Source organism: Lysobacter sp. Soil_C_59, from assembly GCF_057656415.1.
The window spans coordinates 1-45,453 of record NZ_JBDGKK010000015.1 but is presented as its reverse complement, the minus strand read 5'-3'; the positions used below and the strand labels follow the sequence as shown (position 1 = coordinate 45,453).

43 protein-coding genes, 4 tRNA genes and 2 pseudogenes are annotated in these 45,453 nt (G+C 67.6%); 23 read left to right on the top strand and 26 right to left on the bottom strand.

Translation table 11 applies throughout. The features are described from left to right. Positions 1 to 127: 127 nt before the first annotated feature. The 11 genes from AC3A3Q_RS18435 to AC3A3Q_RS18385 form a co-directional block, all read right to left on the bottom strand. Positions 128 to 203, bottom strand: a tRNA-Thr gene (locus tag AC3A3Q_RS18435). 37 nt (positions 204 to 240) lie between these two features. Then, a tRNA-Gly gene (locus AC3A3Q_RS18430) sits at positions 241 to 314 on the bottom strand. A gap of 100 nt (positions 315 to 414) precedes the next feature. Beyond that, positions 415 to 500 (bottom strand) — tRNA-Tyr (locus AC3A3Q_RS18425). A gap of 126 nt (positions 501 to 626) precedes the next feature. Beyond that, the gene (gene ychF, locus AC3A3Q_RS18420; protein ID WP_200606521.1) at positions 627 to 1,718 is read right to left on the bottom strand and encodes a redox-regulated ATPase YchF; all 1,092 of its coding nucleotides are present in this window, start codon (positions 1,716 to 1,718) and stop codon (positions 627 to 629) included. 59 nt (positions 1,719 to 1,777) lie between these two features. Then, entirely contained in the window at positions 1,778 to 2,362 is a 585-nt protein-coding gene (pth, locus tag AC3A3Q_RS18415; protein ID WP_200606522.1) for an aminoacyl-tRNA hydrolase, read from the bottom strand. A 56-nt stretch (positions 2,363 to 2,418) separates the two neighbouring features. Beyond that, positions 2,419 to 3,072 (bottom strand): 50S ribosomal protein L25/general stress protein Ctc, encoded by a 654-nt coding sequence (locus AC3A3Q_RS18410; protein WP_487587607.1) that lies wholly within the window; start codon positions 3,070 to 3,072, stop codon positions 2,419 to 2,421. A gap of 236 nt (positions 3,073 to 3,308) precedes the next feature. Beyond that, complete coding sequence (locus AC3A3Q_RS18405) at positions 3,309 to 4,268, bottom strand: ribose-phosphate diphosphokinase (protein ID WP_487587606.1); 960 nt, start codon at positions 4,266 to 4,268, stop codon at positions 3,309 to 3,311. 80 nt (positions 4,269 to 4,348) lie between these two features. Further along, positions 4,349 to 4,425 (bottom strand) — tRNA-Gln (locus tag AC3A3Q_RS18400). Between the two features lie 54 nt (positions 4,426 to 4,479). After that, complete coding sequence (ispE, locus tag AC3A3Q_RS18395; RefSeq protein ID WP_487587605.1) at positions 4,480 to 5,379, bottom strand: 4-(cytidine 5'-diphospho)-2-C-methyl-D-erythritol kinase; 900 nt, start codon at positions 5,377 to 5,379, stop codon at positions 4,480 to 4,482. Then, positions 5,376 to 6,005 (bottom strand): lipoprotein insertase outer membrane protein LolB, encoded by a 630-nt coding sequence (gene lolB / locus AC3A3Q_RS18390; protein WP_487587604.1) that lies wholly within the window; start codon positions 6,003 to 6,005, stop codon positions 5,376 to 5,378. Before lolB ends, ispE begins: the two co-directional genes overlap by 4 nt. Next, on the bottom strand, positions 6,002 to 7,687 hold the full coding sequence (locus AC3A3Q_RS18385) for a tetratricopeptide repeat protein (protein ID WP_487587603.1): 1,686 nt from the start codon (positions 7,685 to 7,687) through the stop codon (positions 6,002 to 6,004). The genes lolB and AC3A3Q_RS18385 overlap by 4 nt, the downstream gene beginning before the upstream one ends. A gap of 127 nt (positions 7,688 to 7,814) precedes the next feature. Between AC3A3Q_RS18385 and hemA the strand changes: the two genes are divergently transcribed. From hemA to ppk2, 7 genes are all read left to right on the top strand, one after another. After that, positions 7,815 to 9,098, top strand: a complete 1,284-nt coding sequence (hemA, locus tag AC3A3Q_RS18380; protein WP_487587602.1) for a glutamyl-tRNA reductase — start codon at positions 7,815 to 7,817, stop codon at positions 9,096 to 9,098. Between the two features lie 54 nt (positions 9,099 to 9,152). Beyond that, the gene (gene prfA / locus AC3A3Q_RS18375; protein WP_487587601.1) at positions 9,153 to 10,238 is read left to right on the top strand and encodes a peptide chain release factor 1; all 1,086 of its coding nucleotides are present in this window, start codon (positions 9,153 to 9,155) and stop codon (positions 10,236 to 10,238) included. A gap of 63 nt (positions 10,239 to 10,301) precedes the next feature. After that, complete coding sequence (locus AC3A3Q_RS18370; protein ID WP_487587600.1) at positions 10,302 to 10,751, top strand: N-acetyltransferase family protein; 450 nt, start codon at positions 10,302 to 10,304, stop codon at positions 10,749 to 10,751. A gap of 3 nt (positions 10,752 to 10,754) precedes the next feature. After that, the gene (locus AC3A3Q_RS18365; RefSeq protein ID WP_487587599.1) at positions 10,755 to 12,488 is read left to right on the top strand and encodes an O-linked N-acetylglucosamine transferase, SPINDLY family protein; all 1,734 of its coding nucleotides are present in this window, start codon (positions 10,755 to 10,757) and stop codon (positions 12,486 to 12,488) included. Positions 12,489 to 12,784: 296 nt separating this feature from the next. Next, a complete protein-coding gene (gene moaB, locus AC3A3Q_RS18360; protein WP_487587598.1) occupies positions 12,785 to 13,306 on the top strand; it encodes a molybdenum cofactor biosynthesis protein B in 522 nt (173 codons plus the stop codon). 50 nt (positions 13,307 to 13,356) lie between these two features. After that, entirely contained in the window at positions 13,357 to 13,707 is a 351-nt protein-coding gene (locus tag AC3A3Q_RS18355; RefSeq protein WP_487587597.1) for a helix-turn-helix domain-containing protein, read from the top strand. Beyond that, positions 13,707 to 14,483 (top strand): polyphosphate kinase 2, encoded by a 777-nt coding sequence (gene ppk2, locus AC3A3Q_RS18350; protein ID WP_487587596.1) that lies wholly within the window; start codon positions 13,707 to 13,709, stop codon positions 14,481 to 14,483. The genes AC3A3Q_RS18355 and ppk2 overlap by 1 nt, the downstream gene beginning before the upstream one ends. 6 nt (positions 14,484 to 14,489) lie before the next feature. Here ppk2 and AC3A3Q_RS18345 read toward each other — a convergent pair whose 3' ends face one another. Genes AC3A3Q_RS18345 through AC3A3Q_RS18335 form a run of 3 tightly spaced genes read right to left on the bottom strand, consistent with a single transcriptional unit; the run spans position 14,490 to position 16,646 of the window. Further along, positions 14,490 to 14,759 carry an acylphosphatase gene (locus tag AC3A3Q_RS18345; RefSeq protein WP_487587595.1) on the bottom strand — a complete coding sequence of 90 codons (270 nt, stop codon included), beginning with the start codon at positions 14,757 to 14,759 and terminating at the stop codon, positions 14,490 to 14,492. After that, entirely contained in the window at positions 14,756 to 15,376 is a 621-nt protein-coding gene (locus AC3A3Q_RS18340; protein WP_487587594.1) for a TlpA family protein disulfide reductase, read from the bottom strand. The genes AC3A3Q_RS18345 and AC3A3Q_RS18340 overlap by 4 nt, the downstream gene beginning before the upstream one ends. A gap of 4 nt (positions 15,377 to 15,380) precedes the next feature. Further along, on the bottom strand, positions 15,381 to 16,646 hold the full coding sequence (locus AC3A3Q_RS18335) for a YihY family inner membrane protein (protein ID WP_487587593.1): 1,266 nt from the start codon (positions 16,644 to 16,646) through the stop codon (positions 15,381 to 15,383). Between the two features lie 133 nt (positions 16,647 to 16,779). Here AC3A3Q_RS18335 and wrbA point away from each other — a divergent pair, with 133 nt between their 5' ends. The 3 genes from wrbA to AC3A3Q_RS18320 are packed head-to-tail and all read left to right on the top strand — an operon-like array spanning position 16,780 to position 18,227. Further along, positions 16,780 to 17,373 (top strand): NAD(P)H:quinone oxidoreductase, encoded by a 594-nt coding sequence (wrbA, locus tag AC3A3Q_RS18330; RefSeq protein ID WP_487587592.1) that lies wholly within the window; start codon positions 16,780 to 16,782, stop codon positions 17,371 to 17,373. Next, on the top strand, positions 17,370 to 17,699 hold the full coding sequence (locus AC3A3Q_RS18325) for a DUF2069 domain-containing protein (RefSeq protein WP_487587591.1): 330 nt from the start codon (positions 17,370 to 17,372) through the stop codon (positions 17,697 to 17,699). Before wrbA ends, AC3A3Q_RS18325 begins: the two co-directional genes overlap by 4 nt. Positions 17,700 to 17,741: 42 nt before the next feature. Then, positions 17,742 to 18,227 carry an asparaginase domain-containing protein gene (locus tag AC3A3Q_RS18320; protein WP_158733624.1) on the top strand — a complete coding sequence of 162 codons (486 nt, stop codon included), beginning with the start codon at positions 17,742 to 17,744 and terminating at the stop codon, positions 18,225 to 18,227. Between the two features lie 71 nt (positions 18,228 to 18,298). On the opposite strand, the gene AC3A3Q_RS18315 is transcribed toward AC3A3Q_RS18320, so the two are convergent. The 4 genes and pseudogenes from AC3A3Q_RS18315 to sufT all read right to left on the bottom strand — a co-directional run bounded on the left by AC3A3Q_RS18315 (position 18,299) and on the right by sufT (position 23,117). Further along, positions 18,299 to 19,495 (bottom strand): S8 family peptidase, encoded by a 1,197-nt coding sequence (locus AC3A3Q_RS18315; RefSeq protein WP_487587590.1) that lies wholly within the window; start codon positions 19,493 to 19,495, stop codon positions 18,299 to 18,301. A 548-nt stretch (positions 19,496 to 20,043) separates the two neighbouring features. Continuing rightward, positions 20,044 to 20,274: pseudogene (locus tag AC3A3Q_RS18310) on the bottom strand (proprotein convertase P-domain-containing protein); the annotation flags it as partial. A gap of 129 nt (positions 20,275 to 20,403) precedes the next feature. Continuing rightward, positions 20,404 to 22,116 (bottom strand): annotated as a pseudogene (locus AC3A3Q_RS18305) (S8 family peptidase); the annotation flags it as partial. A 443-nt stretch (positions 22,117 to 22,559) separates the two neighbouring features. Next, positions 22,560 to 23,117 (bottom strand): putative Fe-S cluster assembly protein SufT, encoded by a 558-nt coding sequence (gene sufT / locus AC3A3Q_RS18300; RefSeq protein WP_487587589.1) that lies wholly within the window; start codon positions 23,115 to 23,117, stop codon positions 22,560 to 22,562. Between the two features lie 127 nt (positions 23,118 to 23,244). Between sufT and AC3A3Q_RS18295 the strand changes: the two genes are divergently transcribed. Further along, the gene (locus AC3A3Q_RS18295) at positions 23,245 to 23,664 is read left to right on the top strand and encodes a hypothetical protein (RefSeq protein ID WP_487587588.1); all 420 of its coding nucleotides are present in this window, start codon (positions 23,245 to 23,247) and stop codon (positions 23,662 to 23,664) included. 6 nt (positions 23,665 to 23,670) lie between these two features. On the opposite strand, the gene pdxR is transcribed toward AC3A3Q_RS18295, so the two are convergent. Continuing rightward, positions 23,671 to 25,107: a MocR-like pyridoxine biosynthesis transcription factor PdxR gene (gene pdxR, locus AC3A3Q_RS18290; RefSeq protein ID WP_487587587.1), complete on the bottom strand. Its 1,437-nt coding sequence runs from the start codon at positions 25,105 to 25,107 to the stop codon at positions 23,671 to 23,673. A 119-nt stretch (positions 25,108 to 25,226) separates the two neighbouring features. Here pdxR and AC3A3Q_RS18285 point away from each other — a divergent pair, with 119 nt between their 5' ends. Continuing rightward, on the top strand, positions 25,227 to 25,739 hold the full coding sequence (locus tag AC3A3Q_RS18285; protein WP_487587586.1) for a hypothetical protein: 513 nt from the start codon (positions 25,227 to 25,229) through the stop codon (positions 25,737 to 25,739). Between the two features lie 10 nt (positions 25,740 to 25,749). On the opposite strand, the gene AC3A3Q_RS18280 is transcribed toward AC3A3Q_RS18285, so the two are convergent. The 5 genes from AC3A3Q_RS18280 to AC3A3Q_RS18260 form a co-directional block, all read right to left on the bottom strand. Beyond that, a complete protein-coding gene (locus tag AC3A3Q_RS18280) occupies positions 25,750 to 28,254 on the bottom strand; it encodes a mechanosensitive ion channel family protein (RefSeq protein ID WP_487587585.1) in 2,505 nt (834 codons plus the stop codon). A 185-nt stretch (positions 28,255 to 28,439) separates the two neighbouring features. Then, a complete protein-coding gene (locus AC3A3Q_RS18275; RefSeq protein ID WP_487587584.1) occupies positions 28,440 to 30,251 on the bottom strand; it encodes a S8 family peptidase in 1,812 nt (603 codons plus the stop codon). A gap of 33 nt (positions 30,252 to 30,284) precedes the next feature. Next, positions 30,285 to 33,221, bottom strand: a complete 2,937-nt coding sequence (locus AC3A3Q_RS18270) for a YadA-like family protein (protein ID WP_487587583.1) — start codon at positions 33,219 to 33,221, stop codon at positions 30,285 to 30,287. A 173-nt stretch (positions 33,222 to 33,394) separates the two neighbouring features. Beyond that, entirely contained in the window at positions 33,395 to 34,411 is a 1,017-nt protein-coding gene (locus AC3A3Q_RS18265; RefSeq protein WP_487587582.1) for an AraC family transcriptional regulator, read from the bottom strand. A 158-nt stretch (positions 34,412 to 34,569) separates the two neighbouring features. Beyond that, complete coding sequence (locus AC3A3Q_RS18260) at positions 34,570 to 35,592, bottom strand: helix-turn-helix domain-containing protein (protein ID WP_487587581.1); 1,023 nt, start codon at positions 35,590 to 35,592, stop codon at positions 34,570 to 34,572. Positions 35,593 to 35,800: 208 nt separating this feature from the next. On the opposite strand from AC3A3Q_RS18260, the gene AC3A3Q_RS18255 reads away from it, so the two are divergent. The 6 genes from AC3A3Q_RS18255 to AC3A3Q_RS18230 all read left to right on the top strand — a co-directional run bounded on the left by AC3A3Q_RS18255 (position 35,801) and on the right by AC3A3Q_RS18230 (position 40,139). Then, positions 35,801 to 36,826, top strand: a complete 1,026-nt coding sequence (locus AC3A3Q_RS18255; RefSeq protein ID WP_487587580.1) for an AraC family transcriptional regulator — start codon at positions 35,801 to 35,803, stop codon at positions 36,824 to 36,826. A gap of 103 nt (positions 36,827 to 36,929) precedes the next feature. Beyond that, a complete protein-coding gene (locus AC3A3Q_RS18250) occupies positions 36,930 to 37,652 on the top strand; it encodes an RNA polymerase sigma factor (protein ID WP_487587579.1) in 723 nt (240 codons plus the stop codon). A gap of 13 nt (positions 37,653 to 37,665) precedes the next feature. Next, the gene (locus AC3A3Q_RS18245) at positions 37,666 to 38,010 is read left to right on the top strand and encodes a hypothetical protein (RefSeq protein ID WP_200606553.1); all 345 of its coding nucleotides are present in this window, start codon (positions 37,666 to 37,668) and stop codon (positions 38,008 to 38,010) included. Positions 38,011 to 38,113: 103 nt separating this feature from the next. Further along, positions 38,114 to 39,049 (top strand): helix-turn-helix transcriptional regulator, encoded by a 936-nt coding sequence (locus AC3A3Q_RS18240; RefSeq protein WP_487587578.1) that lies wholly within the window; start codon positions 38,114 to 38,116, stop codon positions 39,047 to 39,049. Continuing rightward, complete coding sequence (locus AC3A3Q_RS18235) at positions 39,037 to 39,570, top strand: hypothetical protein (protein ID WP_487587577.1); 534 nt, start codon at positions 39,037 to 39,039, stop codon at positions 39,568 to 39,570. Before AC3A3Q_RS18240 ends, AC3A3Q_RS18235 begins: the two co-directional genes overlap by 13 nt. Before the next feature lie 92 nt (positions 39,571 to 39,662). Further along, positions 39,663 to 40,139 (top strand): hypothetical protein, encoded by a 477-nt coding sequence (locus AC3A3Q_RS18230; RefSeq protein WP_487587576.1) that lies wholly within the window; start codon positions 39,663 to 39,665, stop codon positions 40,137 to 40,139. Positions 40,140 to 40,217: 78 nt separating this feature from the next. On the opposite strand, the gene AC3A3Q_RS18225 is transcribed toward AC3A3Q_RS18230, so the two are convergent. Together AC3A3Q_RS18225 and AC3A3Q_RS18220 are read right to left on the bottom strand one after the other, a co-directional pair. Then, positions 40,218 to 41,624 (bottom strand): NAD(P)(+) transhydrogenase (Re/Si-specific) subunit beta, encoded by a 1,407-nt coding sequence (locus AC3A3Q_RS18225; RefSeq protein ID WP_487587575.1) that lies wholly within the window; start codon positions 41,622 to 41,624, stop codon positions 40,218 to 40,220. After that, the gene (locus AC3A3Q_RS18220; protein WP_200606563.1) at positions 41,621 to 41,935 is read right to left on the bottom strand and encodes an NAD(P) transhydrogenase subunit alpha part 2; all 315 of its coding nucleotides are present in this window, start codon (positions 41,933 to 41,935) and stop codon (positions 41,621 to 41,623) included. The genes AC3A3Q_RS18225 and AC3A3Q_RS18220 overlap by 4 nt, the downstream gene beginning before the upstream one ends. A 155-nt stretch (positions 41,936 to 42,090) precedes the next feature. Between AC3A3Q_RS18220 and AC3A3Q_RS18215 the strand changes: the two genes are divergently transcribed. The 5 genes from AC3A3Q_RS18215 to AC3A3Q_RS18195 all read left to right on the top strand — a co-directional run bounded on the left by AC3A3Q_RS18215 (position 42,091) and on the right by AC3A3Q_RS18195 (position 45,221). Further along, on the top strand, positions 42,091 to 42,441 hold the full coding sequence (locus AC3A3Q_RS18215) for a hypothetical protein (protein ID WP_386700301.1): 351 nt from the start codon (positions 42,091 to 42,093) through the stop codon (positions 42,439 to 42,441). A 48-nt stretch (positions 42,442 to 42,489) separates the two neighbouring features. Beyond that, on the top strand, positions 42,490 to 43,080 hold the full coding sequence (locus AC3A3Q_RS18210) for an RNA polymerase sigma factor (protein WP_487587608.1): 591 nt from the start codon (positions 42,490 to 42,492) through the stop codon (positions 43,078 to 43,080). After that, positions 43,077 to 43,466 carry a hypothetical protein gene (locus AC3A3Q_RS18205; RefSeq protein ID WP_487587574.1) on the top strand — a complete coding sequence of 130 codons (390 nt, stop codon included), beginning with the start codon at positions 43,077 to 43,079 and terminating at the stop codon, positions 43,464 to 43,466. The genes AC3A3Q_RS18210 and AC3A3Q_RS18205 overlap by 4 nt, the downstream gene beginning before the upstream one ends. Before the next feature lie 16 nt (positions 43,467 to 43,482). Next, positions 43,483 to 43,995: a DUF3106 domain-containing protein gene (locus tag AC3A3Q_RS18200; RefSeq protein ID WP_487587573.1), complete on the top strand. Its 513-nt coding sequence runs from the start codon at positions 43,483 to 43,485 to the stop codon at positions 43,993 to 43,995. Positions 43,996 to 44,099: 104 nt separating this feature from the next. After that, positions 44,100 to 45,221 (top strand): NAD(P) transhydrogenase subunit alpha, encoded by a 1,122-nt coding sequence (locus tag AC3A3Q_RS18195; protein ID WP_487587572.1) that lies wholly within the window; start codon positions 44,100 to 44,102, stop codon positions 45,219 to 45,221. Positions 45,222 to 45,453: the final 232 nt, after the last annotated feature.

Sequence of the window (45,453 nt, the reverse complement as noted above, 5' to 3'; positions counted from 1 at the left end):
CTTGCCGTGGTCGACGTGACCGATCGTGCCCACGTTCACGTGCGGCTTGGTGCGCTCAAACTTACCCTTGGCCATGACAGTCGACTCTCGCTTGTAGGACGGAATTACGTTGGTGGATCGCTTGTAGTGGTGCTCACGAAAGGAATCGAACCTTCGACCTCCTCCTTACCAAGGAGGTGCTCTACCGACTGAGCTACGTGAGCAGATTGTGCCTAGCAGGTGGGACGTCGCGGCGTTCAATGGAGCGGGAGACGGGAATCGAACCCGCACCATCAGCTTGGAAGGCTGAGGTTCTACCGTTGAACTACTCCCGCGCCGGAACCTACCTGCTTGGGTACTGCGCCGATGGTTGGTAACGCCACCGGTTTGTTGCTGGTACTGCCTGAAACTACTGGCCTTGCGACCGGATGAATCTGGTGGAGGGAGGTGGATTCGAACCACCGAAGGCGTAAGCCAGCAGATTTACAGTCTGCCCCCGTTGGCCGCTTGGGTATCCCTCCAAAAGAGCCCGCAATTTTGGGACCGACCGACGAGGTTGTCAACGATGTTTACACATCTATTTTCACCTTAGCGGCAAAATCTCATCAAAACGCTGTCTGCGAGCCGGAAGGCACGCAGACGGGCGATCAGACGTTGAAGCGGAAATGCAGCACGTCGCCTTCCTGGACGCGGTATTCCTTGCCTTCCAGGCGCAGGCGACCGGCGTCGCGGGCACCGGACTCGCCTTTGTACTTGATGTAGTCGTCATACGCGATGGTTTCGGCGCGGATGAAGCCCTTTTCGAAGTCGGTGTGGATCACCGCGGCCGCCTGCGGCGCGGTCGAGCCGGACTTCACCGTCCAGGCGCGGACCTCCTTCACGCCGGCGGTGAAGTAGGTCTGCAGGCCCAGCAGCTTGTAAGCGGCGCGGATGACCCGGTTCAGGCCGGGCTCGTCGAGACCCAGGTCGGTCAGGAAGGCGTCGCGGTCGGCGTCCTCGAGCTGGCTGAGCTCCTCCTCGATGGCCGCGCACACCGGCACCACCTCGGCGCCCTCGCCCACTGCGCGCTCGCGCACGGCGTCCAGGTGCGGGTTGTCGTGGAAGCCGTCCTCGAGGACGTTGGCGACGTACATGACCGGCTTGAGGGTCAGCAGGAACAGATCGCGCACCTGCAGGCGGTCGTCCTCCGACAGGCCCAGCGCGCGCGCCGGCTTGCCCGAATCCAGCCCGGCGCGGACACGGCCCAGCACCTCGACGCGGATCTTGGCGTCCTTGTCGCCGGTCTTGGCGGTGCGCTCGGCGCGCTGCAGGGCCTTTTCGACCGATTCCAGGTCGGCCAGGGCCAGCTCGGTATCGATCGTCTCGATGTCGGCGATCGGGTCGACCTTGTTGTTGACGTGGATGACGTCCGGGTTCTCGAAGCAGCGCACCACGTGGGTGATCGCGTCGACCTCGCGGATGTGGGCCAGGAACTTGTTGCCCAGGCCCTCGCCGCTGGCGGCGCCGGCGACGAGGCCGGCGATGTCGACGAACTCGACCGCCGTGGGGATGCACTTCTGCGGCTTGACGATCTCCGACAGCGCGATCAGGCGCGGATCGGGCACCGGCACCACGCCGACGTTGGGTTCGATCGTGCAGAACGGGAAGTTGGCCGCCGCGATGCCGGCCTTGGTCAGGGCGTTGAAGAGGGTCGACTTGCCGACGTTAGGCAGGCCGACGATGCCGCATTTGATGCCCATGACGCTTTCTCGCTCTGTTGCAGTGCCGGCAGCGCCGGCACCAGGAATGGGGGTGGAACTCAGGCCCGCGGCGTGTGCAGCCGCTTCATGGCCTCGTTGAAGTCGCCAGTGACTGCCAGGGGCAGTACGTCCTGGGCGTCGTCGATGGCGCGCAGGATCATCGCCTCGTCTGCGCTGCCGGGACGGCCCAGCACCCACGAGGTGACGCGATCCTTGTGGCCGGGATGGCCGATGCCGATGCGCAGGCGGTGGTACTTGCCGTGGCCGAGCAGCTGGCTGATGTCGCGCAGACCGTTCTGGCCGCCGTGGCCGCCATCGAACTTGATGCGGGCGACGCCGGCATCCAGGTCGAGCTCATCGTGACAGACCAGCATCTGCTCCGGCTCGATCTTCCAGTAGCGCAGGGCCGCGGTGACCGACTTGCCGGACAGGTTCATGAAAGTGGCCGGCTTGAGCAGCCAGACCGGCTGGCCGGCGATGTCGACCTTGCAGGTCTCGCCGAACAGCTTGGATTCCAGACCAAAGCGGCCGCCCAGGCGTGAAGCCAGGGCGTCCACAAACCAGAACCCGGCGTTGTGCCGGGTCCGGAGGTGTTCGGCCCCGGGATTTCCCAGGCCGACAATGAGGCGCAGACCAGCAGCCATCAGAGAATCTCACGCAGTGGCCTGCCCGCGATCGCGGGCAGGCACACGGGACGTGATTACTTCTCGTCCTTCTTGGCGGCCTTGGTCGCCGGCACTTCGGCCGGGGTCTCGGCCGAGGCTTCCTCGGTTTCGACGCGACCGTGCTTGGCCATCACGACGGCGACGTCGTGTTCCTTGCCCAGCTTCAGTTCCGGCAGCTCGACGCCCTTGGGCAGCTTGATGTCCGACAGGTGCACCACGTCGCCGACGGCCAGCTTGGCCAGGTCGACTTCGATGAACTCCGGCAGGTCCTTCGGCAGGCAGCTGACGGTGACTTCGTTGAGCTCGTGGGTGATGACCACGTCGGCGGCCTTGCCGGCCGGCGAGCTGTCCTGGTTGAGGAAGTGCAGCGGCACGGCAGCCTTCAGCGCCTGGTTCAGGTCAACGCGCTGGAAGTCCAGGTGCATGATGATCTGCTTGAACGGATGGCGCTGCATGTCACGCAGCAGGACCGGCTCGGCCTTGCCATCGATCTCGAGGGTCAGGATCGAGGAGTAGAACCACTCGTTCTGCTGGGCCAGCCAGGTCTTCTCGTGATCGAGCTGGATGGGCTGCGGCGCGGACTTGCCGCCGTAGACGATGGCCGGGATGCTGGCGGCATGACGAAGACGGCGGCTCGCACCCTTCCCTTCGACGCTGCGGCCAGTGGCCTTGAGGATGTGTTCAGACATTTGGATTACTCACTATTTACTGCGTTGGGTCGCCTCGCGGCGATTGGAGACTCTTCCGCGACCAGAAGAGCCGATGAAGGCGGGAATGGGGAATAGGGAATGGGGAACGCGAAGTTGTCGCGGCCCGCCCCACATCACCCATGCCACACCTTTTGAAACGTCAGGAAGGCGGGGCCGGAACAGTTCACGACAGATCATCGTTCCCTGCTCCCCACTCGCTCTTCCCGCTTTACGCCTTAATCGACGTACAACGAGCTGACCGATTCGCCGAAAGCAACGCGGCGGATCGTTTCAGCCAGCAGCTCGGCAACGCTGAGCTGGCGGATCTTGTTGCAGGCCTTGGCCGCGTCGGACAGGCGGATGGTGTCGGTCACCACCAGCTCGTCGAGCTGCGACTTGGTCACGTTGTCGATCGCCGCGCCCGACAGCACCGGGTGGGTGCAGTAGGCGGCGACCTTGAGCGCGCCGCGCTGCTTGAGGGCAGCGGCGGCGGCGCACAACGTACCGGCGGTGTCGACGATGTCGTCGACGAGAACGCAGGTCTTGCCTTCGACGTCACCGATGATGTTCATCACCGTCGACACGTTGGCGCGCGGGCGGCGCTTGTCGATGATCGCCAGGTCGGCGTCGTCGAGGCGCTTGGCGATCGCGCGGGCGCGGACCACGCCGCCCACGTCAGGCGAGACCACCACCATGTTGTCGGTGCCGTGCGCGCGCCAGATGTCGGCGAGCAGCAGCGGCGAGGCATACACGTTGTCGACCGGGATATCGAAGAAACCCTGGATCTGGTCGGCGTGCAGGTCCACCGTCAACACGCGATCGGTACCGACCGCGCTGAACATCTTTGCAGCCACCTTGGCGGTGATCGGCACGCGCGAGGAACGCGGGCGGCGATCCTGGCGGGCGTAACCGAAGTACGGCACCACCGCGGTCACGCTGGCCACCGAGGCGCGCTTGAGCGCGTCCACCAGCACCAGCAGTTCCATGAAATTCTCGGCCGTGGGAGCGTTCGTCGGCTGGATCACGAACACTTCCTGCCGGCGCACGTTCTCCTCGATCTCGACCTGCACCTCGCCGTCCGAGAAACGGCTGACGAGTGCCTTGCCCAGGCGGATGCCGAGCTCCTTGCACACCGCGTCGGCCAGCGGGCGGTTGGCATTGCCGCTGAAAATCAGCAGGTTCCGATCGTTTTGCACAGTGCTCTCCGCTTCGCTCTGACCGTGGCGGTTATCCGGGGGCGTCCGCACCGGAAAGGCCGCTGCGGTCCGCTATGAATTGGCAGGGGCGGTAGGATTCGAACCTACGGATGCCAGGATCAAAACCTGGTGCCTTGGGCCTCTTGGCGACGCCCCTGCATGAGGTACCAGCGGATTGCAGCCGGGAATGAGCCGGAGCCTGGTGCGGCTACTACTCTCTCCCCGCTCCTTCCCACCTGCTTCGCGCCTCCAGCAGCGGCGAGCGCGAGGCTCCCGTTGCCAGCCAGGCCCGAAGACCCTGGGGTAATGCCACCAGTGCCGCTTCGGCGTCCTCGCGTGATGCGAATTCGACGAAACAGCCGCTGCCCGACCCGGTCAGGCGCGGCGAACCGATCTGCGAAAGTGCTGCAAACACCGCCTCTACGGCGGGTTCGCGCACGCGCAATACCGGCTCGAACGCATTCCCGAGCGGCACACCCGAAACGAAGTCCGCTATTGTCGCGGGCGCGGCATCACGCGTCAATTCAGGCGCACGGAACAACGCTGCGGTCGGCGCATGAACGCCGGGGTCGGCGAGGACGTACGAGGCCGGCGGCAGATCGATCGGGGTGAGCTTCTCCCCCACCCCTTCGGCCCAGGCATCGTGGCCGCGGACGAACACGGGCACGTCGGCACCAAGCTGCAGCCCCAGGGCGGCCAGCCGGTCCTCGCCGAGCGCGGTGCCCCACAGTGCGTCCAGGGCGACCAGCACGGTCGCCGCATCTGACGAACCGCCACCGAACCCGCCACCCGACGGGATGCGCTTTTCGACGACGATGTCGGCACCATACGGACTGTTCGACTCGGATTGCAGCATTTTGGCGGCGCGGACCGTGAGGTCGTCGGCCTCGGCCACGCCCGGCGCGCTAGCACCATGGCGGCGGATCTGGCCGTCATCGCGGACCCGCAACCGGATCGAGTCACCCCAGTCGAGCAGCCGGAACACGGTCTGCAACAGGTGGTAGCCGTCGTCTCGACGACCGGTGATACGCAGGAACAGGTTCAGCTTGGCCGGGGCCGGCCACAGCGACCAGGCCGTCTCGCCATCCACTCCAGAAATCGCCGGACTCATTGCCCCGCGCCGAGCGACCACTGATCGACGATCAGGCGGACCTTCGCCTGGCCACGCGTGGCCACCAGACGGGCCGGCATGACCGGGCCATCGGCGGCCGGCTGCCAGTCCTGGTATTCGATCAGCCAACCCGCCTGCTGCAGGCGCGACGGCAGGTTGCCGGCGCCGTATTCGACTTTCGCCGGGCCGAATTCGGGCGAGGTCGCGCCGATGCCGCGCACCCAGTCCGAGAGCGCGCGCACAGGGATGTCCCAACCGGTCGTCGACTGCAGCAGGGATTCGACATCGGCGCCCTCGCGCGGCCCGCCTTCGACACCCTCCAGGCGCGCACCGTCGGCGTCGCCGCTGAGGCGCCAGCTCTGGCGGGTAACCGGGGCGCTCAGCGAGATCGTGTAGCTGTCGAGCTTCTGTTTCCAGTCGATGCGGCCACTGCCGCCCTGCTTGCCGTTGGCGACGGCAATGCGGCCCGACAGTGACCACTCGCCGACGTCCGTGCGGCGCTGGTCGTTGGCCTGTGCCTGGACCGGATCGACGGGCACGGCCGGCGCACGGGTCGGGCTCGAAACGCAGCCCGACAGCAGCGCCACGAACAACGTCGCCAGCAATAGCGAATGGCTGCCCTTCATGCGCCGGTCTTCTCCAGCGCGCGCTTGAGCGAGCGGTTGTCCGGATCGATCTTGCGCGACTGATCGAAGTATTTGCGCGCCTCGTCCTTGCGCCCTGTCACCCACAACACTTCCGCAAGATGCGCGGCGATCTCGGCGTCCTTCTGCAAAGTCAGGGCACGGCGCAGTTCGACCAGCGCCTCCTCGTTGCGACCGAGGCGATAGAGCACCCAGCCGTAACTGTCGATGATCGCGGGATTGTCAGGTTCGGCGGTGCGCGCGCGCTCGATCAGCTGCAGCGCTTCCTGGTATCGCGTGGTGCGGTCGGCAAGGGTGTAGCCCAGCGCGTTGAGCGCGGCGACGTTGTCCGGCTCGGTCACCAGGATCTTGCGCAGGTCGGCTTCGGCACGCGGAACATCGTCGTTACGCTCCCAGCTCAGGGCGCGCGCATAGAGCACTTCCGGATCGTCCGGGAACGCCGCCAGGCCGCGCGCGTAGGCGTCGAGTACGCCGGGCTGGTCCTTGTCCTTCTCGCGCAGCGCCGCTTCCAGCAGGTAGGCATCGCGACGGGATTCATCGTCGGCGGCCGCGTCTGCCTGCAGTTCGCGCAGCAGTTTGTAGGCCTCGGCGTCGCGGTTGAGTTCGTGCAGCACGTTGGCGCTGCGCAGGCGCGCCGTCCAGCGCTGTTCGCCACCGGGCACACCGCCGTACCAGTCCAGCGCTTCGTCGAAGCGATCGAGGAACTCGGCCATCTGGCCCAGCAGCAGCCGTCGCTGCGGATCGGGCTTGGAGGCGCTGGTGCGCAGCTCTTCGTACAACCGCGTCAGCGACTGCTTGTCCTCGCTCTGGGCCAGCAATGCGGCCCGAAGTGCGTAGGTCTGGTCGTCCTGCGGCCCCTTGGCGAGCACCGCTTCGGCCGCCGGGTAATCGCCCAGGCGGTGGTATTCGTCGGCCAGGGCCCGGCGCAGGTCGCGGTCGTCACCGGCCTGTTCCGACAGCGATGCCAGCAGCTTGCGGGCTTCGTCGTCCTTGCCTGCCTCGCGCAGCTGGCTGGCGCGCAGCAAGCCGACACGGGCTTCGCCCGGGAAGCGCTCGACCACTTCGGCGACGATGCGCTCGACCAGCTCGGGTTGTTCCAGCCCCTGTGCCAGGCCGCCAAAGGCCAGCCAGGCCGGCAGCTTGTTGGGGATGCTGCCGTCCTTGACCAGTCGCTCGAGCAGGCGCGCCGACTGCTTGGGGTCGCGCGCACCGCCGCTGAGCACGCCCAGTGCCTGGCGCCAGCCGCTGTCGCCGGGTGCCTGCAGCAACTGCTTGAGGTACTTGCGGGCGGCGCGTTCGTCGCCGCGGCGGATCGCCAGGACGGCTTCGGCCGCCGCCAGGTTCAGGCCTTCGCCGCCCTGCTGGCGCCACAGCGCCAGAGCCTCGGCGGCACGCTTGTCGTCCTTGGCGAGCAGGGCGATGCGGGTCGCGCGCTCGGCCAGGGCGACATCGTCGGCGGCGCGGGCGGCATCCAGGTAGGACTTGGCGGCCTCGTCCAGACGCCCCGACTGCAGGGCGAACTCACCGGCCAGCAGCGGCTCGAGCGAGGCCTCGGTGGGGTCGGTGACGGGGCCGGACTTCGCCACTTTCTCCGCGGCCGCCAGCGGTCCGGCGGCCAGCAGGGCGACAAGAATGAAACAGTACGTGCGCAAGGCAACGGGCATCGATCAAGCCTGCAGGTCAACCTGGAGGGGACGGGGCCGGTAGAATGTCGGCCTCCGCGGTAGCCAGCAGCTTATCGCAAGCACCTGAACGGAAGAGGCCCCAGTCGGCGAAGTCCGGCGCGTTGAAATGAGTTTGTTCGTACTAGGCATCAATCACCAGACCGCGCCGGTCAGCCTGCGCGAGCGTGTCGCGTTCTCGGCCGATACCGTGCCGGCCGCGCTCGATGCGCTGCGCGCATTGCCGCAGGTCAGCGAAGTCGCCCTGCTCTCGACCTGCAACCGCACCGAGCTGTACGCCGTGGCCGACGACGACGGCCAGGCACTGGCCGACTGGCTGGCCACGCACCCGGACGAAGTCGGCGACCTGCACGCCTACCTCTATCGCCATCGCGACGCTGATGCGGTCCGGCACCTGTTCCGCGTCGCCACCGGGCTGGATTCGCTGGTGCTGGGCGAGCCGCAGATCCTCGGCCAGGTGAAGGACGCCTGGGCGAGCGCGCGCCATGCCGGCAGCCTGGGCAACCAGCTCGACCGCCTGTTCCAGCACGCCTTCACCACCGCCAAGCGCGCGCGCACCGACACCCGCATCGGCGCCAATCCGGTGTCGGTGGCGTCGGCCGCCGTTCGCCTGGCGCAGGAATCCTTCGCCCGCCTCGAGGACTCGACCGTGCTGCTGATCGGCGCCGGCGAAACCATCGAGCTGGCCGCACGCCACCTGGTGCAGGCGAAAGCGAAACGCCTGCTTGTGGCCAACCGCACGCTGGCCCACGCGCAGGAGCTGGCCACCCGCCACGGCGGCGTCGCCCTGCCCCTGAGCGAGCTCGACAAGCACCTGGGCGAGGCCGACGTGGTTATTTCGGCCACGGCCAGCCGCGATCCGATCCTGCGCAAGGCCAATGTCGCCGCGGCGCTGGCGACGCGCCGGCACCGGCCGATGCTGCTGCTGGACCTGGCCGTGCCGCGCGACATCGGCGCCGACGTCGCCGAACTCAAGGACGTGTTCCTGTACACCGTCGACGACCTGGAACGGGCGATCGAGGACAACCGCCGCAGCCGCCGCGAAGCGGCAACCGAGGCCGAGGCCATCGTCGAGATGCAAGTGGCGCGCTTCACCGAGACCATCGCCGCCAGCACCCGCACCGCGCCGCTCAAGCGCCTGCGCGCGCACGGCGAATCGGCCAAGGCCGATGTGCTGGCCCGTGCGCAGCAGCAACTGGCCGCCGGCCAGGACCCGCAGGAAGTGCTGAACTTCCTCGCCCACACGCTCACCAACCGCCTGCTGCATGCGCCGACAGTGGCCTTGCGCGAGGCGGCGCTGACCGGAAACATCGAACTGGCCCGCGCTGCCGAAAAGCTGTTCCCCGAGAACGAAGAACCAGGTGCCGAGAAGAACGAGCAGCGCGAAGGCTAGCGACGGTCACGGCCGCCGCATTGCCTGCTCATTTCCTCCACACCCGGTTCGCCCATGACTCCCACCCTGCGCCGCAAGCTCGAAGCCCTCGTCGAACGTCGCGAAGAACTCGAGCGGCTGTTGTCCGACCCGGGCGTCATCGGCGATGCCGACCGCTTCCGCAAGTTCTCGCGCGAGTTCTCCCAGCTCGAGCCGGTGGCGCATGCACTGTCCGCCGAAGCCCAGGCCAAGCGCGACCTGGCCGCGGCCGAGGGCATGCGCGGCGACCCGGAACTGGCCGAGCTGGCGGAAGAGGAAATCGCCGCCGCCCACGCGCGCCTGCAACAGCTCGAGATCGAACTGCTCGCCCACCTCGTGCCGAAGGACCCGCGCGACGACGGCGACATCTACCTGGAAGTGCGCGCCGGCACCGGTGGCGACGAAGCGGCGATCTTCGCCGGCGACCTGTTCCGCATGTACGCGCGCTACGCCGAGCGCCAGGGCTGGAAGGTGGAGATCGAATCCAGCAGTCCCGGCGAGCACGGTGGCTTCAAGGAAGTCATCGCGCGCGTGGAAGGACGCGGCGCGTATTCGCGCCTGAAATTCGAATCAGGCACGCACCGCGTGCAACGCGTGCCGGCGACCGAGTCGCAGGGCCGCATCCACACCTCGGCGGCGACGGTGGCGATCATCCCGGTCGAGGCCGAAGGCGAGCCGATCGAGATCAATCCGGCCGACCTGAAGGTCGATACCTTCCGCTCCAGCGGTGCCGGCGGCCAGCACGTCAACAAGACCGAATCGGCGATCCGCATCACCCACGTGCCCAGCGGCGTGGTCGTGGAAAGCCAGACCGAACGCAGCCAGCACGCCAACCGCGACAAGGCGATGAAGCGACTGGCGGCGATCCTGGCCGAAGCGCAGGCGGCCAAGGCCGCCGCCGCGCAGGCCTCGATCCGCAAGCTGCAGGTCGGCAGCGGCGACCGCAGCCAGCGCATCCGCACCTACAACTTTCCGCAGGGCCGCATCACCGACCACCGCGTCGAAGGGCTCACGCTGTACGACCTGCCCAACGTGATCGAGGGCGACCTGCAGGAACTGGTCGATCGCCTGCAGCACGAGCACCAGGCCGATGAGCTGGCGCGGCTGACGCACGACGCCTGAGCCGGCGCCGCACCGGGGAAGGGTTGTCTACAATCGGCCACACCCCATGAGCACGGAACCGCCATGCCCATTGAGATCAGGCGCGCCACGCTGAGCGACCTCGACCAGCTTGCACCGCTGTTCGATGCCTACCGCATGTTCTACGAGCAACCGCAGGATGCGGCACTGGCGCGCGAGTTCCTGCACGAGCGCATCGAGCGCGACCAGTCCGTCGTGCTGCTGGCCGAGATCGACGGTGCAGCCGTCGGCTTCACCCAGCTCTATCCGACGTTCTCGTCGGTGCGTGCCGCACGCGTGTGGGTACTCAACGATTTGTATGTCGATAGGAGCGCGCGCCGGCAGGGCGTGGCGCAGGCGTTGCTGACGGCCGCCGCGATGTTCGCGCGCGACGACGGCGCGATCCGCCTCGAACTTGAAACCACGCCGGACAACCGCAACGCCCAGGCCTTGTACGAATCCGGTGGCTGGCAGCTGTACGACGGCACGCTTCGCTACCACCTGGCGCTGGTCTGATCCGTGCACAACGATCCGCGCATCGAGTTGCGTCGCGCGCTCGAGCAAAACCCCGGCGATGCCTATGCCTGGATCCTGCTGGCCGAGCATGAACTCGACCGTGGCGATGCCGCCGCCGGCGAGAAGGCCGCGCAGCGCGCACTCGCGCTGAGGCCCGGGCATCCCGAAGCGCTGGCGCGACTGGGTCGCGCGCAGTGGATGCAGGGCCGGCGCAGCGATGCCGTCGCCAGCCTGCGCGCGGCCGCGGCCAATGCCCCCGACCATCCCGGCATCGCCGTCTGGCTGGGACATGCACTGGAAGACACCGGCGAGGCCGAAGCCGCATCGCAGGCCTACGCGCGTGCACACGCGCTGGCCCCGGACGAACCGCAACTGGCCGCCTACCTGCTGGCCTGGCGGCGCAAGCTGTGTGACTGGCGCGACCTCGACGCGCTCGCGTGCCAGGTCCGCGATGCGGTCAACCGCGCAACAGCTTCGGTCGAACCATTCGCCTTCCTGAGCGAGGACGCCACCGCAGCCGAACAGCTGCGCTGCGCGCGCCTCCGCGCCGGTGTCGTGGCCGCATCCGTGCGCCCATTGCCGCCGCCGCAGACCGCAGCGACCGGACCGATCCGGGTCGGCTTCCTGTCCAATGGTTTCGGCGCGCATCCGACCGGCCTGCTGACGGCGGCGATGTTCGAACAGCTCAAGGCCCAGGCCGATATCGAGATCCACCTGTTCGCGCTCAACGGCGACGACGGCAGCCCGATCAGGCAACGCCTGCAGGCCGCCACGCACACCTTGCACGACGTATCGATGCGGGCACACGCACAGGTGGCGATGGCCATCCGTGCCGCCGGCATCGAAGTCCTGTTCGACCTGCGCGGCTGGGGCGGCGGTGGCACGCCGGAGGTGCTGGCAATGCGACCGGCGCCGGTGCAGGTGAACTGGCTGGCCTATCCAGGCACATCAGGTGCCCCGTGGATCGACCACGTCCTGGCCGACCGCTTCGTGCTGCCCGAATCGATGGCGCAGGACTTCAGCGAGAACGTGGTCTGGCTGCCGCGCTGCTTCCAGCCGTCCGACACCACACGCACGCTCCCGCCGCCACCGTCGCGCGCGCAATGCGGCCTGCCCGAACGCGGCGACAACGGCGAAGGCGCGGTGTTCTGCTGCTTCAACAACAGCTACAAACTCAACCCACGCAGCGTCATGCGCGCGTTGGCTGTGCTGCGCGAAGTCCCGGGCAGCGTGCTGTGGCTGCTGTCCGGACCGGGCCACGCCGATGCGCGCCTGGCCGATGTCGCGCGCATGCAGGGAGTCGATCCCGCGCGACTGGTGTTCATGCCCAAGCAGCCGCACGCCGAGTACCTGGCGCGCCTGCAGCACGCCGACCTGTTCCTCGACACCGAGCCGTACAACGCCCACACGACCGCATCGGACGCACTGTGGGCTGGGTGCCCGGTGCTCACGCGACCTGGTGCGACGTTTGCGGCGCGCGTGGCCGGAAGCCTCAATCACCACCTGGGCATGGCGGAGATGAATGTTGCCGATGACGCGGCGTTTGTTGCGCGTGCGGTGTCGCTTGGAAAGGATGCGCGAGCGCTGGTGGAGTTGAAGGGTGAGCTGGCTCGTCGGCGCAAAGACAGCGGACTGTTCGACATGGCCGGGTTCGCGCGTGATTTTGCTGATGCGGTGCAGTCGATGGCTGGGCGTGAGCGAAGCGACGTCCATGGATCCCCGCCTTCGCGGGGATGACGGGCCAAGGGCAACGTCGCTGGGTCCCCGCCTTCGCGGGGATGACGGGGTGATGTGCCTCATCGAAGACCGTGCATTGGAATGCCGGGGCGTCGTCCGCCGGGACGGGGATTGATCCGCAGTGGGCCATGGATGGCCCACGCCCCGCATCAGACAGGATGTCTGACTAAGGGGCGGAGCAATCCCCGGCCCGGCGGACGACGCCACTCCGCAGACGACACGCCAAACCCGCAAGCACCGGCACGTAAGACAGCGCTGCACTGCCATCACACAGGCAATCGGTTAGGCTCGCCGCCATGACTGCACAACGCGACCTCATCCCCCTGAATCTTTGCGTGCTGACCGTCTCGGACACGCGCACCCTGGCCGAAGACAGCTCCGGCGACTACCTCGTGCAATCGCTGACCGCCGACGGCCATCGCCTGGCCGACCGCCAGCTGCTGCCCGACGACCGCTACCGGATGCGCGCCGTCGTATCGCAATGGATCGCCGACGACGGCGTAGACGGCATCCTCGTCACCGGCGGCACCGGCTTCACCGGACGCGACTCCACACCGGAAGCCCTGCTGCCACTGCTCGACAAACAGATGCCCGGCTTCGGCGAACTGTTCCGCGCGATCAGCTATGACGAGATCGGCACGTCCACCGTGCAATCGCGCGCGTTCGCCGGCCTGGCCAACGGCACGTTCGTCTTCGCCCTGCCCGGCTCGACATCGGCCTGCCGCACCGCCTGGGAAAAGATCATCCGCAACCAGCTCGACGCACGCACCACGCCCTGCAACCTGGCCACGCTGCGACCGCGCCTCAGGGAACGCTGACCACCAGACCCGCAAACCCGCGCAACAGGTTCAACCACCGGAGCCAGACCATGCCGTTGGACACCACCCTGCAACTGCTCGCCAGGGCCCGCGGCCTGAGCGCGGCCGACATCGCCACCGCCATTCCCCGCGCCGGCGTCGCCACCGTCAGCGCCTGGCTGCGAGGCGAGAAGATGCCCGGCAAGCAACAGCTCGACGCACTGGCGCGCGCCTTCGGCGTACCGGCTGGCGCATTGCTCGCCGAACTGGCCAGCACGCTCGACCCGGCACGCACCCAGGGCGAGCACGACCTGCTCGACGCCTATCGCGCCCTCACCACCCGCCAGCAAGGCGCGCTGCTCGAAGTCGCGCGCTCCATGACCGGCACCGGCAGCGCCAAGCGACGCCGCAGGAGCAAGTGATGGCCGACATCAAGCGCAAGGACTACGAAGCCCAGCTGGAACCGCTGCAGGTGGAACTGGCAAACATGGCCCGCTGGCTCAAGCACAACGGCCGGCGCCTGGTGGTGCTGTTCGAAGGCCGCGACACCGCCGGCAAGGGCGGCGCGATCAGCGCGATCGCCGAGCACCTCAACCCGCGCCAGTGCCAGATAGTCGCCCTGCCCAAGCCAAACGAACGCGAAAGCGGGCAGTGGTACTTCCAGCGCTACGTATCCCATCTTCCCGGGGCCGGCGAAATCGCCCTGTTCGACCGCAGCTGGTACAACCGCGCCGGCGTCGAGCAGGTGATGGGATTTGCCAGGGATGCACAGGTCAAGGCGTTCCTGCGCCAGACGCCAACCTTCGAGAAGCTCCTGGTCGACGACGGCATCCTGCTGTTCAAGTACTGGCTGTGCTGCGACCAGGACGAACAGGAACAACGCTTCCTCGAACGGCTCGACGACCCACTCAAGCGCTGGAAGCTGTCACCGATCGACTTCGAAGCGCGCAAGCACTACGACGATTACACGCGTGCGCGCGAGGCCATGCTCAAGGCCACCCATACGAAGCATGCACCTTGGACACTGGTCGACTTCAATGACCAGAAGCGCGGCCGACTCACCCTGATCCGCGACCTGCTCGACCGCCTGCCGGACACGCATGTGGGCGAGGAGCCGATCGTGTTCGAGCCGCTGGCGGGCAAGCCGAAGAAGGAGCGCTACGACGTGGTCAAGCCGATCAGGAACGTGAAGCGCTAGCCGCCTTCAGGTAACCGAAAAGCCCTCGCCCGCTTCCTCGTCGAGCGCGGCCAGACGCTCGAGGTCGTCGACCCGCGCCATCTCGGGCCCCTGCCTTAACCAGGCGGCCAGCCGATCGAGTGCCACCTCGTCGCCGGCGGCGAGCACTTCCACCCGTCCATCGGGCAGGTTGCGGGCGAACCCGCGCAAGCCCAGCGCCAGTGCCTGGTCGCGGGCGGATGCGCGGAAGAACACGCCCTGCACGCGACCGCTGACGATGAAGCGCGCGGCGCTCATGACTTCTTCGCGGCGTCCGCGGGCTGCGCCTGCGGACCGCCGGCCTTGGCGATGGCCGACTCGATGTCGTGCGCGGTGACCGGACCCAGGAACTTGTCGGCGACCTTGCCGTCGGGGCCGATCAGGTAGGTCATCGGCAGCCCGCGCGGAGTTTCAAACGCCGCCGGCGGGTCGAAGGTGTCGACGATCGCGATCGGATACGACACCGGGTGCTTGGTCAGGAAGGCGCGCATGTCGGCCGGCTCGATTTCCTCGTAGGCCAGGCCGAGCACTTCGATGTGCTCGCGCATCGCGTCGAGCGCGGACAGCTCAGGCATTTCCTTCAGACACGGCTTGCACCAGGTCGCCCAGAAGTTGACTACGACCCATTTGCCGCGATGCGCCGACAGGTCGTAGGCCTTGCCGTCGACAGTGGCGATCTTCAGCTCGGGAGTGTCGGAAGGGGCCGCCGGCTTGGCCGGTTCGGCCGGAGTCGCCGGAGCGGCGGGGGCGGCTTCGGGCTTTGCCGGTGCCTGCGCTTCCGGCGCCGGTGCAGGCTTCTGGCAGCCGGCCAGCAGCAACACGGCCAGTGCCGTCGCCGCGCACGCCTTTGCACGGATGGAGACATGATTCGACATCGGACTAGCCCTCTTCGGAATGAATGGTGGACGCGCGGCGCTTGAGCAGCTCGCGCAACGGGATGCGCAGCTCATCGAGCACCGATATGGCGGAACGACCCAGCGCGTCATCGCGGCATGGCAGCACGGCTTCGGCGATCGGGATGCGCAGGTTGCAGGCTTCGTACAGCTCGGCCAGGGTCAGCTCGTCCAGGTCGCGGGTCAGCAGCCATTCGCCGTCTTCGGCGCGGCGCACCACGTTGATCTCGTCGAGTTGGGCGAGCATCTGCTGCACGAGCGCGTCGGTCAGCATCGGCTCGAGCTGCTCGATGTCGATGATGTGCAGGCCGTTGCCCTTCCTGCGCGCCTCGTTGAAGCGCCCGAGCAGGCGCAGCAGGCCGTAGATCTCGTGCCCCAGGGGCAGGCGCATGCTCGCCGGCTGGTAGCGGAACGCCGACATCGACGAGGCCAGCGACGCACCGAGCAGGATCGCGACCCAGCTCAGGTAGATCCACAGCAGGAAAATAGGAACGAAGGCGAGCGTGCCGTAGATCTTCGAGTACGAACCGAAGTTGCCCAGGTACAGGCCGATGCCCCACTTCACGAACTCGAAGCCGAACGTCGCCAGCATCGCGCCGGCAATGGCGTGGCGCCACTGGATCGTGCGGTGCGGCACCACGCGGTAGATCGCGGCGAAGGCCAGCAATTCGATGGCGATCGGCGCCAGGCGCAGCATCAGCTTCTGCAGGATGTGGCCGGCCTCGGTTTCGAACATCGACATGGCGAAGAATCGCGCCGAGATCGCCAGGCTCGCCGCGGCCATCAGCGCGCCCAGGGTCAGCACGGTCCAGTAGACGAGGAAGCGACCGACCTTCGGCCGCCCGGTCTTCACCCGCCAGATCCGGTTGAACGTCGCTTCCACGCCGTTGAGGGTGATCAGCAGCGACACCACCAGGGCGATCACGCCGGCCGCGGTGAGCTGGCCGGCATTGGCCGAGAACTGCTTGAGGTAGGACTCGACCGACCGTGCCGCGCTCGGAACGAAGTTGGAGAAGATGTAATCGCTGAGGCGATCACTCCATTCGCCGAAGACCGGGAATGCCGACAGCACGCCGAACACCACCATTGACAGCGGCACCAGCGCGAACACGGTCGTGTACGACAGCGCGCCGGCGGCCTGGAACAGGTTGTCGTCGAGGAAGCGTTTGGCGAGGAAGCGGAAGAAGGTGCCCGCACGTGCACGGTCACGCGCGCGCTCGCTCCAGCGGTTCAAGGTGTTCAGTGGCTCCATCGGCCGGAGGGTAACCGATGCGCGGGGAGCGCGGGGTCATGGGCCAGCTGCGGTGAAGGGCGCTGCCACCGTAGTGTGCGCACATCCACTATCCTTGCCGCCTTACGGGATGCCCGCCTGACGAAGCAATGCGATGACCGAGATTCTGGTGCTCTATTACAGCCGCGGCGGTTCGGTGGCGCGCCTGGCCCGGCACATCGCGCGCGGCATCGGCGAGGTCGAGGGCGTCGGCGCGCGCATCCGCACGGTTCCGCCGGTGGCGGCGGTGACGCAGACCGCGGCGCCACCAGTACCCGAGGACGGCGCGCCGTACGTGGAGGCGCGCGACCTGGTCGAGTGCGCAGGCATCGCACTGGGCAGCCCCACCCGATTCGGCAACATGGCCGCCCCGGTCAAGCACTGGTTCGACGGCCTCGGTGCGGAATGGGCCAGCGGCACGCTGGTCGGCAAGCCGGCCGCGGTGTTCACCTCCACCGCCACCATGCACGGCGGCCAGGAATCGACCCTGCTGACGATGATGGTGCCGCTGCTGCACCACGGCTGCCTCCTGATGGGCATCCCCTATACCGAGCCGGCACTGACCAGCACGCGCAGCGGCGGCACGCCCTATGGCGCCAGCCACGTGGCCGGCAGCGGCGACGACCCGCAGCCCAGCGAAGAGGAAGCGCAGCTCGCGCGCGCCCTCGGCCGCCGCCTGGCGACGCTGGTCGCGAAGGTGGCCGCATGAACGCGCGGCAGGTGCTGGTCGCAGCGCTGCTGGCGCTGGCGGCGTTGTTCGTGGCCTGGTTTGCCCCGCAGCCCTCGGCCCGCGTCGCCGTGGCCGTGTTCGCGCTGCCGCCGGTGCTGCTGGCGGCGGTGGCACTGCGTGGCAGCCGCAAGGCCGCCTTCTGGGCCGGCGTGTTCGCGCTGGGCTGGTTCAGCCATGGCGTGATGGTGGCCTGGTCGCGGCCGGGCGAACGTGGCTACGCGATCGCCGAGATCGTGCTGGCGCTGGTGATCATCCTGGCCGGCAACCTGCCCGGGCTGCGGGCGCGGTTCGCGCGCAAGCGCTGACCGTATAATTGAGCCAACCCTCAAAGCGCGCGCAAATCAACGATGGATCAGCTCTGCATCGTCACCACCGGCGGCACGATCGACAAGATCTACTTCGACGACAAGTCGGACTACCAGATCGGCGAGCCGCAGATCGGCGGGATCCTGCGCGAGCTGGGCGTGGCCTTCCAGTTCAACGTGATTCCGATCCTGCGCAAGGATTCGCTGCACATCACCGCAGAAGACCGCCAGCTGATCCGCGCCACCATCGCCGCGCAACCGGCGCGGCACGTGCTGATCACCCACGGCACCGACACCATGGTGGAAACCGCCAAGGTGCTGTCGAGCCTGGGCGACAAGGTGATCGTGCTGACCGGCGCGCTGAGCCCGGCCCGCTTCCGCGGCTCCGATGCCGAGTTCAACGTCGGCTGCGCGGTCGGTGCGGTGCAGTCGCTGCCGCCGGGCGTCTACATCGCCATGAACGGCCGCATCTGGGATCCGACCAAAGTGCGCAAGAACGTCGCGGCCAATCGCTTCGAAGCGGACTGATTGCGGGACGCGGCTACAAGAATCAAGAACGCCCCGGCAAACGCCGGGGCGTTTTTCTTAGCAATGTGCAGCTAGTTCCCTGGACGCGGCGGCAATGGCGGAATGGTCGCGTCCACTGCTGCCTTGGCGTTGACGATGCCGGCACCGATCGGCTTTGACTTTGCCGCCTTCGCGGCCGAGGCCGTGGCCTTGAGCACCTCCTCGACTTCGGCCGGCGACTTCGGTGTGCGCGACACGGACTGGATCATCGCCACCACGCCTGCCACGTGCGGCGCCGCCATCGAGGTCCCGCTGGCGGTGCCGTAGCTCTCGCTTTCGGGTTTGGTCCTGCCGCTGTTGACGGTCGACAGGATGTCCGCGCCAGGCGCGGAGATGTCGATCCCGGCCCCGTAATTCGAGAAGCCCGCGCGCCGGCCCTGTCGATTGGTCGCAGCCACTGCGATCACGTTCTCGCAGTTGGCTGGTGAATGGCCGACGACGTCCTGCGAGGCGTTGCCAGCGGCGACAACCACCGTCGTACCGCGGCCGACGGCGCCGTTGATGGCCTTTTGGAATGTGGCTCCGCAGCTTCCTCCAACGCCCAGGCTCAAGTTGATGACTTCGGCCGGGTGGGCATTGGCCGGTACTCCATTGACGGTGCCACCGGCGGCCCAAACGATCGCATCTGCAATGTCGGACAGGTAACCGCCACATGTGCCCAGCACTCGCACCGGAACGATCCACGCGCTGCCTGCAACACCCGCCACGCCCTTGGCGTTGCCAGTCACCGCGGCGATGGTGCCTGCAACATGGGTGCCGTGCCAGCTGGAATCCAGCGTCGGCATCCCTTCCCCGCACTGACCTGCACTTTCCCAGTCACCCGGGTCGGAAGGATCGTTGTCGCGGCCGTTGCCGTCATTGGAGACGCGGGTGCTGCTGATGAAGTCGTACCCCGAGCGTAGGTTCTCATCGAGATCGCTGTGGCGGGTGATGCCGGTATCGATCACCGCCACCACGGTTCCGCTGCCGTCGTTGAGGCGCCAGGCTTTGTCGGCATTGATTCCGTTGCGGCCCTTCAGCCCCCACTGCATCCGATAGAGCGGGTCATCGGATCCCCAGGTTGGCCGGTAGAGTCGATCGACTTCGACGTACTCCACGTCCGGGTCGTTGGCAATCTTCCTCATGAGTGAAGCGGCTTCTGCCCGATCCAGCGGCCGGCTGGCGCTGACCAGTTCAGCGCCGGTGGCGATGCGACGTACGTGTGCGAGGGTCATGCGCTCGCCGGCCATGCGCCCTTGCGGTGGCACGGCGGACCTGAGCGAGCGCGCCATGGCCGCTGGATCGACCTGGGCGGCGCTGCCGTCCCGGTACTTGACGATGAAGCGGCCGTAGCGGCCGCTCGCCTCCATTCCGTAAAGATCGATGCGCGCCTGCTGTGCAGACGCAGGCGTTGCTACCGACAGCGCGACAACAATGGCCGCGAACAGCGATCGTACGCGGATGCAACGTGATGATTGGACAGACATGATGGAAATTCCCTGGCTCGAACGGCGAATGGACGAGCGGCCCCACACCGCTGGAGACGAATGTAGCTACGCGGGCCATTCGCCCAACACCGCGGATGCACGCGATCGGCGCCGGAGATGTCGTGCTATGTGCATCGGAAAAGAGAGCAACGTCCTTGGGTTCCCGCCTTCGCGGGAACGACGGCTTTGGGATGGAGACCGGAAATGAAAATGCAGGAGCGTCGCCCTCCCGCAGACCGAAACGCACGTAAAAAAGCGCCCCGGCAAAAACCGGGGCGCCCATGCGTGCGCGCAACTGACAGCTCGTCAACTCAGAACGTGACGCTCCAGCTGTTGATGTAGCCGGTGTCGCCGCCGGCGTTGTCGTTGACGCGCAGCTTCCACGTGCCGTTGAGCGGTTCGCTGGAGAGATTCAGCGTGACCGTCTTGTTGACGTTGTCGGCACTGCCGCCGGTGCGGTTGTGGATGTTGTAGAGCGAACCATCCGGCGCAACCAGGTCCACCTTCAGGTCACCCTGGTAGGTGTGGACGATGGCGACCGTCACCGAAGCGTTGCTCGGCGCATTGCCGCTGCGGCCCGAGACCGTGATCGGACTGTCGACGGTGGCGTTGTCGCTGATCGTGAAGTCGGCCGTGTTGCTGTAGGTCTGCGTGCCGCCGCCACCGGTGGTGTAGCTGCCGGTCAGCGACAGGCCCGAGTACGCCGCATAGCCACGCACCAGCACGTAGTACTTGCCGGTCTGGGCAGTGGCGATGTTGCAGGTCTCGGCGTTGCTGCTGCCTTCGGACTTGCAGTCGAACGAGGTCGTGGTCGGCGCGCTGCCGAACTTCACGTACAGATCGGCATCACCCGAGCCGCCGGTGGTGACGAACTTCAGGCCGCTGGCACCGGCCGGCACGTCGAGTGAATACAGCTTGTCGCTGCCGGCGGCACCGCTGACACCGGTCACGGCGACGCCGTTGGTCAGCGGCGTGGCGGTCGGCGGCGGCGTGGTGCCGTTGGTGGCGTCGACCACGGCCTTGGCATTGAGGATGCCAGGGCCGATCGGCTGCGACGGCGTCGACGGGAACGCGGTGACGTTGCCCTTGATCAGCGTCTCGACCTGCGCCGGCGTCTTCGGCGTGGTCGCCACCGACTGGATCAGCGCCACCACGCCGGCGACGTGCGGAGTCGCCATCGACGTGCCGTTGTACGACGCGTAGGTTTCGCTGCCCGGCGTGGTCGCGCCGGTGTTGAGCGTGGACAGGATGTTCGAGCCCGGCGCGGCGATGTCGATCAGCGAACCGTAGTTGGAGAAGCTCGAACGCGCACCGGTGCTGGTGATCGAAGCCACCGCGATGACGTTGCTGCAGTTCGCCGGCGAAGCGTTGGAGACATTGGTGTTGTCGTTGCCGGCGGCGATGACCAGCGTGGTGCCGCGACCGACCGCGCCATTGATCGCGGTCTGGGTGGTGCTGCCGCAGGCGCCGCTGCCGCCGAGGCTGAGGTTGATCACTTCGGCCGGATTGGCATTGGCCGGAACACCGCTGACGGTGCCGCCGGACGCCCAGGTGATGGCGTCCGCGATGTCGGAGTCGTAACCGCCGCAGGTGCCGAGCACGCGCACCGGGACGATCTTGGCGCCGTAGGCGACGCCGGCGACGCCCTTGGCGTTGTTGGTCACCGCGGCAATGGTGCCGGCGACGTGCGTGCCGTGCCAGCTGGAACCCTGCGCGGCATGGGAGCCACCGCACTGGTTGGCGCTGACCCAGTCGCCCGGATCGCTGGCATCGCTGTCGCGGCCGTTGCCATCGTTCGACACCGCGGTGTCGATGATGAAGTCGTAGCCGGGCAGGATGTTGGCGTTGAGATCGCTGTGGTTGGTGATGCCGGTGTCGAGCACCGCGACCACCGCGCCGCTGCCGTTGGTGACGTCCCAGGCCAGGTTGGCCTTGATGCCGTAGGTGCCCGAATAACCCCACTGCTCGCTGTAACGCGTGTCGTTGGGGGTCAGCAGCGGCTTGTTGAGCTTGTCGACTTCAACGTACTCGACGCTCGGATCGGCGGCGATCTGGCGCATCAGCGTCTCGGCTTCGACGCGGTCGAGCTTGCGCGCGGCGCGCACCACGTCGGCACCGGTGGCGATGCGGCGGACGTGGGTCAGGCCCACGGCCTTGCCGGCATTACCAAGCGCACTGCGCATGGTGGCGGCGTTGGTCTGGGCGGCACTGCCGTCCTTGTACTTGACGATGAAGCGGTCGTTGCCGGTGTCGGCCTGCAGGCCGGAGAGATTGACGCGGGCCTGCTGCGCCAGAGCGGGAGCGGCGAAGCCGGAGGAGATGGCCAGGACGGTTGCTACGGAGAGTGCGTGCATGCGGATGCGACGCGATTGACGATCGGACATCGGATGGAACCCCCAAAGTCATGAACTTCGTAATGGTCGGGTCCGGCCTGCCGATGCGGGTCACGTCACCGCGAGCAGCAGCTCGCTGAGGATCGCCACGCCGGGGCCGGGCTCGTTCGGCGGTCCGCCACGTCGAGGTGGCGGCCGTTGGTGCCTGGAGAGCAGCCCCCTCCGCTCTCAAACCAGCTCAACGCAGCGCTATCGCGCTCCCCTACCGCTGATCGAATGAACAGGGTCGGCACAGTGAGGGAAATGAGCAGCCCGTCGCGTTCAGGTTTGGGAGGGCCCGATTCAGGGGCGGCGCGAAAGGCAACGTCCATGGGTCCCCGCCTTCGCGGGGATGACGGATTTGGGGCGATCGGGTAACGAAATGCCGGAGCGTCGTCCGACGGGCCGGGGATTGCGAAGCACTGGGCCATGGATGGCCCACGCCAGAAAAGCGATCAGAACATCCCGGTTTCGAGACGCGCCGCTTCCGACATCATGTTGCGGTTCCACGGCGGGTCGAAGACCAGATCGACGTCGGCTTCGGCCACGGTCGGGATCATCTCCAGCTTGTCGCGCACGTCGGCCACCAGGATGTCGCCCATGCCGCAGGCCGGCGCGGTGAGGGTCATGCGCACCTCGACACGACGCTTGCCCGGCTGCTCCGGATGCGGCTGGATGCTGGCCTCGTAGACCAGCCCCAGGTCGACCACGTTGATCGGGATCTCCGGATCGAAGCAGGTGCGCAACTGGCGCCAGACCAGTTGCTCGACCGCCTCGTCGTCGGCGCCCTCGGGCAACTCCAACGGCTCTGGCGGCTCCTTGCCGATGGCGTCGGCGTCCCGCCCCGCGACGCGGAACAGGTTTCCTTCGACGAACACGGTGTAGCTGCCGCCAAGGCCCTGGGTGATATAGCCGATGCTGCCCGCGGGCAACGTCAACTGTTCTCCCTGGGGGACCATGACAACGGCGCAATCGCGCTCGAAACGGACGGGTTCGCTGTTGCGGGAATACATGCCGGAAAGATTGGGGTGCCGCGACGTGGCACAAGGCCGACAATTCTACCGGTGTGCGGACCCCGGCATGCGCACCGCCCGTGGCGGCCCGGCTATGCTGTTGCATTGACCGTCCCCCGAGTAGTCGATGACCCCACCCTCCCCGCCTGCCCGCCGCGCCTCGTGGTTTTCGTGGTTGCTATTGCTGCTGGGTGCCTGCGGGTTTGCCGCGGTGTGGGTCCTGCTGAGCCTGTACACCGGCCGCCAGAACGGCTGGATGGCGGTACTGGGCGCCCTGGACATCGCCCTGATGCTGCGCCTGGGCGGCTGGCGCCCCGGGTTCGGACGGATGCTGGCGGGCGTGCTGGGCACCGCCGCGATAGTGATCGCCGCCAACTGGTTCATCACGGCGACCCAGCTCGGCGCCATGCTCGGCCTGCCGCCGTGGGAGTCGGCCGTGCGCCTGGGCGTCCACCACGCCTGGATCCTGGTGCAACTGGCCAACGGCGTCGCCGACCTGGTCTGGATCACGGTCGGCCTGGTCGCCGCGGCCCTGCTCTCGCGCTGAGAGCCTCTACGTCGACTCGTCCAGGCAGGTCTCGAACAGCGCCACCGCCTCGTTGATCTCCGCCACCGACAACGCACCGAAGCCCAGCAACAGACCGGCACGGTCGGGCGGGTCCAGGTAGTAGGGACGGATCGGATACAGCCCCAGCCCCAGGCTGCGGGCGCGGGCGATGAAGGCGTCGCCCTGCTCGGCATTGCGCCCCTTGAGCCACACCACCAGGTGCATGCCGGCGCGCGAGTCGTTGATCTGCAGACGACCGTTGCTGCAGCGCTTGAGCCCGTTGAGCAGGGCCGCGCGGCGTTCCTTCAGTGTTTTCCAGGTGCGGCGCAGGTGCCGCTCGAACCCGCCGTCGCCGATGAAACGCGCCAGCGCCGCCTGCTCGATGCCGCACGAACCGAAGTCGTCCTGCCACTTGGCGTTGACGAAATCGCCGCGCAGGCCCGGCGGCACCACCGCATAGCCCAGCCGCAAGGACGGAAACATCACCTTCGAAAACGTGCCGACGTAGATCACCCGCGCGCTGTCGTCGAGCGAGCGCAGCGCCGCCAACGGCCGCGCGTCGTAGCGGAATTCGCCGTCGTAATCGTCTTCCAGGATCCAGCTGCCGTTGCGCCGCGCGTAGTCGATCAACGCCAGGCGGCGCTGCAGCGACAGCACCGCGCCGCTGGGGAACTGGTGCGACGGCGTCACGCAGACCAGCTTCGGCGCCGGCAGCGGCAGGTCGTCGCAGATCAGTCCCTGTGCATCGACGCCGACGGTGCGCACGTTGGCGCCGTGGATCTGCAGCGCTTCGCGCATCGCCGAGTAATGCGGCTCTTCGAGCACGACCTCGTCGCCCGGGTCGAGCAGGACACGTGCGGTCAGTGCCACGGCCTGCTGCGTGCCGTGCACGATCACCACATCCTCAGGCTGGGCCTGCACACCGCGGCGCCGGCCCAGGTAGTCGCAGACCGCTTCGCGCAGTGCCAGCAGCCCCTGCGAAGGTGGATAGGTCGGCGACGTATAGGCCGCGGCGTGCGCCAGTTCGCGCGACCAGGCGCTGGTCAGCGCCGGATTGGTCAGCGGCACGCCGTACTGGAAGGCATAGCGGATGCCCGGAATGCTGCGGCCCGGGATGCGCAGGTGGTCGTGGATGACGCGCGCACGCCGCGCGAACTGCGACTGCGCCGGCAGGGGCGCGTCGACGCCGTGGATCGGCCTGGCCGACTGCACCGGTGGCGTGACGTAACTGCCGGATCCGACGCGCCCGTCGACGAAACCCTCCGCGCGCAGCTGGTCGTAGGCGGCCAGAACCGTATTGCGCGAGACGCCCAGTTCACGCGCCAGCTGCCGGGTGGCCGGCAGGCGCGCACCCTGGCTCACGCGCCCGGCGAAGACGGCACTCTTGAGGGCGCGAGTGAGCTGCGCGTGCAGCGGACCGCGTCCGTCGAGTTGCAGGTGCATGGCCGGCCTCCTGGAGGGGCGTGGCGGATTGGCCCCATTCAAGCGTGCGGAATTGGACCTTGCCAGTGCCACTTTGCCACGGCTCCATAGGGCCAATCCCGTGCGAATGGACCCCAGCCATGAAAGTGCCCGCCCGTGACCCCGCCTCCGCCACCTCGGTTGCGTGGGAGCGCCCCGCCGCCTGGGCCTGGATCCTGATCGGCGGCCTCACCGTCGGCGCCTTCGACCTGATGTTCGCGATGATCTGGTGGGCGCCGCTGGGCACCTCGCCGATCCGCATTCCGCAATCGGTCGCCGCGTGGGTGATCGGCCGCGATGCCGCCTTCGCCGGCGGCGCGGCGACGGCACTGTTCGGTGCGGCGCTGCACTTCTACCTGATGACCGCGATCGTGGCGATCTACCACGTCGCCAGCCGCGGGCGCCCCTGGCTGCTCGAGCATCCGCTGCGCAACGGCGCGATCTACGGCGCGCTGTGCTACGTGCTGATCCACGTCATCGCCGTGCCGATGTTCTCGGCCGCGCCGCCGCGTCGCTTCCTGCTGGACTGGTCGATCGCCTGCCTGCTCGCGCACATGCTGCTGGTCGGCGTTCCCTGCGCGTTGTTCGCGCGCAGGTGGCACGGCGCCCGGTAGCCACGCCTCACTAAGACGACGGTTCGTCCGTTGCCGCATCGCCGTCGAGCGCCGGGGCGGGTCGACTGGCAGTCGGCCCCGCCAGCATCGCGCCAACTTCCGCCGACATGCTGCGCACATGCACATCCTGCTGCGGGAACGGCATCTCGATGCCCGCCCCGCGCAGCGCCGCGTGCACGCGCGTCATCAGTTCGCTGCGGATGCCGGTCCAGTTTTCGAAGTCGTAGGTCCAGGCGCGGATCGCGAAGTTGAGCGAGCTGGCGCCCAGGCCGGTGAACAGCACCACGGGCGCCGGCGTGCGCGCCACGTGTGGCGTGTCGGTGGTGACCTTCGTCAGCAGCGCGATCACCTGTGAAGGCTCCGAGCCGTAGCCCACGCCCAGGTCGATGTCGATGCGCCGGCTCATGTCGAGCAGGGTCCAGTTGGTCAGCTTCTCCGACAGCAGCGTGCCGTTGGGCACGACCACGTCGGCGCCGTCGAAGGTCTTGATGGTGGTGGCGCGCATGCCGATCTCGCGCACGCGGCCGGCGGTGCCTGTGATCTCGACCACGTCACCGGGCTGGATCGGCCGCTCGAACATGAGGATCAGGCCGGAGACGAAGTTGTTGACCACGTTCTGCAGGCCAAAGCCGATGCCGACGCCGAGCGCGCCGAACAGGAACGCCAGTTGCCCGATCTTGAAGCCGGCCGCGGCCAGTGCCACGACCAGGCCGATCAGCAGCAGCGCGTAGTAGCTCAGCGAAGCCACCGAGTTGCCGACGCCGCGCGGCAGCGACATCTTCGACAGCACCTGCTCCTGCAGCACGAACCGGACGATGCGGGCGGTCCAGAAGGCGATGAACACCGACACCGCGAACACCAGGATGTGGCCCAGGCTGATGGAGATCTCGCCGAACTTGACCGCATACGTCAGCACCGATTCGACCACCGCGTACACCGGCCGGAAGATGCGGAAGCGGCTCATCGCGAAGGCGATCCAACCCAGCACCGCGGCGATCTTGAGCAGCTTGTTGAATCCCTGCAGGATCGGCGCGGCGTGCTCCCTGGCGATGCGGAAGCGCGAGGCGCTTCGGCGCGCGATCAGCAGTTGCAGCAGCGTGTTGAACACGTTGATGCCGGCATACAGCACCAGGCCGAGGTAGCCGCTGTCTACCACGCCGGCGGTCAGCATCTCCGCCAGCGAGACGTTGCCGACGATGTTTGATATCGCCGACGCGGCCAGCAGCACCGTGGCACCCCAGGCGATCGCATGGATGATCCGGCTGATCCGCGCCGCCGGATCGTCGGCCGACAGCGGCTTGCGTGAACGCCACAGCAGCCAGAGCATCAGCGCCATCGCCAGCAGCGTCAGGCCGAGGTAGTACCAGCGGTACATCAGCTCGCTGGCGAGGAAGACGAAGCCCAGGCGCTCGAGCAGGTACAGGCCGGTGGCGACGAACGGCCAGAATCCCAATAGCCGCTTGCTCTCGGGCGGCAGCAGGCGCAGCACCGGCACCAGCGCGATCAGCATCGCGACCTGGTGCGCCAGCAGCGGCGCATCGGGTTCGAACACCAGCACGCCCATCATCGACAGCAGGATCCACGACGAGATCGGCCGGCGCAGAACCCGGTTGGAGGCTTCGCTCTCAAGTCCGGTCGGCGCCTGCCTGCGCGTGCGGAAGCTGATCCAGACCAGCAGCGGCAGCAACAGGATCTGCAACCAGTGCAAGGCGCGCTGGTTGCCCAGGTCGGCCGCGCTGTACTGCGTGACGAACCGGCTCTCGATCTCCAGGCCGGTGAGGATCGAAGCGAGGGTCGACTCGCCGCTCGCGTCAGCGCGCTGCGCCGCCCATAGCGGTGGTGCATCCAGCCGTATTAGTCGACTGTCGATGTAATCGATGGCCAGGTTGACGGCCTTCTGGCCGGCCACTATCCGCGCCTCCACCGCATTGCCGCGGCGGCCCAGCGCGATCTGTTTTTCCAGCGGCGCCGACAGTGCCTGCTCGGCCTGCTTGAGTTTGGCCACGACCGACTCGATGCGGTTGTCGAGGGCGTTGGCGAGGCTGCCAGCCTGCGCGGCGACCTTGGTCGCGTCCCAGTCGGCACGGCGACGTGCCAGCTCGGCGGCATCGTCGCCCGATGGCGCGCTGGCCTGGCGCAGGTCGGACTGCCAGCGCGCGTACTGGCGGGCATCGAACTTCCAGTGCCGGTCCAGGCTTTCCAGGCGCATCACCGGAAGCGTGCGCAGGTCCTTGGAGACGAACAGCTTGGCCTTCTCGTTCACCGAGCGCTCGATGGCGGCCAGGCGCGGAGCCAGGTCTTTCGTCAGGTCCGAAGCGGACGCCCTCAACATCACGTCCTGGGCAAAACGCTCGTCGTCGTCGGCGCGGTTGGGAATATCGGCAATGGGTATCGCCGTGGGCCCCTTGTCCTTCGCCTCGACCAGCGCCGGTGCGGTCTGCGCCGATGCGGCCGGAATGGCGAGCAGGCCCGACAGGCACAGGACGCAGGCAAGCAGGGTGGAAATGCGCGACATCGTGACTCCAGGGCGTCTGACGAGTCCGCTGCCCTGCACCTTCCGGGGCAGTTGCGACACGGATACTGCGGCAGAGCAAACCCCAGTGGCGCGGCAGCGTCAACGCTTCATGCCAACGCCGCGCTTTCACGCCGCCATCACGACGGTCGCTGCGGCCAGTCGAAGCGACTGGCCGCAGCAGGCACTTACATCGTCGATGCCTTCACCGACACGCCAGTGAAGGTGCTCACGCCCAGCACCTTCACGTAGTACGCCCCGGCAGCCGGTGCGTTGATGGTGATGGTCTGGTTATTGCCCGGGCGCTGCGAGATTGCGTCGTAGCCGGTCGTGGTGGGCTCGCTGCCGTTCTTCACCAGCAGCTTTACCTGGCCGATGCCGCCATAGGTGATCACGTTGAGGCGAGACCGTCCCGCCGCCACCGGGAACACATACGTGTAGCCCTCGTTGGCGTTACCGCGCAGGCCTGGCTTGGCGACGCCGTCGGACAGCGGCTGGCCGCCAGTCCTGGCCACCACTACCGCGGCACCGGCATCGACGATGCCTGAACCCAGCGGCCGGTCCGGGGCGGTCGGGAACGGACGCGCGGTCTGCTTCAGCAATGCAGCCAGCTCGGCCGGCGTCTTCGGCGTGGTCAATGCGCTCTGCACGATCGCCGCGACGCCGGCGACATGCGGCGCCGCCATGGACGTGCCCACCATCGCGCCGTAGCCGGCAACCGTCGGCACGGTCGCACCCATGTTCACCGTCGACCAGATATAGCCTTCGATCTGCGTGGCGCCGTCGTTGACGCCACCACCCGGAGCGGCGATGTCGATCCGCGTGCCGAAGTTGGAGTAGCTGGCGCGACGACCGCTGATGCCCGTGGAGCCGACGGTGATCACGTTCTGGCAGTTGGCGGGCGAGTGTGACGAGACGTCGCCGTTGTCGTTGCCGGCAGCCACCACGATCGTGGTTCCGCGCGAGACCGCACTGTCGATCGCCGCCTGCGTCGGTGCACTGCAGGCACCGTCGCCGCCCAGGCTCATGTTGATCACTTCGGCCGGGTACGCGTTATCCGGCACACCGTCGACGTGGCCGCCGGAGGCCCACACGATCGCGTCGTTGATGTCGGAGTCGTAGCCGCCGCAGTGGCCCAGCACGCGCACCGGCACGATCTTCGCATCGCGGGCGACGCCGGCCATGCCAATGCCGTTGTCGGTGACTTCGGCAATCGTGCCGCTGACGTGGCTGCCATGCCACGAACTGCCGCGCTGCGGACTGCCGCTGTAGCACTGGTTGGCCTCGATCCAGTCTCCGGTGTCGGCGCCGCCGGCGACGCGGCCGTCAGCCTGACGGCCCGATACTTCGTGATCGACGATGAAGTCGTAGCCGGGAAGCAGGTTGCCGGCCAGGTCGGGATGCTCGGTGACGCCGGTGTCGAGTACGGCAACCACCACGCCCGCTCCGGTGGCGCCGGCATCCCAGGCCGCCTGTACGCCGGCACCGCCCACCGGATGGTTGAAGTGCCACTGATGCGTGGCGAAGTTCGGATCGTTCGGCGCCGAGGTGGCCTGGCGCAGGCGATCGGGCACGACATACTCGACCGCGGGATCGGCGGCGAGCGTACGCATCATGTTTTCGGCATCGACAACATCAAGCTTGCGCGACATCCGCACCAGGTGGGCGCCGCTGCCGGCCAGACGGCGAAGGTGGCGTGCGCGCGGAGCAGCGATGCCTGCGCGCGCGGTGACCGAGCGTGCAGCAACGGCATCGACGGCGCGCGTGAGTTGCGCGGCATCGGCCTGGGGCACTCTGCCGTCACGGTACTTGATGATGAAACGGTCATAACCGGCGCTGTTGCCGGTCTTCGCACCGGTATCGGCGCGCACGATGGTGGGCTTGCCGGCGGCGGCGGAGAGGGCGGTGCCGGTAGCACCGGCGACGAGGATGGCGGCAAGCGCCACCGAAAGATTCTTGCGCTGCATGATCAGGTTCCAGAAGTGATGTAGGTCGGTCACGGAACGGGCGTCGGATGACGGCGCCCGTGCGGGTTACCAGCTGAAGCCGGCACCGGCGCCGACACTGGAGTCGTCGCTGGTGAAGGCGGTGCCGGCGGACACGCTGGCGCGGTTGTTGTTGAACGCACGCTGGTAGCCGACCGAAATCGCCGCTTCGCTGCCATAGGTGCCCACGCCGACACCGACGCGATTGACGCCGGACAGGCCCGAGGTGTTGGCCGACATCTGCGCCATCGCCGCGCTCATCGCACCCACGCGCTGGATCCGCTCGTCCTGCTTGACGAAGCGGCCATTGACGGTGTCTTGCCAGTCGTCCAATGCCTGGAAACGCGAGTCGGTATAGGCGTTGGCCTGTGCCAGCGTCTGCGTGGCCTGGCTGCGCACCTGGGCGACGTTGGCCGCGTCGGTGTCAGCGCTGCCGGCAGCGACGTTGGCGATCTGGCGTTCGCCGCCGACGGTGCCAACCGACACCGTGTTGGCGCGATCGGCGAGCGAACCCTGACCGAGGGCGACAGCGCCGGTTGCGACCGCATCTACCGTGGCGCCCTGGCCCAGCGCCGTTCCACCGGCCGCCTGCACCGACGCGCTTTCGCCTACTGCCACGGCGTTGGTTGCCGCTACGGCGGTCGTTGCGTTGGCGCCGACCGCCGTGCTGCCATCGGCCTCGACGCGGGCGTTGCCGCCCAGCGCGGTGTCGTTCGGACCGGCGGCAAACGCGCTGTTGCCGATCGCAATGCCATTGCTGCCATTGGCACTGGCGGCCGAGCCCATCGCCACGGCCTTGCTGCCGGCGGCAACGGAGGCCTTGTCGGTGGCGTCGCCGTTGCCGTCGACGGAGATCATTTCGTACTCGCCCACGGCGCCCCGCAGGCTGTCGATGTCGCTCTCGACACTGCCCAGGCGGCCGTCGACATCGTCGATGCGGGCATTGGCGTCGGACAGCCCCTGCGTGACCCCATCGACGCGACCGTTGGTATCGGCCAGGCCCTGTTCGACGGCATCGACGCGAACGCCTGCATCGCTCACGCCCTGGGCGATCTGGTCGACCCGGTCCTGCATGCCGTCAATGCGCGAACCTGCATCGACCAGCCCCTGGGCGAGGCCATCGACACGCGTGCTCACGTTGGCCACGCCCTGGCGAAGGTCCGCGGTGGCGGCGTTGAGCTGGTTGACGTTGACCGCGTCGGTGCCGTTCTTGCCGGCGGCGACGTTGGTGACCTGGCGCGCGCCGGCGGTGCTGCCAACCGAGACTTCGCCAACCGAGTTCTGCCCGACCAGATAGCCGGTGCCATCGGTGTAGTTGCTCATCGCCCCGACGCTGGTCCGCGAACCGGCACCCAGCGCAACAGAGTTACGGAAACTGACCGTGCTGCCCGCACCCAGTGCCATCGCATCAGCTGTCGCCGCGGTGACCATGGCGTTGGCGCCCAGCGCGATCGATCGGTCGCTGCCGATGCCCGTCGATGCGCCGGCCACGCTGGCGTTGGGTCCAAGTGCCATCGCATCGGCGGCGTACAGAACCTGGGCGCGGTATCCCATGGCGACTGAGTTGAATGATTTCATCGCACTGAAGTCGAGGGAGTCCGCAACGTAGCCCGGTGCGGTCGGATCGCCACCTGTGCCGCCCTTGGGCGAAGGCGGCACATCCAGCACGACTGCGCTGGCGCCAAGGGCCAGGCTCTGCACGCCGACGGCGGTGGCGGATGCACCCACTGCGGTAGCCGCCTGGCTCGCCCCTGACGCCGAACCGATTGCGGTGCCGTTGGCCGTGTAAAGGTACTCGCCGAAGATCGTCGCCGGTGCCTTGGTCTGGACGTAGAAGGCCGTTATGGCCCTCTGGCCCATCACCGTATTGTTGCTGCCTGGTGCAACGGCGCTGTAGCCAATGGCAATGGAGTTGGCGCCAATGCCTGGCGACAGACGCGCGTTCTGGTGGTATCCGGCCCAGTTTCCGATCGCGATTGCGTTGTCGTTGTAGGCCTGGGAGTTGGCGCCCAGTGCCACCGAGTTGTACCCCTGCGCGACCGAGGCGAAGCCAATGGCCACCTGGCCGAATGCGTCGACTCGCGTGTTGCTGCGCACGACGTTGGTGTTTGCGTACAGCGGCAGGTAGCTGGCAGTGGTGGATATCGGTCCAATGGCGACACTGTTGCCGCCGCCAGCCAGCGCCAACGTGCCGATGGCGGTGGTGTTGGGAGCCGTTGCCACCGATGACAGGCCAAATGCGATGGAGTTGTTACCGGAGGCCGCCGCGGAGTTGCCAGCGGCGATCGCATTGGCGGCATTTGCCGTCGCAGCGTTGCCAATGGCCGTTGCGTTGTCGGCACTGGCACTGCCGCCGGCCAGGGCGAGCGAACCGGCGCCAGTGGCGGTACTGCCGGCACCGAACGCCGAACTGGCGTTTCCGGCGGCATTGGCATTGCTGCCGATCGCGGTGCTGTCGTCGCCTTCGGCAATGGAGCCGGAGCCAAACACGCTGGCATTGGTGCCGGCGGCAGACGCGTTGAATCCCGCGGCAGTGCTGTTTTCGCCCAGCGCGAACGTGCCCGTGCCCAATGCGGTGCTGTTGAGCCCGCCGGCCCAGCTGTAGGCGCCGAACGCCGCAGCGTTGTCGGCGTCGGCCACTGCGTAGGCGCCGCTGGCGGTACTGGCGTTGCCCGAGGCCTGGCTCAGGGTGCCCAGCGCAGTCGAAGCCGAACCGCTCGCACTGGACTGGGTGCCGACGGCGGTGGCTTCCTCGCCGCTGGCCTGCGCTTCGGTGCCGATCGCGGTGGACCGTGCACCGGAGGCCAGGGCATTGACGCCGCAGGCGACGGCTTCGGGATCGGTGGCAGAGCCGACCGGATTGCCCGAGGAGTCGACGCAGAACGACTGCGCGCTGGCGATCGCGGGCACGAGACCCAGGGCGAGGAAAATGGCGTGCGCCAGGAGCGCCGGGCGCGGGCGACTGGCAGCGGAAAGCAGCTTCATGAGATCTCCAGCGACGGGACTGGCCACGTCGGTTCGGTTGCATGGTTTGTCGGGCATGCGTCGCAGGTCCCCCGGAACGCATGCTTTCAGCCTATGCAGCGAAGATCGGCGTGGATTTGATCGCCGGTCCCATCGTTTGACCGTGCGTACCACCCGCACGCCTGAACAGGCGATCAGTTCGTTTGCGAATCCCTGACCTGTCCTGGCGTAACGCCGAAGCGCCGCTTGAACAGTCGGGTGAAGGCGTGCAGGTCGATGAAGCCGTGCTGATAAGCGATCCGGCCGATGTTCGCCTGCGCCGGCGATGCGGCCAGCGCGGCACGGCAACGCTGCAGGCGGGTCTCGCGCAGATAGCCCATGACGGTCAGTGAGCTCGCGGCGAACAACCGGTACAGCGTCGTTCGTGAACAGGCCATCGCCGTTGCCACTTCGTCGACCGAAAGGTCCGTGCGATGAAAATTGGACCTCAGATAACGCTGGGCCTTGACCAGCGGACTGTCGCGGTCGTCGTGAGTCGGGCCGACCCGTAAAGGGGGACTGGACAGCCCCAGCATGGTCATGTCTACCAGCGACTGCAGGGTGCGTTCGCGGGTGGTCGCGTCGAGATCGCCGCCACGCGCTGCCAGCAACCGCAACATTGCCTTCAGCGGCTTGGCGATCACCGCATCATTGATCGGAATTACCGCGCGGGTACCTGCCGCCAGGTCCGGACGCATCCTCCTGCATTTCTCGGGCAACTGCAGGCACAGGTCGCTGTGGGCACTCCACTGAACTTCCCTGACCGCGGCGGTGTCGAGCAAAAACAGATCGCCACGCCCCACCTCCACAGTGGCGTTGCCTGCGCACGCTTGAATGCGTGCCCGACCCGACAACAGGAACACCAGCCGCAACCGGGCCCGGGCCGCGTCGAACGGGCGGACAACGGCCGCCATCGCCCGACTGTGAAGGAAGCGGGCATCGCCTTCGCCCAGGGCACTGTACTCACAGACGAACTGGCGCGGCCCCGGTTTGCTGGAAACCGGTTGCAGGTCCCAGTTGTAGCGCTCGCGCGCCACGATGCGCCATTCCTCCAGCCAGGTCGGCGACGAACTTCCACACGAGCCATCAATGGCTCCCAGCAACGATGCGGGTGTGCGTTGCGCGGTCGAACCGCTCCATCGGATCACCGATCCTGGCTTGTCTGGCTCCATAACGTAGGTCGCGGCGCCTGGCTGCTCGGCACGGCAGTTCCGGCACTTCAAGGTGGCGGGCCAATGGCCCGGACACCTAAAGAGTCAGCGCACCGGGGCGGACCTTCCATGGGGTTTTTTCTCTTGGTGATGCGTCCCATGGAATAACCGGACAATCATCATTGGCCCTGTGACGCCCTCGCCTGACCCGGGGTCATTCCGAATCGACGCTTGAACAAACGCGTGAAAGCATGCAGGTCGACGAAGCCGTGGTGGAACGCGATCTGGCCGATGTTCGCCAGCGGCGGCGCTGCGGCCAGCGCGGTACGACAGCGCTGCAAGCGGGTCTCGCGCAGGTAGCCCAGAACGGTCAGCGACTGCGCGCAGAACAAGCGGTAAAGCGACGTGCGCGAGCATCCGACTGCTGCGGCCACTTCATCGACCGACAAGTCGTGACGACGGAAATGCGTTTGCAGGTACATCTGCGCCTTGGCCAGCAGAAGGTTCTGGCCGCTACCGCTGTCGTCGCGGTCAGCGGCCGGTGCGCGCAGCGCCATCACCGTCAGGTCGACCATGGTCGACAACATTCGCGCACGCGCATCCTCTGCCAGTTCACCGCCACGCGCTGCCAGCAATCGCAGTTGTGCCTTGAGCACGTTGGACAGGACCGGATCGTCGACGGGGATCACCGCACGACCGGACCGGCAATCTCCGTCTTCCGGCAATGGCAACCCCTCACGCACCGGCAATTGCAGGCACAGATCGGAATGCGCAGTCCATTCGGCGTCCCTGACCGCACTGGTATCGAGAAGGAACAGGTCGCCCTGACCGACTTCCGCCTGCTCGTCATGGGCGCTGATTCTTGCCTTTCCAGACAGCAGGAAAACCAGGCGGAGGCGCCCTTGAGCCGCGTTGAATGGCCGCACGCGGGCCGCCATCGCGCGGCTGTGGAGGAAGCGCGTGTCACCATCGCCCCAGGCGCTGTACTCGCCAACGAAATCATTGGCACCGGCGCCGTCGGCCTGCGGTTGCAGTTCCCAGTTGTAGCGCTCGCGGGAAACCTGGCGCCACTGATCGAAGGTGAAACGCCTGGCCCCATCGCCGGCAGGCAGCTCGCTGCCGGCCGATGCCCCACGATGGGATCGCCCCGGGGCTTTGCCGTGGCTGCGTGTTGCTTCAGATTTCCGGACCCCTGGTGCCATCGAACTGCCGCGGCCTGCCTCTTCGTCAGCGACAAGGAGGACCGGCGCGCGGATCAACCACGTCTTCGAGCCACGGGCTCGCCAGCGCTGATTAGCGCAGTACCGGGCAGCGGCGGCTTGTCCTGACGCGCCATCGGCTTGCCATCACGCGACAATCATCGGCGGATGCGTATTTGCCACGCTGTTGCAGCTGCAATCGGTTCCCGTCGTGGCCGGACCGCTGATCCGCATTACTGCCCTGACCCGGTTCCGCGAGCTCGTTCACGAGCTCGGCGGCGACCCGGAGGCGCTGCTGCGCCGTTTCAGTATCGCGCCCGAACTGCTCGACGTGCATTACGCGATGGTGCCGATGCTGTCGCTGGTGCAGTTGCTCGAACACACGGCGTCGGAACTGGACTGCCCGGATTTCGGCCTGCGCCTGTCGCAGCAGCAGGACTGGAACATCGTCGGCCCGGTGGCGCTGATCGCGCGCAACTCCCCCGATGTCGGCGCGGCGCTGGACGATTTCGCGCGCTTCATCGGCTTCTACAGTGCCGGCACCGTGTTCGGGCTCGACCGCACCAGCGAGCCGGACGCGCCGCGGCTGACCTACCACTTCGAGCTGGGCAGGCCGACAGGACCGAGCCGGCACGCGGTGGAACGCGCCCTCGGGCTGATGCATCACGTCGTGGGGATGTTGCTGGATGATCGCGCCTTCCACGCCCGTACGGTGCTGTGTCGCCATGAACCCGCGCTGCCCCAAGTGCTCTACCGAAAGTACTTTGGAACCCGGGTGCTGTTCGGCCAGGAGATAAACGCCCTGGTCCTGACCCCGGAGCAGATCGCCCGACCCATCGATCGTCACAACCGGATGATGCGGGCGTTCCTCGTCGACTTCGTCAGCCGCGAAATCGACCAGCAACCGCGCAACGTGCGCGAGCATGCCACCGCATCGATCGATCGCCTGCTGCCGACCGGGCGATGCTCGCTGATCAGCGTGGCCGAGCAACTGGCCATGCACTCGCGCACGCTGCAACGGCAACTCGCCGACGACGGCCTGACCTTCGAGGCATTGCTGGACTCAGTGCGCCGCGACCGCGCCCTGAGTTACCTGGCCGAACCGGCCATGCCAATGACGCAGATTGCCGGCCTGTTGGGATTCCGGGAACAGAGCTCGTTCAATCGGGCCTGCCGCCGCTGGTTCGGTCAGACGCCGCAAGCGCGGCGGCAAGCGCTGCGCGCGGCGACGACTTGACCTGGAGGCACTCCGGGCATCTCATCGGCGGCACCCGGGAACCTTTTTCTCCCTGCCGCGTCTGCGCAGTCGAAGCGAACCCCTATCAGGAGAACCACCCACCATGGCGCCGGCCGGCACGCTCAGATCCATCGACTACGGTTTGCTGGCCGACGTCGAGCTGGCGACGCTGGTCCAGCGCGGTGATCGCGAGGCCTTCCGCCAGGTCATGCAGCGCTGCAACCAGCGCGTGTTCCGCATGGCCCGCAGCGTGGTGGGCAGCGATGCCGAAGCCGAGGACGTCGTCCAGGAAGCGTATCTGCACGCGTTCGAGCACATCGCGACCTTTCGCGGCGAGTCCTCCCTGACCACGTGGTTGACCCGGATCGTCCTCAATGGCGCCCACAGCCGGCTCCGTCAACGCCGCAGGACGGTCGAACTCGACCAGCTCGACGCCATGCACAACGCCGGAGACCGTGTCGTGCCCTTTCCTTCCAGGTTCGGCAACGAGGATCCCGCAGCGGCTGCATCGCGCGAACAGGTGCGTCGCCTGCTCGAACAGGCGGTGGACGGCTTGCCCGAATCCTTCCGCATCGTATTCATCCTGCGCGACATCGAAGGCTGCTCGGTCGAGGAGACCGCGAGCACGCTTGCACTGCGCGCCGAAACCGTGAAGACGCGCCTGCATCGCGCCCGGCGCCTGTTGCGCACGGCATTGAACGACACGTTGGCGGCCACGCTGTCGGATGCCTTCCCGTTCCTGGGATCGCGTTGCGAACAGATGACCGCCAGGGTGATGGCCAGACTCGAGGGCGTTGATGCGCCCGACCACCGTTCCACCGACTGAAGAGGATCGCGCCATGTTGAAAGCAGCCCTGATCGTGTTCGCAATCGCCGCCATGGGCGGACTGTTCCTGGCATCGCATGTCCTGCGCGGCCGACTGGCGCCCTGGGTGGTCTCGGTCATGCACGCATTGCTCGGTGCCACCGGACTGGTGCTGGTGATCATGGGCGTCGGGCAAGGCGGCGCGCCGGCGCTGGCTACCGGGGCGTTGGCGATACTTGGCCTGGCCGCGCTGGGTGGTTTCTATCTTGCTTCGATCCACCTGCGCGGCAAGGTCGCGCCCAAGGCGGTCGTGTTCGTGCACGCCGGCGTGGCCGTGACTGGCTTCCTGGTGCTGCTCAGCGCGGTGATTGCGAGGTAAGGCATCGGCGCCGCCCCCTCCGCCCGTTCACGGGAATTGGCTCCGTTGATCCACGCAGGAGTGGCTCTCCAAACAACTGTTTCAGACCGATAGCGTGGTGCCATTGGCGCGTGACCGAGCGCGCCGCACCAGCGAGACCGTCATGGCCCTGCGCTATCACGCACTTTCCGCTTCCTCGCCGTTGCCGGTCGCCGGCGACGAACAATGGCTCCAGCTGACCGCGGCCAGCGACGAGGGCCTGCGTTTGCCGCGCGACTGGATCTCACTGCTGCTGCCATTGCGTGGTGATCTGCAACTGCAGGGAAGCGATTGCCAGTGGCAGCTCCGCAACGGGCAGGCGCAGCTGTGGTGCGGGGGGCCACTTTCGGCGCAGGGTACGCATGGCTCGCTGTGGCTGTGCCTGGGCGGCCATGCCGCCGCCTGGGCGCAGCACTTCGGCAACGCCCAGGCGCTGCATGAACAGCTTCCGTGGCAGCACACGGCACCGCGACTGCTGCGCCGGCAACTGCTGCGCCTTGCTCGCGGCGTTCGTGACGGCCAAGCCCCCGCCGACGAGGTACTGGCCATGCTGCTGGGTGATCAGCAACTGGCCATCGCCGCGCGCCTGCCGCGCTGTCGCGGTCGCAACAGGTCGCACCGGCGCCAGACCCTGCTGCGCCTGCTGCACGTGCGCCACCTGGTGCGCTGCCATGTCGATGCCGACGACGAATCGGAAGCGGCGATCGACCTGGCCTGGCTGGCCGATCGCGCCCACTACTCGTCCGGCCACCTGATCCGCATCCACCGCGAGGTCTTCGGCGAAACGCCATCGGAGTACCTGGCGCGGCTGCGCAGCGCGCGCGCCTGGCGACTGGTACGCGAAACGGCGATGCCCGTGGGCGAGATCACGCAGGCGCTCGGGTTCGAGAGCCAGAGCGCGTTCTGCCGCGCGTTCAAGCACACCTTCGGCATGACCGCGACGCAGGCACGCCGGATTCAGACCGCGTCAATTCCCTCAAGCCACGACATTGCCGCGGAGGCGACACCATGCGCGGCCTGAGCATCACCATCGAACCTTCGGTGCAGCGGGCGCTGACCTGGATGCTACTGGGCGGCCTGTGCGCGGGAACGCTCGACATCCTTTTCGCCACGGGTTTCTGGGCACTGCGCGGCGTTCCCCCGCAGCGGATCCTGCAGAGCGTGGCCGCAGGCGTGCTCGGCAAGGCCAGCTTCGGTGGCGGCAGTGCGAGCGCGATGCTGGGTCTTTTCCTGCATTACCTGATCGCCATCGCCATGGCCGCTGCCTACGCCATGGCCGCGCGCGATGTCACCGCGCTGCTGCAGCGCCCATGGCTTTACGGCGCCTTGTACGGGCTTGCCCTGTTCGCGCTGATGAGTTTCGTCGTCGTGCCGCTGTCGGCCGCGCCACGCAGCGGTGCGCCGCAGCCGCTGTGGATCGCATCCAGTGTCGTCGCCCACATCGTCCTGGTCGGCTGGCCGTGTGCCTGGTTCGCGCGGCGCGCCTGGCTGGGCGCATGGGGATCGCCGCCGTTGGCGACGATGCTCGAACGCCCCGGCTGATCCGCTTCGCTTCACGCCCGGCGCGCATTGATGCTGACGTCGGCGGAGACCGGACGCGCCCCGGCCCCGCCCCAAACGCAACGGAGACTGCAATGAACCCCATCGCTCCCGGCCTGCTCGTCCTGCTCACCCTGGCCACCGCACCGGCTTACGCGCACGGCAACAGGTGCAAGAAGGTCCACGCCGACCTCGTCGAGGTTTCGTCAACGCAAGGCTGTAATCCTGGCCTGGCCACGTGCTTCCTTGGCGAAGTGGACGGCAATCACGGCCTGCGCGGCGTCACCCACTTCAACGGCGACAGCGGTGCCGCCGGCCCGGCGACGTCGCCCGGTTTCATTTCCTATAGCGGCCCGTTCGAGTACCGCCTCGAGAAGGGCTCGCTGACCATGCGCGAAACCGGCGTCACCACCTCGGGCCCGGCCGCGGGCGTGGTCACCGCGTACCAGAAGATCGTCGCCGGTACCGGCGAGTTCGCAGGCGCCACCGGCTACTTCTTTGTCAGTGGCCTGAAAGATGGCCACGGCATGATCGACACCTTCATCAACGGCGAGATCTGCTTCCAGAAGTGATCCGTCCAGCAAGGGCCTTCCCTCACCCCACCCTCTCCCGTGCACGGGAGGGGGTCTTTTTTTGCCGGCATGCCCGGCTCAGTGCCCGCCGCCGTCCAGCGCCTTCAACTCGCTCACCAGCGCGCTGGCCATCTCGGCACCATCGCCATAAAGCATGCGCGTGTTGTCCTGGTAGAACAGCGCATTCTCGATGCCGGCGAAACCGGTGCCCTTGCCGCGCTTGATGACGATCGTGTTCTTCGAGTTGGTCACGTCGAGGATCGGCATGCCGTAGATCGGCGAGGCCGGATCGGTCTTGGCCACCGGGTTGACCACGTCATTGGCACCAATCACCAGCGACACATCGGTGTTGGCGAACTCCGGATTGATGTCGTCCATGTCGGCGATCAGATCGTAGGGCACGCCGGCCTCGGCCAGCAGCACGTTCATGTGCCCCGGCATGCGCCCGGCGACCGGATGGATCGCGAACTTCACCTTGACCCCGCGCTCCATCAGCTTCTGGCTGAGTTCCCAGATCTTGTGCTGCGCCTGCGCCACGGCCATGCCGTAACCGGGCACGATCACCACGCGCTCGGCATAGGCCATCATCGCCGCGACATCGCCGGCCTCGATCGGCTTCTGCGTACCGCTGATTTCCTGCGCCTGCCCGCCGCCACCGAAGCTGGAGAACAGCACCCCGTGGATCGGTCGGTTCATCGCCTTGGCCATCAACTGCGTCAGCAACGTACCGGCCGCACCGACCATGGTGCCGGCGATGATCAGCGCCTCGTTGCCGAGCACATAACCTTCAAACGCCACCGCCAGACCGGTCAGCGCGTTGTACAGCGAGATCACCACCGGCATGTCGGCGCCACCGATCGGCAGCGTCATCAGCACGCCCAGCGAAAGCGCCAGCACGAAGAAAGCGATGATGGCCGACGTGCTCAGCGTATGAACGGCGATGCCGCCCATGACGATCATCGCCACAAAGACGGCCAGGTTGAACAGTTGCTGCCCGGGGAACACCACACGCTTGTCCAGGCGCCCATCCAGCTTGGCCCAGGCGATCACCGAACCCGACAACGACACCGCACCGATCGCCGCACCGACGACCGCCAGCACCAGCGACGTCATCGACGGCGCCTTGCCCTCGCCGGAGAAACGCAGCAACTCGACCGCACCGATCGCCGCTGCCGAACCACCGCCCATGCCGTTGTAGAGCGCGACCATCTGCGGCATGTCGGTGATGGCGACCTTCTTGCCCGACACCCACGCCAAGCCCGTGCCGATGCCGAGCGCCAGCACGATCAGCGCCAGGTTGTGCAGGCCCGGCAGCAGGAACGTCGCCACCGTGGCGATGACCATGCCCAGGCCGGCCCAGCGGATGCCACTGCGAGCGGTGACCGGCGAGGCCATGCGCTGCAGGCCCAGCAGGAACAGCGTGGCAGCGACGAAATAACTGGCGGCGGCGATCCAGGCGAAGGTGTTCTGCATCGCGCCGCTCATGCCTTGCCTCCGCTCTTGGCGGAGCCGGGCTTGCGACTGGCCTTGAACATTTCCAGCATGCGCTCGGTGACGACGTAGCCGCCGGCGGCATTGCCGGCGCCCAGCAGCACGGCGACGAAGCCGATCGCCTTCTCCAGCGTCGTGTCGGCATGGCCGAGCACGACCATGGCGCCGATCAGGACGATGCCGTGGATGAAGTTGGACCCGGACATCAGCGGCGTGTGCAGGATCACCGGCACCCGCGAGATGATCACGTGGCCGGCGATCGCCGCCAGCATGAAGATGTACAGCGCTACCAAACCGTCGCCCATCATCCCTACCCCATCTCGATGTCTCCCGCATCATAACCGTGGATGAACGCGGCGCCAGCGTCGTTTGCCGACGGCTGTCAACCGGAGCGGCCGCCGGGCGTTGTCTCCCCCGAAGGACGGGCCAAGACGGGTCCGCCAGACCGGGAGAGACCGCAATGAGGCATGCAGCACTGAAACGCACGCTGTCGGCTGGACTCGCTATCACCCTGCTGCTCGCCACCGCCGCGGCATTCGCCGGCGACCGGGGTGACCGGGTCGAACGGCGCCTGGACCGCAAGGGCGACCGCATCGATGCCCGCCTGGACGCCCGCGGCAACCGCATCGACCAGCGCCTGGACCGCCGGGCCGCCTGGCAGGACGCGCTGGGCCATGACCGTCGCGCCGCCCGCCTCGACCGCAAGGGCGATCGCATCGAGCAGCGCCTGGACCGTCGCGGCGACCTCGCCGATGCGCGCTGGGACCGCCGTGGCAACCGCTTCGACGCACGCTGGGATCGTTGGCATTAAGCCGGGCCCCGTATGCTGCGACGCGTGAGCCGCGAACCCGACGACGACGTGCTGGCCGACACCCCGGCGCAGGCACATGTGCGCGCCGCCTCCAGCGAGGAGGCGGTCGCGCGCTTGCCGGCGTCACTGGAGGAATTCCTGGCGGGCGTCGGCACCCGCGCGTTCCGCTTCGCCGAAATGGGCCTGCGCCAGCGCGACGACGCCCTCGATGCCGTGCAGGACGCGATGATGAAGATGCTCTCCTACCGCGAGCGTCCGGCCGAGGAATGGACGCCGCTGTTCTGGAGCATCCTGCGCAGCCGGATAGTGGATGTGCAGCGCCGTCGCACGTTTCGCCTGCGCTGGCTGATGCCAACGCCGGCTTTCGACAAGGATGGGCGTGACGACAGCACGCTGGACTGGGCCGACGACGGCCCCGATCCGTCGCGCATGTTCGACGGCCGCGAAGCCTACGCAAAGTTGTCCGAGGCGATGGCAAAGCTGCCGCGCCGGCAGCGCGAGGCCTTCAGCCTGCGCATCCTGGAAGAACTCGACGTCGCCACGACCGCGCGGGCGATGGGTTGCAGCGAAGGCGCGGTCAAGACACACCTGTCGCGCGCACGCGAAGCGCTGCAGCGGCAACTGGAGGACTGGCGATGAGCCACCACGAGCAAGACGAACACTCTTTCGACCAGGCCATGCGCCGGCTGCACATCCAGGCCGTTGACCAGGTCTCGCCGGCGACGCGCGCGCGCTTGCGTGTCGCCCGTCAGGCGGCGACCACCCCGGCGGCGGCGCGCGAGCATCGCCGCGGATCGGGCTGGATGCTGGCAACGGGCTTCGCCGCGGTGTCCGCGCTGGCGATCGGCATGCTGCTGCGGCCGTCACCGCAGGCACCTGCCATCAACTCGCCTGCGCCCGCCGTGGCGGCGGCGACCAGCGCGACGTATGACGCCGACACGGCCCTGGCCACGCTCGACGAGAACCCCGACCTCTACCTCTGGCTGGCTTCGAACGACGATGCCATGCCTGCATTGGACCAGTGACATGCGGAGCACCGACATGCGTAGCGTTTTTCCCGTTTCTCCACCCACACGTCCCCGACTGACGCGCGTGGCCGCGGTGCTTGCGCTGCTGGTCGCCGCCGCGCCGGTGTTCGCCGCGCCCGTGCTTGCCGAGAACCCGTCGAAGGACGTGGCCGCCGTGCCGGCCAAGCCGCTACCCACCTGGGAGCAGCTCACCCCGGCCCAGCGCGAACAGCTGATCGCCCCCGTGCGCGAGCGCTGGAACGGCCAGCCCGAGGAGCGCCAGCGCATGCTCGATCGCGCCGAACGCTGGCAGCAGATGACACCCGAGCAGCGCAAGCAGGCCCGCCACGGCATGAAGCGCTGGGAGCACATGAGCCCGGAGCAGCGCGAGCAGATGCGGGCCCTGTACGCCAAGATGCGCGGCATGGACGAGACGCAGCGCGCCGCGCTCAAGGCGCAATTCCGGGCGATGACGCCCGAGCAGCGTCGCGCCTGGGTGCAGGCCAACCCTGCCCCGCCCGAGAAGGACGGACCGCCGCAGCGCTGAGCAAACCGGGCCCCTACACGCTCCGTCGGGCCGAGGCCCCTCCCACAGTCGCCAACGGGCGCGCTCGTGCTCTAGGATGCAGCGATCAGGTTCTGGAGCGGAGCATGGCGGGCATCACCATTGGCGTTGCAAGCGAAACCGCAACCGGCGAACGCCGTGTCGCAGTGACCCCGGAAACCTGCAAGAAACTCGTCGCCCGCGGCGCGCGCGTGCGCGTGCAGCGCGGTGCCGGTCGCGCGGCCAGTTTCGACGACCAGGCCTACGCCGATGCGGGCGCCGAACTCGCCGACGATGCGGCTTCGGCCTGGAACGATGCCGATGTCGTGCTGTGCGTGCAGCCGCCGGCTGCGCAATCACTCAGCGCATTGAGCCAGGGCACCGTCCTGGTCGGACTGCTCGCACCGCAGGGCGATGCCGCTCGCGGCGAAGCGATCACTGCACGTGGGCTGCTCGCCTTCCCGCTAGAGCGACTGCCGCGCACCACGCGTGCGCAGGCCATGGACGTGCTCAGTTCGCAGGCCGGCATGGCCGGTTACAAGGCCGTGCTGATCTCCGCGCAGCTGGCGCCGCGCTTCTTCCCGATGCTGACCACCGCCGCGGGCACGATCCGTCCGTCGAAGGTGCTGATCGTCGGCGCCGGTGTGGCCGGCCTGCAGGCGGTGGCAACGGCCAAGCGCCTTGGCGCGCAGGTCGAAGGTTTCGACGTGCGCCCGGAGACGCGTGAACAGATCGAGTCGCTGGGCGGCAAGTTCCTCGACCTGGGCGTGAGTGCCGCCGGCGAAGGCGGTTACGCACGCGCCCTCACCGACGAAGAGCGCGCCGAACAGCAGCGTCGCCTCGGCGAGCACCTCAAGGGCATCGACGTGATCGTCTGCACGGCCGCGGTACCGGGCCGTCCCGCACCGAAGATCATCACCGCGGCGATGGTGGCCGGAATGAAGCCTGGCAGCGTGATCGTCGACCTGGCTGCGGAGACTGGCGGCAACTGCGAACTGACCCGCCCGGGCGAAACCATCGAGAGCAATGGCGTGACCGTCGCCGGCCCGCTCAACCTCGCCAGCAGCGGCGCGGTGCACGCCAGCGAGATGTATGCGCGCAACGTGCTCAACTTCGTCAGCCTGTTCGTGACCGAAGAGGCCTCCCGCGAAGGCCGCCTGGCGATCGACTGGAACGACGAGCTGCTGGCGCGCACGGTGTGGCCGGAGCGCGCAGCACCGCAGGCGTAATCGAGGCATCGGCTCGGACCTGGCGAGGCCCACGCGCCCTGACATCGTCATCCCGGCGAACGCCGGCCTCAACGCATCCACTCCATCACGTCATCCCGGCGAACGCCGGGATCCAGACTGTCACGCGTCCAGTCCTGTCACCGTCATCCCGGCGCACGCCGGGATCCATCTTGACGTTGCTGTGGCCTCCCCAGGCTTCCGCCTTCGGAGCGGCGTCGTCCGCAGGGGCGGG

Excerpts from the sequence above, each read along its gene's own strand:
- ychF (WP_200606521.1), bottom strand. The coding sequence starts at position 1,718 with ATGGGCATCAAATGCGGCATCGTCGGCCTGCCTAACGTCGGCAAGTCG.
- pth (WP_200606522.1), bottom strand. The coding sequence starts at position 2,362 with ATGGCTGCTGGTCTGCGCCTCATTGTCGGCCTGGGAAATCCCGGGGCC.
- AC3A3Q_RS18410 (WP_487587607.1), bottom strand. The coding sequence starts at position 3,072 with ATGTCTGAACACATCCTCAAGGCCACTGGCCGCAGCGTCGAAGGGAAG.
- ispE (WP_487587605.1), bottom strand. The coding sequence starts at position 5,379 with ATGAGTCCGGCGATTTCTGGAGTGGATGGCGAGACGGCCTGGTCGCTG.
- lolB (WP_487587604.1), bottom strand. The coding sequence starts at position 6,005 with ATGAAGGGCAGCCATTCGCTATTGCTGGCGACGTTGTTCGTGGCGCTG.
- AC3A3Q_RS18385 (WP_487587603.1), bottom strand. The coding sequence starts at position 7,687 with ATGCCCGTTGCCTTGCGCACGTACTGTTTCATTCTTGTCGCCCTGCTG.
- hemA (WP_487587602.1), top strand. The coding sequence starts at position 7,815 with ATGAGTTTGTTCGTACTAGGCATCAATCACCAGACCGCGCCGGTCAGC.
- prfA (WP_487587601.1), top strand. The coding sequence starts at position 9,153 with ATGACTCCCACCCTGCGCCGCAAGCTCGAAGCCCTCGTCGAACGTCGC.
- AC3A3Q_RS18370 (WP_487587600.1), top strand. The coding sequence starts at position 10,302 with ATGCCCATTGAGATCAGGCGCGCCACGCTGAGCGACCTCGACCAGCTT.
- moaB (WP_487587598.1), top strand. The coding sequence starts at position 12,785 with ATGACTGCACAACGCGACCTCATCCCCCTGAATCTTTGCGTGCTGACC.
- AC3A3Q_RS18355 (WP_487587597.1), top strand. The coding sequence starts at position 13,357 with ATGCCGTTGGACACCACCCTGCAACTGCTCGCCAGGGCCCGCGGCCTG.
- ppk2 (WP_487587596.1), top strand. The coding sequence starts at position 13,707 with ATGGCCGACATCAAGCGCAAGGACTACGAAGCCCAGCTGGAACCGCTG.
- AC3A3Q_RS18345 (WP_487587595.1), bottom strand. The coding sequence starts at position 14,759 with ATGAGCGCCGCGCGCTTCATCGTCAGCGGTCGCGTGCAGGGCGTGTTC.
- AC3A3Q_RS18340 (WP_487587594.1), bottom strand. The coding sequence starts at position 15,376 with ATGTCGAATCATGTCTCCATCCGTGCAAAGGCGTGCGCGGCGACGGCA.
- AC3A3Q_RS18335 (WP_487587593.1), bottom strand. The coding sequence starts at position 16,646 with ATGGAGCCACTGAACACCTTGAACCGCTGGAGCGAGCGCGCGCGTGAC.
- wrbA (WP_487587592.1), top strand. The coding sequence starts at position 16,780 with ATGACCGAGATTCTGGTGCTCTATTACAGCCGCGGCGGTTCGGTGGCG.
- AC3A3Q_RS18325 (WP_487587591.1), top strand. The coding sequence starts at position 17,370 with ATGAACGCGCGGCAGGTGCTGGTCGCAGCGCTGCTGGCGCTGGCGGCG.
- AC3A3Q_RS18320 (WP_158733624.1), top strand. The coding sequence starts at position 17,742 with ATGGATCAGCTCTGCATCGTCACCACCGGCGGCACGATCGACAAGATC.
- AC3A3Q_RS18315 (WP_487587590.1), bottom strand. The coding sequence starts at position 19,495 with ATGGCCGGCGAGCGCATGACCCTCGCACACGTACGTCGCATCGCCACC.
- sufT (WP_487587589.1), bottom strand. The coding sequence starts at position 23,117 with ATGTATTCCCGCAACAGCGAACCCGTCCGTTTCGAGCGCGATTGCGCC.
- AC3A3Q_RS18295 (WP_487587588.1), top strand. The coding sequence starts at position 23,245 with ATGACCCCACCCTCCCCGCCTGCCCGCCGCGCCTCGTGGTTTTCGTGG.
- pdxR (WP_487587587.1), bottom strand. The coding sequence starts at position 25,107 with ATGCACCTGCAACTCGACGGACGCGGTCCGCTGCACGCGCAGCTCACT.
- AC3A3Q_RS18285 (WP_487587586.1), top strand. The coding sequence starts at position 25,227 with ATGAAAGTGCCCGCCCGTGACCCCGCCTCCGCCACCTCGGTTGCGTGG.
- AC3A3Q_RS18280 (WP_487587585.1), bottom strand. The coding sequence starts at position 28,254 with ATGTCGCGCATTTCCACCCTGCTTGCCTGCGTCCTGTGCCTGTCGGGC.
- AC3A3Q_RS18270 (WP_487587583.1), bottom strand. The coding sequence starts at position 33,221 with ATGAAGCTGCTTTCCGCTGCCAGTCGCCCGCGCCCGGCGCTCCTGGCG.
- AC3A3Q_RS18265 (WP_487587582.1), bottom strand. The coding sequence starts at position 34,411 with ATGGAGCCAGACAAGCCAGGATCGGTGATCCGATGGAGCGGTTCGACC.
- AC3A3Q_RS18260 (WP_487587581.1), bottom strand. The coding sequence starts at position 35,592 with ATGGCACCAGGGGTCCGGAAATCTGAAGCAACACGCAGCCACGGCAAA.
- AC3A3Q_RS18250 (WP_487587579.1), top strand. The coding sequence starts at position 36,930 with ATGGCGCCGGCCGGCACGCTCAGATCCATCGACTACGGTTTGCTGGCC.
- AC3A3Q_RS18245 (WP_200606553.1), top strand. The coding sequence starts at position 37,666 with ATGTTGAAAGCAGCCCTGATCGTGTTCGCAATCGCCGCCATGGGCGGA.
- AC3A3Q_RS18235 (WP_487587577.1), top strand. The coding sequence starts at position 39,037 with ATGCGCGGCCTGAGCATCACCATCGAACCTTCGGTGCAGCGGGCGCTG.
- AC3A3Q_RS18230 (WP_487587576.1), top strand. The coding sequence starts at position 39,663 with ATGAACCCCATCGCTCCCGGCCTGCTCGTCCTGCTCACCCTGGCCACC.
- AC3A3Q_RS18225 (WP_487587575.1), bottom strand. The coding sequence starts at position 41,624 with ATGAGCGGCGCGATGCAGAACACCTTCGCCTGGATCGCCGCCGCCAGT.
- AC3A3Q_RS18220 (WP_200606563.1), bottom strand. The coding sequence starts at position 41,935 with ATGGGCGACGGTTTGGTAGCGCTGTACATCTTCATGCTGGCGGCGATC.
- AC3A3Q_RS18215 (WP_386700301.1), top strand. The coding sequence starts at position 42,091 with ATGAGGCATGCAGCACTGAAACGCACGCTGTCGGCTGGACTCGCTATC.
- AC3A3Q_RS18205 (WP_487587574.1), top strand. The coding sequence starts at position 43,077 with ATGAGCCACCACGAGCAAGACGAACACTCTTTCGACCAGGCCATGCGC.
- AC3A3Q_RS18200 (WP_487587573.1), top strand. The coding sequence starts at position 43,483 with ATGCGTAGCGTTTTTCCCGTTTCTCCACCCACACGTCCCCGACTGACG.
- AC3A3Q_RS18195 (WP_487587572.1), top strand. The coding sequence starts at position 44,100 with ATGGCGGGCATCACCATTGGCGTTGCAAGCGAAACCGCAACCGGCGAA.